The 57,190-nt window shown below is 61.9% G+C and carries 48 protein-coding genes; 27 read left to right on the forward strand and 21 right to left on the reverse strand.

Going from position 1 to position 57,190, the window contains the following annotated elements:
* Positions 1 to 198 precede the first annotated feature (198 nt).
* Entirely contained in the window at positions 199 to 1,146 is a 948-nt protein-coding gene (locus JAO85_RS11110; RefSeq protein ID WP_202788092.1) for a DUF5655 domain-containing protein, read from the forward strand.
* Between the two features lie 173 nt (positions 1,147 to 1,319).
* Here the strand turns inward: JAO85_RS11110 and gyrB are convergent, their stop codons facing one another.
* From gyrB to dnaA, 3 genes are all read right to left on the reverse strand, one after another.
* Positions 1,320 to 3,887 (reverse strand): DNA topoisomerase (ATP-hydrolyzing) subunit B, encoded by a 2,568-nt coding sequence (gene gyrB / locus JAO85_RS11115; RefSeq protein ID WP_012836528.1) that lies wholly within the window; start codon positions 3,885 to 3,887, stop codon positions 1,320 to 1,322.
* A gap of 148 nt (positions 3,888 to 4,035) precedes the next feature.
* Complete coding sequence (gene dnaN / locus JAO85_RS11120) at positions 4,036 to 5,157, reverse strand: DNA polymerase III subunit beta (protein WP_003064798.1); 1,122 nt, start codon at positions 5,155 to 5,157, stop codon at positions 4,036 to 4,038.
* Positions 5,158 to 5,339: 182 nt separating this feature from the next.
* On the reverse strand, positions 5,340 to 6,746 hold the full coding sequence (gene dnaA / locus JAO85_RS11125) for a chromosomal replication initiator protein DnaA (RefSeq protein ID WP_003064795.1): 1,407 nt from the start codon (positions 6,744 to 6,746) through the stop codon (positions 5,340 to 5,342).
* A 494-nt stretch (positions 6,747 to 7,240) separates the two neighbouring features.
* On the opposite strand from dnaA, the gene rpmH reads away from it, so the two are divergent.
* The 4 genes from rpmH to yidC all read left to right on the forward strand — a co-directional run bounded on the left by rpmH (position 7,241) and on the right by yidC (position 10,002).
* Complete coding sequence (gene rpmH, locus JAO85_RS11130; RefSeq protein WP_003060014.1) at positions 7,241 to 7,375, forward strand: 50S ribosomal protein L34; 135 nt, start codon at positions 7,241 to 7,243, stop codon at positions 7,373 to 7,375.
* Between the two features lie 64 nt (positions 7,376 to 7,439).
* Positions 7,440 to 7,997, forward strand: coding sequence for a ribonuclease P protein component (locus JAO85_RS11135; protein ID WP_202788093.1), 558 nt, complete (start codon positions 7,440 to 7,442; stop codon positions 7,995 to 7,997).
* Complete coding sequence (gene yidD / locus JAO85_RS11140; RefSeq protein ID WP_003064792.1) at positions 7,994 to 8,293, forward strand: membrane protein insertion efficiency factor YidD; 300 nt, start codon at positions 7,994 to 7,996, stop codon at positions 8,291 to 8,293. The genes JAO85_RS11135 and yidD overlap by 4 nt, the downstream gene beginning before the upstream one ends.
* A complete protein-coding gene (gene yidC, locus JAO85_RS11145) occupies positions 8,290 to 10,002 on the forward strand; it encodes a membrane protein insertase YidC (protein WP_012840382.1) in 1,713 nt (570 codons plus the stop codon). Before yidD ends, yidC begins: the two co-directional genes overlap by 4 nt.
* An 89-nt stretch (positions 10,003 to 10,091) precedes the next feature.
* Here yidC and mnmE read toward each other — a convergent pair whose 3' ends face one another.
* Positions 10,092 to 11,519 carry a tRNA uridine-5-carboxymethylaminomethyl(34) synthesis GTPase MnmE gene (gene mnmE / locus JAO85_RS11150; protein ID WP_202788094.1) on the reverse strand — a complete coding sequence of 476 codons (1,428 nt, stop codon included), beginning with the start codon at positions 11,517 to 11,519 and terminating at the stop codon, positions 10,092 to 10,094.
* A 141-nt stretch (positions 11,520 to 11,660) separates the two neighbouring features.
* Between mnmE and JAO85_RS11155 the strand changes: the two genes are divergently transcribed.
* Both JAO85_RS11155 and JAO85_RS11160 read left to right on the forward strand, forming a co-directional pair.
* Positions 11,661 to 13,175 (forward strand): sulfatase-like hydrolase/transferase, encoded by a 1,515-nt coding sequence (locus JAO85_RS11155; RefSeq protein ID WP_237734806.1) that lies wholly within the window; start codon positions 11,661 to 11,663, stop codon positions 13,173 to 13,175.
* 240 nt (positions 13,176 to 13,415) lie between these two features.
* Entirely contained in the window at positions 13,416 to 15,725 is a 2,310-nt protein-coding gene (locus tag JAO85_RS11160) for an NADP-dependent malic enzyme (protein ID WP_012840379.1), read from the forward strand.
* 68 nt (positions 15,726 to 15,793) lie between these two features.
* Here the strand turns inward: JAO85_RS11160 and JAO85_RS11165 are convergent, their stop codons facing one another.
* The 5 genes from JAO85_RS11165 to JAO85_RS11185 all read right to left on the reverse strand — a co-directional run bounded on the left by JAO85_RS11165 (position 15,794) and on the right by JAO85_RS11185 (position 21,508).
* Complete coding sequence (locus tag JAO85_RS11165) at positions 15,794 to 15,943, reverse strand: hypothetical protein (RefSeq protein WP_172415137.1); 150 nt, start codon at positions 15,941 to 15,943, stop codon at positions 15,794 to 15,796.
* 137 nt (positions 15,944 to 16,080) lie between these two features.
* Positions 16,081 to 16,848 carry a tyrosine-protein phosphatase gene (locus JAO85_RS11170; protein ID WP_034351093.1) on the reverse strand — a complete coding sequence of 256 codons (768 nt, stop codon included), beginning with the start codon at positions 16,846 to 16,848 and terminating at the stop codon, positions 16,081 to 16,083.
* A gap of 106 nt (positions 16,849 to 16,954) precedes the next feature.
* Positions 16,955 to 18,496: a class I adenylate-forming enzyme family protein gene (locus JAO85_RS11175; protein WP_202788095.1), complete on the reverse strand. Its 1,542-nt coding sequence runs from the start codon at positions 18,494 to 18,496 to the stop codon at positions 16,955 to 16,957.
* Positions 18,497 to 18,510: 14 nt separating this feature from the next.
* Positions 18,511 to 20,160 (reverse strand): acyl-CoA dehydrogenase family protein, encoded by a 1,650-nt coding sequence (locus JAO85_RS11180; RefSeq protein WP_202788096.1) that lies wholly within the window; start codon positions 20,158 to 20,160, stop codon positions 18,511 to 18,513.
* A 103-nt stretch (positions 20,161 to 20,263) separates the two neighbouring features.
* Entirely contained in the window at positions 20,264 to 21,508 is a 1,245-nt protein-coding gene (locus JAO85_RS11185; RefSeq protein WP_202788097.1) for a branched-chain amino acid ABC transporter substrate-binding protein, read from the reverse strand.
* 168 nt (positions 21,509 to 21,676) lie between these two features.
* Between JAO85_RS11185 and JAO85_RS11190 the strand changes: the two genes are divergently transcribed.
* Entirely contained in the window at positions 21,677 to 22,270 is a 594-nt protein-coding gene (locus tag JAO85_RS11190) for a TetR/AcrR family transcriptional regulator (RefSeq protein WP_012840373.1), read from the forward strand.
* Positions 22,271 to 22,335: 65 nt separating this feature from the next.
* On the opposite strand, the gene JAO85_RS11195 is transcribed toward JAO85_RS11190, so the two are convergent.
* Positions 22,336 to 25,260: a DNA topoisomerase III gene (locus JAO85_RS11195; RefSeq protein ID WP_202788098.1), complete on the reverse strand. Its 2,925-nt coding sequence runs from the start codon at positions 25,258 to 25,260 to the stop codon at positions 22,336 to 22,338.
* A 117-nt stretch (positions 25,261 to 25,377) separates the two neighbouring features.
* Between JAO85_RS11195 and JAO85_RS11200 the strand changes: the two genes are divergently transcribed.
* From JAO85_RS11200 to JAO85_RS11210, 3 genes are all read left to right on the forward strand, one after another.
* Entirely contained in the window at positions 25,378 to 25,884 is a 507-nt protein-coding gene (locus JAO85_RS11200) for an SET domain-containing protein (protein ID WP_003064766.1), read from the forward strand.
* 134 nt (positions 25,885 to 26,018) lie between these two features.
* Positions 26,019 to 26,849, forward strand: a complete 831-nt coding sequence (locus tag JAO85_RS11205) for a biotin--[acetyl-CoA-carboxylase] ligase (RefSeq protein ID WP_003064764.1) — start codon at positions 26,019 to 26,021, stop codon at positions 26,847 to 26,849.
* Between the two features lie 156 nt (positions 26,850 to 27,005).
* The gene (locus JAO85_RS11210) at positions 27,006 to 27,809 is read left to right on the forward strand and encodes a hypothetical protein (RefSeq protein ID WP_003064762.1); all 804 of its coding nucleotides are present in this window, start codon (positions 27,006 to 27,008) and stop codon (positions 27,807 to 27,809) included.
* A gap of 90 nt (positions 27,810 to 27,899) precedes the next feature.
* Here the strand turns inward: JAO85_RS11210 and JAO85_RS11215 are convergent, their stop codons facing one another.
* From JAO85_RS11215 to JAO85_RS11230, 4 genes are all read right to left on the reverse strand, one after another.
* Entirely contained in the window at positions 27,900 to 28,877 is a 978-nt protein-coding gene (locus tag JAO85_RS11215; protein ID WP_003064761.1) for a tripartite tricarboxylate transporter substrate binding protein, read from the reverse strand.
* A 220-nt stretch (positions 28,878 to 29,097) separates the two neighbouring features.
* Positions 29,098 to 30,540, reverse strand: a complete 1,443-nt coding sequence (locus JAO85_RS11220) for a sensor histidine kinase (RefSeq protein WP_039050368.1) — start codon at positions 30,538 to 30,540, stop codon at positions 29,098 to 29,100.
* 111 nt (positions 30,541 to 30,651) lie between these two features.
* Positions 30,652 to 31,329 (reverse strand): response regulator transcription factor, encoded by a 678-nt coding sequence (locus JAO85_RS11225; RefSeq protein ID WP_003064757.1) that lies wholly within the window; start codon positions 31,327 to 31,329, stop codon positions 30,652 to 30,654.
* Between the two features lie 126 nt (positions 31,330 to 31,455).
* Positions 31,456 to 31,947, reverse strand: coding sequence for a MarR family winged helix-turn-helix transcriptional regulator (locus tag JAO85_RS11230; RefSeq protein WP_039050367.1), 492 nt, complete (start codon positions 31,945 to 31,947; stop codon positions 31,456 to 31,458).
* Between the two features lie 138 nt (positions 31,948 to 32,085).
* Here JAO85_RS11230 and recA point away from each other — a divergent pair, with 138 nt between their 5' ends.
* From recA to JAO85_RS11245, 3 genes are all read left to right on the forward strand, one after another.
* Positions 32,086 to 33,195, forward strand: a complete 1,110-nt coding sequence (recA, locus tag JAO85_RS11235) for a recombinase RecA (protein ID WP_003072158.1) — start codon at positions 32,086 to 32,088, stop codon at positions 33,193 to 33,195.
* Positions 33,196 to 33,387: 192 nt separating this feature from the next.
* Positions 33,388 to 33,864, forward strand: a complete 477-nt coding sequence (gene recX, locus JAO85_RS11240; RefSeq protein ID WP_034351075.1) for a recombination regulator RecX — start codon at positions 33,388 to 33,390, stop codon at positions 33,862 to 33,864.
* Positions 33,865 to 33,926: 62 nt separating this feature from the next.
* Entirely contained in the window at positions 33,927 to 34,661 is a 735-nt protein-coding gene (locus JAO85_RS11245) for a hypothetical protein (protein ID WP_039050366.1), read from the forward strand.
* Between the two features lie 24 nt (positions 34,662 to 34,685).
* On the opposite strand, the gene yddG is transcribed toward JAO85_RS11245, so the two are convergent.
* From yddG to argC, 3 genes are all read right to left on the reverse strand, one after another.
* A complete protein-coding gene (gene yddG, locus JAO85_RS11250) occupies positions 34,686 to 35,600 on the reverse strand; it encodes an aromatic amino acid DMT transporter YddG (RefSeq protein WP_012840365.1) in 915 nt (304 codons plus the stop codon).
* Positions 35,601 to 35,880: 280 nt separating this feature from the next.
* A complete protein-coding gene (locus JAO85_RS11255) occupies positions 35,881 to 37,224 on the reverse strand; it encodes an MFS transporter (protein WP_003064745.1) in 1,344 nt (447 codons plus the stop codon).
* Between the two features lie 342 nt (positions 37,225 to 37,566).
* On the reverse strand, positions 37,567 to 38,499 hold the full coding sequence (argC, locus tag JAO85_RS11260; protein ID WP_039050365.1) for an N-acetyl-gamma-glutamyl-phosphate reductase: 933 nt from the start codon (positions 38,497 to 38,499) through the stop codon (positions 37,567 to 37,569).
* 784 nt (positions 38,500 to 39,283) lie between these two features.
* Between argC and sucC the strand changes: the two genes are divergently transcribed.
* The 6 genes from sucC (at position 39,284) to JAO85_RS11290 (ending at position 43,878) form a co-directional block, all read left to right on the forward strand.
* On the forward strand, positions 39,284 to 40,444 hold the full coding sequence (gene sucC / locus JAO85_RS11265; RefSeq protein WP_003064741.1) for an ADP-forming succinate--CoA ligase subunit beta: 1,161 nt from the start codon (positions 39,284 to 39,286) through the stop codon (positions 40,442 to 40,444).
* Positions 40,445 to 40,464: 20 nt separating this feature from the next.
* On the forward strand, positions 40,465 to 41,364 hold the full coding sequence (gene sucD, locus JAO85_RS11270) for a succinate--CoA ligase subunit alpha (protein ID WP_003064739.1): 900 nt from the start codon (positions 40,465 to 40,467) through the stop codon (positions 41,362 to 41,364).
* Between the two features lie 146 nt (positions 41,365 to 41,510).
* On the forward strand, positions 41,511 to 42,203 hold the full coding sequence (locus tag JAO85_RS11275; protein WP_003064737.1) for a TerC family protein: 693 nt from the start codon (positions 41,511 to 41,513) through the stop codon (positions 42,201 to 42,203).
* A gap of 141 nt (positions 42,204 to 42,344) precedes the next feature.
* Positions 42,345 to 42,782, forward strand: coding sequence for a MerR family transcriptional regulator (locus tag JAO85_RS11280; RefSeq protein ID WP_039050364.1), 438 nt, complete (start codon positions 42,345 to 42,347; stop codon positions 42,780 to 42,782).
* Entirely contained in the window at positions 42,779 to 43,219 is a 441-nt protein-coding gene (locus JAO85_RS11285; protein WP_202788099.1) for a PaaI family thioesterase, read from the forward strand. The genes JAO85_RS11280 and JAO85_RS11285 overlap by 4 nt, the downstream gene beginning before the upstream one ends.
* An 89-nt stretch (positions 43,220 to 43,308) precedes the next feature.
* Positions 43,309 to 43,878: a dihydrofolate reductase family protein gene (locus tag JAO85_RS11290; protein WP_003064723.1), complete on the forward strand. Its 570-nt coding sequence runs from the start codon at positions 43,309 to 43,311 to the stop codon at positions 43,876 to 43,878.
* Here JAO85_RS11290 and JAO85_RS11295 read toward each other — a convergent pair.
* Positions 43,875 to 44,759 carry a DMT family transporter gene (locus JAO85_RS11295; protein WP_003064721.1) on the reverse strand — a complete coding sequence of 295 codons (885 nt, stop codon included), beginning with the start codon at positions 44,757 to 44,759 and terminating at the stop codon, positions 43,875 to 43,877. The genes JAO85_RS11290 and JAO85_RS11295 overlap by 4 nt on opposite strands.
* 209 nt (positions 44,760 to 44,968) lie before the next feature.
* Here JAO85_RS11295 and pyrF point away from each other — a divergent pair, with 209 nt between their 5' ends.
* The 3 genes from pyrF (at position 44,969) to JAO85_RS11310 (ending at position 47,913) form a co-directional block, all read left to right on the forward strand.
* The gene (gene pyrF / locus JAO85_RS11300; protein WP_003064718.1) at positions 44,969 to 45,796 is read left to right on the forward strand and encodes an orotidine-5'-phosphate decarboxylase; all 828 of its coding nucleotides are present in this window, start codon (positions 44,969 to 44,971) and stop codon (positions 45,794 to 45,796) included.
* A 19-nt stretch (positions 45,797 to 45,815) separates the two neighbouring features.
* On the forward strand, positions 45,816 to 46,724 hold the full coding sequence (locus tag JAO85_RS11305; protein ID WP_054074265.1) for a LysR family transcriptional regulator: 909 nt from the start codon (positions 45,816 to 45,818) through the stop codon (positions 46,722 to 46,724).
* Positions 46,725 to 46,929: 205 nt separating this feature from the next.
* On the forward strand, positions 46,930 to 47,913 hold the full coding sequence (locus JAO85_RS11310; protein WP_003064714.1) for a tripartite tricarboxylate transporter substrate binding protein: 984 nt from the start codon (positions 46,930 to 46,932) through the stop codon (positions 47,911 to 47,913).
* A 199-nt stretch (positions 47,914 to 48,112) separates the two neighbouring features.
* Here the strand turns inward: JAO85_RS11310 and JAO85_RS11315 are convergent, their stop codons facing one another.
* Together JAO85_RS11315 and uvrA are read right to left on the reverse strand one after the other, a co-directional pair.
* The gene (locus JAO85_RS11315) at positions 48,113 to 49,285 is read right to left on the reverse strand and encodes an FAD-binding oxidoreductase (protein WP_202788100.1); all 1,173 of its coding nucleotides are present in this window, start codon (positions 49,283 to 49,285) and stop codon (positions 48,113 to 48,115) included.
* A gap of 54 nt (positions 49,286 to 49,339) precedes the next feature.
* Positions 49,340 to 52,408 (reverse strand): excinuclease ABC subunit UvrA, encoded by a 3,069-nt coding sequence (uvrA, locus tag JAO85_RS11320; RefSeq protein ID WP_057094119.1) that lies wholly within the window; start codon positions 52,406 to 52,408, stop codon positions 49,340 to 49,342.
* Between the two features lie 226 nt (positions 52,409 to 52,634).
* Between uvrA and JAO85_RS11325 the strand changes: the two genes are divergently transcribed.
* The 4 genes from JAO85_RS11325 (at position 52,635) to JAO85_RS25775 (ending at position 56,433) form a co-directional block, all read left to right on the forward strand.
* Entirely contained in the window at positions 52,635 to 53,807 is a 1,173-nt protein-coding gene (locus JAO85_RS11325) for an MFS transporter (RefSeq protein WP_034394557.1), read from the forward strand.
* Positions 53,808 to 54,079: 272 nt separating this feature from the next.
* On the forward strand, positions 54,080 to 54,628 hold the full coding sequence (gene ssb / locus JAO85_RS11330) for a single-stranded DNA-binding protein (protein ID WP_202788101.1): 549 nt from the start codon (positions 54,080 to 54,082) through the stop codon (positions 54,626 to 54,628).
* 316 nt (positions 54,629 to 54,944) lie between these two features.
* A complete protein-coding gene (locus JAO85_RS11335) occupies positions 54,945 to 55,664 on the forward strand; it encodes an FHA domain-containing protein (RefSeq protein ID WP_202788102.1) in 720 nt (239 codons plus the stop codon).
* 187 nt (positions 55,665 to 55,851) lie between these two features.
* Positions 55,852 to 56,433 carry a prepilin-type N-terminal cleavage/methylation domain-containing protein gene (locus JAO85_RS25775; protein WP_202788103.1) on the forward strand — a complete coding sequence of 194 codons (582 nt, stop codon included), beginning with the start codon at positions 55,852 to 55,854 and terminating at the stop codon, positions 56,431 to 56,433.
* Positions 56,434 to 56,664: 231 nt separating this feature from the next.
* On the opposite strand, the gene moaC is transcribed toward JAO85_RS25775, so the two are convergent.
* On the reverse strand, positions 56,665 to 57,138 hold the full coding sequence (gene moaC / locus JAO85_RS11345; protein WP_202788104.1) for a cyclic pyranopterin monophosphate synthase MoaC: 474 nt from the start codon (positions 57,136 to 57,138) through the stop codon (positions 56,665 to 56,667).
* Positions 57,139 to 57,190 lie beyond the last annotated feature (52 nt).

Consider the following 57,190-nt stretch of genomic DNA (forward strand, 5'->3'; position numbering starts at 1 on the left):
GCTAGGGTTAATGCGTGGGTCAGATTGAGATGGAAAAACCGGGGGCTAGTGGGTCACTTCTGGGTGGAAATCAACACTCGATGATCTTCCTCCGCCGGATGTACTGCAGCAAGAGATCATTGAGCACCTGGAGGCTGCTTTGGCGGCTTTCCGAGATGTCGCTGTGAGCTTGCCAAGGTTTCCCCAGAAGGATGCTGCATGAGTGAAATCAACCTCTTTCGGTTGGTTGATGGCCAAGCCACCAAACTCCACGGCCATCAGTCAGACTTGGAGCGACCGCTTCAAAAGCTGATTGAGGGAAATCTCGAAACCATGTTGGGGATCCGATTTCTGGCTTCAGAGTACAGCACGGGTCGACTGCATGCTGGGCGTATCGATACGCTTGGCCTGGACGAGAACAACTGTCCTGTGATCCTGGAGTACAAGCGGGCAGCGCACGAGAATGTGATCAACCAAGGGCTGTTCTATTTGAATTGGCTGATGGATCACCAAGCGGACTTCAAATTCTTGGTGTTGGAGAAGTTCGGTAAAGACGTGGCTGAGGCAATCGATTGGGGTGCGCCACGCTTGGTTTGCATTGCCGCGGACTTCAACAGATATGACGATCATGCCGTCCAGCAAATAGGGCGCAACATTGAGCTGATTCGGTACAGAAAGTTCGGTGAAGAGCTTCTACTACTTGAGCAAGCCAGCGTTTACTCCAGTCAAGAGCGCCGATCTACAGGTACGAAGGTCACTCAACCATCCCCAAAGGATGCTGTCGCGATCACCGCCACAGTCAAGGCAGTTGGGCCAGACAAGTCCTATGCTGACCTGGTGCCAACGTTGTCAACAACTCTTACGGAGTTGCTGGCCACCATCGAGGACTACATCTTTTCTCTTGGTGATGATGTTCAACGTAAGGAGCTGAGGCTGTACGTTGCGTTCAAGCGGCTAAAGAACTTCGCGACGATCGTTCTGCAGAAGAATCGCTTGTTGCTGTACCTGCATTTAAACCCCAAACAGTCTGGACCTTTGCCTCCGAACGCTCGTGATGTGAGTGATATCGGGCACTGGGGCACAGGCGATCTAGAGGTCGCGATCGCGAATCAAACGGACTTAGATGCTGTGAAGTCGCTGATCACGATGGCCTACGAGGGGCGCTGACCAATCAATTTGATCTGCTGAAGCGTGTGTTCATGCAGATTCTTCGATCGGCAGCAACCGCTGCATAGCAGCCATAGACTTCAGACTGTGCAAAAAAAAGAGCCCGGAGTAATCCGGGATCTTTTTTCATCAACTTTGTCAAAGTTTTCACCAATGGTGGCATTCGACAAACATCAAACGTCGATATTCCCCGCCCGCAACGCGTTGTCTTCGATGAAGTTGCGGCGCGGTTCGACCTCGTCGCCCATGAGCATGGTGAAGACGCGGTCGGCCTCGATGGCGTCGCCGATCTTGACCTGCAGCAGGCTGCGGACGTTGGGGTCCATGGTGGTTTCCCAGAGCTGCTCGGGGTTCATTTCACCCAGACCCTTGTAGCGCTGGCGACCCGTGGTGCGCTCGGCTTCGGAGATCAGCCAGGCCATGGCCTGACGGAAGTCGCCGACCTTTTCGGTCTTGGCCTTCTCGCCTTCGCCGCGCGTGACCTTGGCGCCTTCGCCCAGCAGGCCGACGAAGTTCTGCGCTTCGTCGGACAGAGCGGCGTAGTCATGGCTGCGCACGAACTCCTGGGTCAGGATGGAGCTCTTGATATTGCCGTGGTGATGGCGGCTGATGCGCAGGATGGGGTGCTCGCTGTTGGGGTCGATCTCGGCCGTCACATCGGCGGGCACGCCGGTGGTGGTCAGCTCGCGCAGCTTGGCTTCCAGAATCGGGGCGCACTCCTGGGCTTCCTCGATGGTGTCGAGCTTGATCTGCACGCCGTCGGCAATGGCGCGCAGGGCTTCGGCATCCATGAAGTTGGACAGGCGCTCGATGACGGTTTCGGCGGCCAGGTGCATGTTGGCCAGCTTGGCCAGCTCTTCGCCTTCGACGGTGCGCGGATTGTCGCCGCCGGTGTTCACGCTGGCATGGTTCAGCGCGATCTTGAGCAGGTATTTGTTGAGGGCCGGGCCGTCCTTGAGGTAGAGCTCTTCCTTGCCGTTCTTGACCTTGTACAGCGGCGGCTGGGCGATGTAGATATGGCCGCGCTCGACCAGATCGGGCATCTGGCGGTAGAAGAAGGTCAGCAGCAGGGTACGGATGTGGGCGCCGTCCACGTCCGCGTCGGTCATGATGATGATGCGGTGGTAGCGCAGCTTGTCGGGGTTGTAGTCGTCGCTGCTGCTCTTGCCCGAGTCTTCGCTGACCTTGCCGATGCCGGTGCCCAGGGCCGTGATCAGGGTGATGATTTCCTGGCTGGACAGCAGCTTTTCGTAGCGGGCCTTTTCCACGTTCAGGATCTTGCCGCGCAGCGGCAGGATGGCCTGGAACTTGCGATCGCGACCCTGCTTGGCGGAGCCGCCGGCGGAGTCACCCTCGACGATGTAGATTTCGCACAGCGCAGGATCTTTTTCCTGGCAGTCGGCCAGCTTGCCGGGCAGGCCCATGCCGTCGAGCACGCCCTTGCGGCGCGTCATTTCGCGGGCCTTGCGCGCGGCTTCACGGGCGCGGGCCGCCTCGATGATCTTGCCGCACAGGATCTTGGCGTCGTTGGGGTTTTCTTCGAGGAAGTCGGTCAGGCTCTTGGCCACGATGTCTTCCACGGGCGCTCGCACTTCCGAGCTGACCAGCTTGTCCTTGGTCTGGCTGGAGAACTTGGGCTCGGGCACCTTCACGCTGAGCACGGCGCACAGGCCTTCGCGCATGTCGTCGCCGGAGACTTCGACCTTGGCCTTCTTGGCCATTTCGTTGTCGGCGATGTATTTGCCGATCACGCGGGTCATGGCGGCGCGCAGGCCGGTCAGGTGGGTGCCGCCGTCACGCTGGGGAATGTTGTTGGTGAAGCACAGCACCTGCTCGGCATAGCTGTCGTTCCACTGCATGGACACTTCGACACCGATTTCGGTGCCGGGAATGCCGCCATAGGTTTCCGCTGGGCGCGAGCCGTTGGCATGGAAGGTGGTGGGGTGCAGCACCTTCTTGGTGCCGTTGATGAACTGCACAAAGCCCTTGACGCCGCCGGCGCCCGAGAAGTCGTCTTCCTTGCCGTCGCGCTCGTCCTTCAAGCGGATGCGCACGCCGTTGTTCAGGAAGGACAGCTCGCGCAGGCGCTTGGCCAGAATCTCGTAGCGGAACTCGAAGTTCTCCTTGAAGATTTCCTGGTCGGGCAGAAAGTGCACCTTGGTGCCGCGCTTGTCGCTGGCACCGACCACGCGCATGGGCGAGACTTCGGCGCCGTCCACGACTTCGATCAGGCGGTTTTGCACAAAGCCGCGCGAGAAGTCGATCTCGTGGCGTCGGCCGTCGCGGCTGACGGTGAGCTTGAGCCAGACGGACAGCGCGTTCACGCAGGACACGCCCACGCCGTGCAGGCCGCCCGAGACCTTGTAGCTGTTCTGGTTGAACTTGCCGCCGGCGTGCAGCTCGGTCAGCGCGATTTCGGCAGCCGAGCGCTTGGGCTCGTGCTTGTCGTCCATCTTCACGCCGGTGGGAATGCCGCGGCCGTTGTCGATGACGGACAGCGAACCGTCGGCATGGATGGTGACCAGAATGTCGTCGCAGTAGCCGGCCAGCGCTTCGTCAATGGAGTTGTCCACGACCTCGAAGACCAGGTGGTGCAGACCGGTGCCGTCCGAGGTGTCACCGATGTACATGCCTGGGCGCTTGCGCACGGCTTCCAGGCCTTCCAGGATCTGGATTGCGCCTTCGCCATAGCCGCCTGCATCTGCGGCGGTCTGGGTGTCTGGCTTGTTCTCTTCGGTCATGAAATTACCTTGCTGCTACAAGGTCAGGAGCTGTTGGCGCCTGACCTGCATAACTTTCAAATGAATACTTGCCTGAAATCATTACAGGACGAGCGGTAGCTGCTCCTGTTATTTCAGGCAATGAAATGGCTGGCTGCGTTCGGTCCACTCAGATGCGCATGGGCATCACGACGTACTTGAAGCTTTCGTTCTCGGGGATGGTGACCAGCGCCGAGCTGTTGCCGTCCTGCAGATCGATCTTGACCATGTCCTGGCTCATATTGGTGAGCACATCGATCAGGTAGGTCACGTTGAAGCCGATCTCGATGGTGTCGCCACCGTAGTCGATGTCGAGTTCGTCCATGGCCTCTTCCTGCTCGGCGTTGTTGGACGCCACGCGCAGCGTGCCAGGCTCGACCGACAGGCGCACGCCCTTGAACTTGTCGCTGGTCATGATGGCCGTGCGCTGCAGCGATGCCAGCAGCGGGGCGCGGCCCAGGGTCACGCTGTTGGTGTGGTTGCGCGGGATGACGCGGTTGTAGTCGGGGAACTTGCCCTCGACCAGCTTGGTCACGAACTCCATGCCGCCAAAGGTGAACTTGGCCTGGTTGTTGGCAAACTGCATCTCGATGACGGGCTGGTTCTCGCCGCTGGCGTCCGACAGCAGGCGCTGCAGCTCCAGCACGGTCTTGCGCGGCAGAATCACTTCCTGCTTGATGGGCACTTCCACGTCCAGCGTGGCGCTGGCCCAGGCCAGGCGGTGGCCGTCGGTGGCCACCAGGCTCAGGGTGTTGCCTTCGGCGACGAACAGAATGCCGTTCAGGTAGTAGCGGATGTCCTGCACGGCCATGGCAAAGGAGACCTGGCCCAGCAGGTCCTTGAGCACCTTCTGCGGCACGCTGAAAGCGGGGCCGAAGGCGGCCGATTCCTGCACCAGCGGGAAGTCTTCGGCGGGCAGGGTCTGCAGCGTGAAGCGGCTCTTGCCGCCTTTCAGAATCATCTTGGACTGCTGCGTCTCCAGGCTCACGGTCTGGTCGCCGGGCATGGTCTTCAGGATGTCGATCAGCTTGCGGGCACCGATGGTGGTGGTGAAGTCGCCGGCGTCGCCGCCCAGTTCGGCCGTGGTGCGGATCTGGATTTCCAGATCGCTGGTTGTCAGCTGCAGTGCATTGCCGGTCTTCTTGATCAGCACATTGGCCAGAATGGGCAGCGTGTGGCGGCGCTCGACAATGCCGGCCACCGATTGCAGGACCGCGAGAACTTTGTCTTGTGTGGCTTTCAGGACGATCATGTCAACCTCAGTGATTTAAGTGCGCATTTGTTTTGACGCGGCGGCATCCGCAGGGCTGGGCGGACGCTCCCTCATGCCGCGTGAATTCCCCATTTTGCCCTGTGTGAGTGACATTCATGGGGGAGTTTTTCAGAGCGTGGTCATGATCTCTACGTCGGCGCGAGCAGATCGTGAACACGCTCTTAACCCTTGAGCGTTTGTTCCAGCACATGCAGCTGCTGGTTCAACTCGGTGTTGGTCTGGCGCTCGCCCGCAATCTTGCGTACGGCGTGCAGCACCGTCGTGTGGTCGCGGCCGCCGAACAGCTCGCCGATCTCGGGCAGGCTTTTTTGCGTCAGCTCCTTGGCCAGGTACATGGCAATCTGGCGCGGCCGGGCAATGCTGGCCGGGCGCTTCTTGCTGTACATGTCGGCCACCTTGATCTTGTAATAGTCAGCCACCGTCTTCTGGATGTTTTCCACAGAAATCTGGCGGTTCTGAATACTGAGCAGATCGCGCAGCGCCTCGCGGGCCAGCTGGATCGACACTTCCTTCTGGTTGAAGCGCGAATAGGCCAGGATCTTGCGCAGCGCACCTTCGAGCTCACGCACGTTGGAGCGCACGTTCTTGGCCACGAAGAAGGCAACTTCCTCGGGCATGTCGGCGTTCTCGGCACGGGCCTTGTTGATCAGAATCGCCACGCGCATTTCCAGCTCGGGCGGCTCGATGGCCACCGTCAGGCCTGAGTCGAAGCGCGAGACCAGGCGCTCGTGAATATTGGCCAGACCCTTGGGGTAGGTGTCGGACGTCATCACGATATGGCTCTTCTTGGCCAGCAGGGCCTCGAATGCATTGAAGAATTCTTCCTGCGTACGGTCCTTGTTGGCGAAGAACTGCACATCGTCGATCAGCAGCAGGTCGAGCGAGTGGTAGCGTTCCTTGAACTCGTCGAAGGTGCGGCGCTGGTAGGCCTTGACCACATCCGAGACGAACTGCTCGGCGTGGATGTAGAGAATCTTGGCGTCGGGCTTGTCCTTGAGCAGCTGGTTACCCACAGCATGCACCAGGTGGGTCTTACCGAGACCGACACCGCCATAGATGAACAGCGGGTTGTAGAGATGACCGGGCGAGCCTGCCACATGCATGGCGGCCGAGCGCGCCATGCGGTTGGCCGTACCTTCGACCAGCGTCTCGAAGGTGAGAGCCGGGTTCAATCGGGTGCGGAAAACCGGTGCGCTGGCCTCTTCGCTGGTGACGGTAGGCACGGCGACATTGTGCGTTTGCGGTGCAGCCTGCTGAGTCGATGAAGGAGGGCGCACATAAGTACGAACAACGCTTTCCCGCTGAGCAAGTGCTAACTCAAGAGTGACAGGTTGGCCGTAGAGCGACTCCAGCATGGCCGAGATGCGGCCCGCATACTGGGCACGGATCCAGTCCAGCTTGAAGCGGTTGGCCACATAGACGGTGACCTTGGAAAAATCTTCTGCAACGAGTGCCGTCAGCGGCTTGATCCAGGTGTTGAATTGCTGCTCTGGCAGCTCCTGACCCAGTTGCTCAACGCAGACCTGCCACAGGGCCTGGCCTGCATCATTGGTTGGTTCCTCTGTCATTGTCAAAAGTCTAATTGTGGATAGGAGGAACAGTTGCGGGGTTGGTATTGTAGCTTTTGCGGAAGTTATCCACAAAATATCAGAAGGCTGTCCCCGACTCCGGTGCGTTATAGGCTGCACATCCTAATAGATTGGCCGCCTGCTGTTTGTAAAGAATCTCTGGGCCGCGCAGGTGCTTGACGGGATGCCCCGTGAGTCCTTAGCAAATTCAAGGGTCATTGCATCAAAGGCGCAACGCTGTGATAATCCCCGGTTTCCCTGAATGTGTTCAGGGTGATATGAGCCGGGCGCCTTTTTTGTGCGCGCGCGCCCAGTTGCTTTAGGAGCTGTGGCGGGTGCTTTGTTCCGTTTGTTGCCTTCTGGTCCGATGACATGCACGGCATGTGAAAAAATATCGGGTTTGGCGGTGACAGTGTGCGGCGCAAAACCGGAATGGTCGGGCGCAGACATGGCGCCTTGCCGACGCAAATACTGAACCTTCTCAAGGAACCAACATGAAACGTACTTACCAACCTTCCAAGATCCGCCGCGCCCGTACCCACGGTTTCCTGGTCCGCATGAAGACCAAGGGTGGCCGTGCCGTGATCAACGCACGTCGCGCCAAGGGCCGCAAGCGTCTGGCCGTCTAAGGCCGGCGTTGGCTAGCGGTCTGCTCATTCGCTGCGCTGAAGGCCTCTGAACGGAGGCTCTCCTATGCAAAGGCTGAAAACGCGTCCGCAATTCCAGGCCACCATGTCCGCGGGCACGATTGCCCGTACCCCGCACTTCGCCCTGCATCGCATGGAGCTGGTGGCCGAGGTTCCCGACATGGTTGCCAACCCCAGGACAGGGCCCGGATCGAACGATCCGCAGGCCCTGTTTGGCATTGGTGCCGTGCGCAAGCAGGCCTGGCTGGGTGCCATGGTGCCCAAGCGCTGGGCACGCCGCTCGGTCACGCGCCACACCATCAAGCGCCAGATCTACGCGGTGTCCTCGGATTACGAGGATGCCCTGCTGTGTGCTTCCTATGTGGTGCGCCTGCGCTCGGGGTTTGACCGTAAGCAATTCGTCAGTGCAACTTCGGATCAGCTCAAGGCAGCGGTCCGCAAGGAACTGCAACAGCTTTTTGCGACCGGGGCGCGCCGCCTGACGCAGGCCCGTCAGACCGCCGAGGCGGAGGTGAATTTGAAGAAGAATTCACCTCAAGCCATTGATGGTAAAGCGCAAAAAGCTACTGATTTAATAGCAAATCAGCCGGAGAACCAGCCATGATGCAGCGACTGCTCATGGCTGTAGTGCGTGGCTACAGGCTGCTGCTCAGTCCCTGGCTGGGCTCGGCCTGTCGCTTCGAGCCGACCTGCTCGGCCTATTCCCTTCAAGCGCTGGAGCAACACGGCGCTGCGGTAGGCTCTTATCTGACGGTGCGCCGGCTGGCGCGTTGTCATCCGTGGTGTGACGGAGGGCATGATCCCGTGCCACAGCAAAAGCCCAGGCTGTTTTCCTTTCTGGACGATGCCTCGGACTCTTCCGCGACCACCCAACCTTCCTCACCTAAGAAGTCTTCATGAACGATATTCGCCGCACCATACTGTGGGTGATATTTGGCTTTTCCATGGTTTTGCTCTGGGACAAGTGGCAAATCCATAACGGCAAAAAGCCCACCTTCTTCCCATCGCCGCAGACGGTCAGCGCGCCTGCTGCGGCCGATGTCAAGCCTGCTGACGTCAGCGTGCCCCAGCCCGCAGCAGCAGCTTCTGCCGGCGATGTGCCCGGTGCCGCCAATGCCGCGGCTCAGCCCGCAGCAGCCGTGACGCCCCGTCAGGATGTGATCGTGGGCAGCGATGTGATGCGTCTGACCTTCGACAGCGAAGGTGGCACGCTGAAAGCTTCCGAGCTGCTCAAGTACTCCGACACCGTGGATGACAAAAAGCTCATGCAGGTGTTCGAGGAAAACGCCAAGCGTGTGTATCTGGGTCAGACCGGCCTGATCGGCGGCAACTTCCCCACGCACAAGACTCCCATGACCGTGATGCCCGGCGAGCGCGAGCTCAAGGACGGTCAGGACAGCGTGCAAGTGCGCTTCGAGTCGGCCGACCAGGGTGGCGTGAAGCTGGTCAAGACCTTCACGCTCAAGCGCGGCTCCTATGCCGTCGATGTGCAGCACGATGTGGTCAACACCGGCTCTGCCGCCGTGAACCCCCAGCTGTACATGCAGCTGGTGCGCGACGGCAACAAGCCCGAGCATGAGTCCACGTTCTACTCCACCTTCACTGGCCCGGCCGTCTATACCGAAGCCAAGAAGTACCACAAGGTCGAGTTCAAGGACATCGAGAACGGCAAGGCCGAAGTCGACAAGGCATCCTCCAATGGCTATGTGGCCATGGTGCAGCACTACTTCGCCAGCGCCTGGCTGCTGGCCGATGGCATCCAGCGTGACAACTTCGTGCGCAAGGTGGGTGACAACCTCTACGCCGTGGGCATGATCACGCCCGTGGGCACCGTGGAGCCCGGCCAGACCAAGACCGTGAGCTCGCGCCTGTTCTCCGGCCCTCAGGTCGAGCCCATGCTGGAAAAGCTCTCGCCTGGTCTGGAACTGGTCAAGGACTATGGCTGGCTGACGATTCTGGCCAAGCCGCTGTACTGGCTGCTGTCCGAGCTGCACAAGTTCATCGGCAACTGGGGCTGGTCCATCGTGGCCCTGGTGGTGCTGCTGAAGATTGCCTTCTACTGGCTCAACGCCAAGGCTTACTCCTCGATGGCCAAGATGAAGGCCATCAACCCCCGCATTCAGGAAATGCGCGAGCGTCTGAAGGACAAGCCCCAGCAGATGCAGCAGGAGATGATGCGCATCTACCGCGAGGAGAAGGTCAACCCCATGGGCGGCTGCCTGCCCATCGTCATTCAGATCCCTGTCTTCATGGCTCTGTACTGGGTGCTGCAGTCCAGCGTGGAAATTCGCAACGCGCCCTGGATTGGCTGGATTCATGACCTTTCGGTGCCGGATCCCTTCTTCATCCTGCCGCTGCTGATGACTCTGTCCTCGCTGCTGCAGACCGCCCTGAACCCCGCTCCTCCTGACCCCATGCAGGCCAAGATGATGTGGATCATGCCGCTGATGTTCAGCGTGATGTTCTTCTTCTTCCCCTCGGGTCTGGTGCTGTACTGGCTGACGAACAACATTCTGTCGATCGCTCAGCAGTGGATCATCAACAAGCGCATGGGCGTGCCGCCTCAGTTCAACCTGCCGAAGTTCGGCAAGGCTGCCGAAGGCAAGTAAGCACGGCGCCAGCGCCAACAAGAACGCCACCTGAAAAGGTGGCGTTTTTTTATGCCCGCTTGAGTAGTGCAGCGGGCCTGCCGGCCGCTTTACTTGCCGATGCAGAAGCTGGAGAAGATCACCCCCAGCAGGTCGTCGGAGCTGAATTCGCCGGTAATCGAGTTCAGCGACAGCTGTGCCAGGCGCAGTTCCTCGGCCAGCAGATCCAGATGGGCGGATTGAGCGGCCAGCTGCTCGTCGGCCATCTCCAGATGGGCATCCACGGCCTGCAGGGCTTCCACATGGCGGGCGCGGGCCAGGTACAGGCCTTCGGGGGCGGATTGCCAGCCCGCCACTTCCAGCAGGCGCTTGCGCAGCGCATCCAGGCCATCGCCGGTACGGGCCGACAAGGCGATCTGCTCGGCATTGAGCTGGGCGGTGTGGCGGGACTGCACGTCGGCAGCCGCCATATCGGTCTTGTTCCAGACATGGATGACCGGTACCTGCGCGGGCAGCTTGTCCTGCAGGGTGCGGGCGATATCGGCATCGGCTGCCGCATAGTCGGCCTGTTCCACGCGGGTCAGGTCGTGCAGGAAGAGCACGGCATCGGCCGCTGCAATCTCGTCCCAGGCGCGTGCAATGCCGATGCGCTCCACCTCGTCATCGCTGTCACGCAGGCCTGCGGTGTCGATCACATGCAGGGGCACGCCTTCGATCTGAATCGTCTGCTGCACCTTGTCGCGCGTGGTTCCGGCAATGGGGGTGACAATGGCCAGCTCGGCGCCCGCCAGCGCGTTGAGCAGCGAGCTTTTGCCCGCATTGGGCTGGCCGGCAATCACCACCTTGATGCCCTCGCGCAGCAGCGCGCCCTGATGGGCGCGTGCCAGCACGGCAGTGACCTGGGCGCGCAGGCGCTCCAGCTGGCCAAAGGCATCGGCCTTCTGCAGAAAGTCGATTTCCTCTTCGGGGAAGTCCAGTGTGGCCTCCACCAGCATGCGCAGATGCACCAGGGCATCGCGCAGCACATGGATTTCCTGCGAAAACGCGCCGGACAGCGAACGGCTGGCACTGCGCGCGGCGGCTTCGGTGCTGGCATCGATGAGGTCGGCAATCGCCTCGGCCTGGGCCAGGTCGATCTTGTCGTTGAGAAAAGCACGCTCGGTGAACTCGCCGGGCTGGGCCAGGCGCAGCCCAGTCAGCACCGGCTTGCCGTCTTCATTGGCGCTCTGTGCTGCTTCCAGACAGCGTGCCAGCAGCAACTGCAGCACCACGGGGCCGCCATGGGCCTGCAGTTCCAGCACATCCTCGCCCGTGTAGCTGTGCGGGCCGGGAAAGTAGATGGCCAGGCCATGGTCTATGGGCGAGCCGCCCGCGTCCCTGAAGGGCAGATAAGTCGCTTCGCGCGGTTTCAGCTCCTTGCAGCAAAGCGTCCGTACCAGCGCAGCAATGCCTTTGCCGGAGACCCGAACAATGCCCACGGCACCACGCCCCGGAGCGGTGGCAATGGCGGCAATCGGGTCGTTGTGGCGGGGCAGCATGGGCGGACTTTCGGTCGAGAAGAGAAGCCGCGAATCATAGCCCTGCGGGTCAAGTCCTAGAAAGTCAGTGGTGAGCGCTGCTTGGGCGGCTATTTAACAAAAGAAGTATTTCATACAATCGTCACAAATCTGTCACGAAATATGAATATATCTTCCTTTGCAATGAGACTGGGCTCTCTAATCGCCTGGATATTGCTTTTTTCACCTCCGTTTCTCATTCGCTCATATGGAAAAGAAGTGGGCTACACGCTGTTGGCCGCGCTGTTCTTCTATCCTTTGGCGCTGTCCCGAAAGTCTCTGGCGATCTGTATTCCACTTCTGATTTTTATCGGCGCTGCGAATATTTTTCATGCCCAGTTTTTGGGAAACATGATCGATGAGTTTTCCCTTGCCACGGTGCTGCGCACCGAAGCTCATGAGGCTGCCGAGTTCCTGAACTCCATCAATCGCCAGATGATTCTTGTCGTGCTGTGCTGGCTGGTGGCAAGTTTCGGATGTGGCTACTTTCTCTTTAAAAACTGCAAGGCTGGAGCAGCTCCATTTCAGAAATGGGAGAAAAGAATACTGCTGGGCATAGGATTGCTCTGGACCAGTTTTTTTGCCTTTGGCATGACTCAGCAGTTCACCGTCAATGACTATGTGCATAAACTGCGTCATATCTACCCCATGCATATGGCCAAGGCTGCAGTGCGTTATGGCGATCTGGAAAAAGAGGTTTTCTATCAGCCGACATTGCCTGCCAGGCCAAGTGCATCTCAGGCGAACACCTTGGTGGTGATTATTGGTGAGAGTGCCAGCAGCCATCGCTGGTCACTATTGGGCTATCAGGAAGACGATACCAATCAGTCACTGAGGCAGGTTTCCGGTTTGCGGACCTACAAGGTCATGGCTCATGGCTTCAACACGGCAAAGGCACTGCCCTATATTTTGACGGGGCAGTCTGCTTTCGACAGCCAGAAAAATGCCTCGCCTTCGTTCCTGGATTTGGCTCGGCATGCTGGCTACAAGACCTTTGTCTTTTCCAACTCCAGATTCAATGACAAGAGCGAGGATATGTACTCGCAGATATTGCGTCGCTCTGCGGATGTCTATGCCAAGGTGGGCAATGGGGCACATGACGAAGTGATGACGACTTGGCTGGAGAAGTCGCTGGCGGATGACGCGTCACATAAGCTAGTGGTTCTTCATACCTATGGCAGTCATCCCGATATCTCCCAGCGCTACCCTCGTTCCCGCTATGAGGGCGCAGATTCATACGATAACTCGATTCGCTATACCTCGGACCTGCTGGCCGACTGGATTCGCATGCTGGATGAAGCGTCTGACGCGCCCAGCGCGCTGCTTTACGTGTCTGATCATGGCCTTGGAGTTCCTCCTTGTGTGGACAGCCCTCGCCAGGGCAATGATCAGTCAGTGCTGGAGGTGCCACTGGCATATTGGACGAACGAGGCAATGAGGGGTCTGCAAGGGAGTGAAGAGGTGGCGATCTCTGAAAGTCCTATGGCACACAGCACGACTCTGGCGCCCGAGATATTGATTGCAGCTCAGGGATACGACGTCAGCACGGCGATGCCGCATTTGCAGGACAGCCGGAAGCTGCATTTCGATGGCGTGCCTTATGCCGAGCTCTATCGCGACGATGCCTGCACGCCCTGAGGTGCAAAATCTCCATGTGTTATGCATTGTTCGCATAATGTTATGATTTTGTTTGCATTGTTATTGAACAGTCATGGCTGTTTGACCTTAAACGCCGAGCTGCACCCCCTCTTTTTTTGATAGCACTCGGCCTACAATCCAAAATCCGATTTCATCGTCCGCAGGAGCGCAGGGGCCGGGCTGTGTGCCCATAGAGAGTCCTTACTGCGGATGACTTACTTTGCGAGCTGGAGACCGCTGATGTCCGACACCAAGCCCATTACCTCGATTGATAAACGTGCGTTGCTGCGTCAGGCGGCACTGGAGTATCACGAGTTCCCCAAGCCCGGCAAGGTGGCCATCACGGCAACCAAGCCCATGGCCAATCAGCATGATCTGGCCCTGGCCTACTCACCCGGCGTGGCTGCGCCCTGCGAGGAAATCGTCAAGGACCCCGCTGCGGCCTTCAAATACACCAGCCGCGGCAACCTGGTGGGCGTGATCTCCAACGGCACGGCAGTGCTGGGCCTGGGCGACATCGGTGCGCTGGCCTCCAAGCCCGTGATGGAGGGCAAGGGCGTGCTGTTCAAGAAGTTCGCCGGCGTCGATGTGTTCGATATCGAAATCGACGAGAAGGATCCGCAAAAGCTGGTCGACGTGATTGCTGCGCTGGAGCCCACCTTCGGCGCCATCAACCTTGAAGACATCAAGGCACCCGAGTGCTTCTTTGTGGAGCGCGAGCTGCGCAAGCGCATGAACATTCCCGTCTTCCACGACGACCAGCACGGCACGGCCATCACCGTGGCAGCGGCCATGGTCAACGCGCTCAAGGTCGCGGGCAAGAAGATCGAAGAGGTCAAGCTGGTGGCTTCGGGCGCCGGCGCCGCGGCTCTGGCCTGCCTGAACCTGCTGCTGGAAGTGGGCCTGAAGCGCGAGAACGTGTTCGTGACCGACATTGCCGGCGTGGTCTACGAGGGCCGTACCGAGCTGATGGATCCGGACAAGGCGCTGTTTGCCCAGAAGACCGAGCTGCGCACGCTGGGTGAGGTGATCGAGGGCGCCGACGCCTTCCTGGGCCTGTCCGCCGGCAACGTGCTCAAGCAGGACATGGTCAAGAAGATGGCGGCCAGGCCCATCATCTTCGCGCTGGCCAACCCCAACCCGGAAATCATTCCTGAAGATGTGAAGGCTGTGCGCGACGACGCCATCATCGCCACGGGCCGCACGGACTACCCCAACCAGGTCAACAACGTCCTGTGCTTCCCCTACATCTTCCGTGGTGCGCTGGACTGCGGTGCGACCACCATCACCACCTCGATGGAGATCGCCTGCGTGCATGCGATTGCCGCGCTGGCCCAGGCCGAGCAGTCCGAAGAAGTGGCAGCCGCCTATGTGGGCGAGGTGCTGAGCTTCGGCCCCGAGTACCTGATTCCCAAGCCCTTCGATCCGCGCCTGATGCTGATCGTGGCGCCCGCCGTGGCCCAGGCTGCGGCCGAAGCCGGTGTGGCCAAGCGCCCCATCCAGGACATGGATGCCTATCGCGAGCATCTGAAGACCTTTGTATACGCCTCCGGCACCATGATGAAGCCCATCGTGCACGCCGCCAAGAAGGCCACCAAGAAGCGCGTGGCCTATGCCGAGGGCGAGGAAGAGCGCATCCTGCGCGCGGCCCAGATCGTGGTGGACGAACGCATTGCCCGCCCGACACTGATCGGCCGCCCCGCCATCATTGCCCAGCGCATCGAGAAGTTCGGCCTGCGCATGAAGGAAGGCGCCGACTACGACGTGGTCAACGTCGAGCATGACGAGCGCTACCGCGACTTCTGGCAGAGCTATCACCGCATGACGGAGCGCAAGGGCATCACCGCGCCCATCGCCAAGATCGAAATGCGCCGCCGCCTGACGCTGATCGGCTCCATGCTGCTGCACAAGGGCGAGGTCGACGGCCTGATCTGCGGCACCTGGAACAACACCAATGTGCACCTGAACTACATCGATCAGGTCATCGGCAAGCGCAGCGGCGTGGCCACCTATGCCTGCATGAACGGCCTGCTGCTGCCCGAGCGCCAGGTGTTCCTGGTGGACACCCACGTCAACTACGACCCCACGGCCGAGCAACTGGCCGAGATCACCATCATGGCCGCCGAGGAAATGATGCGCTTCGGCATCAAGCCCAAGGCTGCGCTGCTGAGCCACTCCAACTTCGGCTCCAGCAACCAGCCCAGCGCCGTCAAGATGCGCCAGACCCTGGAGCTGCTGCGCGAGCAGGCGCCCTGGCTGGAAGTGGATGGCGAAATGCACGGCGATGTGGCCCTGGACGGCAAGGCCCGCGCCAAGCTCATGCCCAACAGCACGCTGCTGGGGGATGCCAACCTGCTGGTGTCGCCCAACATCGACGCCGCCAACATCAGCTACAACCTGCTCAAGCAGGCTGCCGGCGGCGGCATTGCCGTGGGCCCGGTGCTGTTGGGTGCGGCCAAGCCCGTGCATGTGCTGACTCCCAGCACCACGGTACGCCGTATCGTGAACATGACGGCGCTGACCGTGGCCGACGCCAACGTCAGCCGTTAATTACGCGGTAAAAACAAAAGCCCGCCGTGCATGGAGCACGGCGGGCTTTTTTGTGCCTGCGGCGGGGCTTACCAGGTGCGGCTGACGCCTGTGTCCACCGTGCCAAAGATTTCCACGCCGCCGGAGCCGCTGGAACTGGAGGAGGCCGGCATGGTGCCGGAGCAGGCCGTCAGCGCCAGCGTGGCGGCTGCTGCGGCCAGGGTGAGCCATTTGCGCATCTGCATTTCCTTGTCCGCATCCATTGCGGCTTATGGCCCATGGTAGCGGGCCGAAGATACCCTGCCGTAACAGCTTGTTATGCCTGAAATTGGTATGAAACCAATTCAGGATAAGCATTGGCAGCTATCAAATTTGATCAGGTCTCCAGATACAGCTCGGCCAGCCGCTCGCGTGCAGCACCGTCTATACCCAGAACCTGTGTCAGATAGCGGTCCACGCTGCCATGCTGGGCGCGCACCACATCGACCGAGGCCATCAGGTAGGACGGCTGCACGCGCCACAGCGCGTCCAGAGCCTCTTCGGACAGCTGGCCGTACATCTGGGCGGGGCGTCTGAAGTATTGATTGGTCAGCAGATAGTCTTCCATGATCTGCTCCTCGTCCACACCCAGCGCCGTCAGCAGCAGGGCAGCGGCCCAGCCCGTGCGGTCCTTGCCGGCCGTGCAGTGAAAGACCAGCGGCGCATCGCTGAGCTGCAGCAGCGCGAGGAACTGTGCAAAGCGATTGCCGTACACGTTCACAAAGCTGCGGTAGGTGTCATGCATCAGCTCCTCGGTATCGCGGCTGCTGAGGTTGCGGCCCTGCTCCATCATGGACTGGGCGCGCTGCACTACCGTGGGCTCGACGACCAGGGCATGGCGTTCGATCCTGGGCCAGTCATAGGATAGATGCGCGCTTTCACCTTCGCCGCGAAAGTCCGCGCTGCGGTGGATGCCCAGCTTTTGCAGCTGTTCCAGGTCCTGCTGCGTCAGATGCGCCAGATGGGCGGAGCGGTACAGCTTGCCCCATTGCAGGCGGCGGCCGTCCAGGCCCCGATATCCGCCCAGATCACGGAAATTGGAGGCTCCCGAGAGAGAGACTTGGCGCGCTGGGCGCTCCGTCAGCAGGTCGTGGTTCAGTTGCATATCACTGCTTATAGCGGATTGCAAAGACCCGTCCATGTCATCCGTGTTACCCAGCGGCGGCGCATGCATCGTCGGCCCCGACGAAAAGCGCCGCCTGCCTTTGACCTCAGTGGCTGGTCGTGCTGCCGCGCAGCATGTGCTTGAGCAGCTTGCCGGTCGCGGTGCGTGGCAGCGCGTCACGGACTTCAAAGATGCGCGGAATCTTGTAGCGAGCCAGCCTGGTCTCCATGAACTGGCGCAGATCCTCATGGTCCGGCGTCTTGCCGGGCTTGAGGGTCAGCACTGCCACCACGGTCTCGCCCCATTCGGGATGAGGGCGGCCGATGACGGCCACGTCCTGCACATCGGGGTGGGTGCAGAGCACGTCTTCCACTTCCTTGGAGTAGACGTTCTCGCCGCCGGTGACGATCATGTCCTTGAGTCTGTCCACGATGTAGAGATAGCCGTCCTCGTCCACGCGCGCCAGGTCGCCGCTGCGATACCAGCCCTGGTCGTCCAGCACGGCGGCCGTGGCCTCGCGGTTGTCCAGATAGCCTTGCATCATGGCCGCAGAGCGCAGGCAGATCTCTCCCACTTCGCCGGAGCTGCACAGGCTGCCGTCCTGACGGCGCACTTCCAGTTCAACGCCGGGTATGGCGCAGCGACCTATGGAGCCTGCCTTGGCCACGGCTTCTTCGGGATAGAGCACGGTGCCCAGCGGGCCCGATTCGGTCATGCCATAGACCTGCATGAAGCGGTCGCTGCGATAGACCTGAGCCAGCTTGCGTGCCATGTCCGCGCCCAGAGGGCCACCGCCGTAGGCCCACAATCGCATGGCGCTGAAGTCGTAGCTGGCCACATCGGGCACCATGGCCAGCGGAGCCAGAAAGGCAATCGGTGCGCCAAAGGTGAAGCTGATGCGTTCCTGCGCCAGCGTCTCCAGAAACTCCCTGGGCGCATATTCGCGCATCAGCACGGCGGTGCCGCCCATGAGCAAGGTGCCCAGGAACCAGTTGTTCAGTGGAGACGAGTGCCAGATGGGCATGGCGATCAGCGTGCGCTCCGTGGGCGCCAGCGAGGTGGCTGCCGCTGCACACAGGGCGGCATGGAAGACATTGGCATGGCTGTGCAGGCAGCCCTTGGGCTGGCCCGTGGTGCCGGAGGTGTAGAGAATCTCGGCCAGAGCGTGTGGCGCAGGTCGGCCATGCTCGTCGCCGCAGGGCGCAGCCTGTGCCAGCAGCTCATCGAAGCAGTCCAGGCCCTCGGCGGCAGAAGCTGTGCTCAGCCACTGTATGTCGGCCAGCGGCTGTGGTTCGGCCTGGATGGCGGTGATCAGCGAAGCGCGCGCACCATCCACAAGGCATAGGCGGGCACCCGAGTGGCGCAGTATGTAGCTGACCTCCGGGGCCTGCAGCTTGTGGTTGATGGGCACGACGACCGCGCCCAGCCGCCAGGCGCCAAGCAGCGCAAACACAAAGCTCGGGGTGTTGAAGCACAGCAGGCCTACCTTGTCGCCCTGGCGCACGCCTTGCTCATAAAGCACGGTGGCGGCTCGGCGGCCGGTCTGCGCCAGCGCGGCATAGCTCCAGTCCTGGCCGTCGGCGCGCAGCGCCAGTTTTTCGGGGCGCGTGCGTGCCTGCTGGTCGAGCAGGGAAATGAAATTCATCATTGCTGGCGTCCTCCTCAGCCTGTCCAGGCATTGCGCAGCAGGGCGGCTGGGTCGCTGCTGCCGCAGGCAACACCTGCCACCGGGCCCCAGTCCGGGTCGAAGCGGCTGCCGATGAAGGCCGAGGCACTGTCGCTGCCCGCATGCTGCAGCATCAGCGTGGCTTGCACCGTGGTGGCCAGGCGCAGGGTGAAGCGGCGCGCTTCGCGCTCCAACTCCTGCGGGGGCAGGGTGACGGCCTCGCGCAGCTTGTCCACCTGCGCACGCAGCACGGCTTCCTCCGAACCGACTTCACGCAAATGGTCCAGCAGCAGATGGGCGTCGTCCGGATTGCGGGCAATGGCGCGCAGCACATCCAGGCACATGACGTTGCCCGACCCCTCCCAGATGGAGTTGACGGGTGCTTCGCGGAACAAGCGCCCCATGGGGCCGGTCTCCACATAGCCGTTGCCGCCGAAGACTTCCATGGCTTCGCCTGTGTAGCCCACGGCACGCTTGCAGTTCCAGAACTTGGCGGCAGGCGTGACGATGCGGCGCCAGGCCTGATCCAGGGCGTCTTCGGAGCCAAAGCGTGCTGCCAGATCCATGGCCAGCCAGGTGGCGGCTTCGGATTCCAATGCCATATCGGCCAGCAGGCCGGTCATCACCGGCTGCTCTACAAGGGGCAAGCCGAAGGCATGGCGGTTGCGCGTGTAGTGCAGGGCCTGGACCAGGGCCTGGCGCATGAAGCCTGCACTGGACAGCGCACAGTCAAGGCGGGTGTAGGTGGCCATTTCGATGATGGTGGAAATGCCCCGGCCTTCCTGGCCTATGAGCACGCCCCAGGCGTTGTCGAACTCCACTTCGCTGCTGCTGTTGGAGCGGTTGCCCACCTTGTCCTTGAGGCGCTGGATATGAATGGCGTTCTTGCTGCCGTCGGGCCGCCAGCGTGGCACGAAAAAGCAGGTGGGGCCGCGCTCCTCGGTCTTGGCCAGCACCAGATGCCCGTCGCACATGGGGGCCGAGAAGAACCACTTGTGGCCGGTGATCAGGTATTCCTCGCCCCAGGGGCCGCTGCTGCCCGATGGGTTCAGGGCCACGGCACGCGTGGTGTTGCTGCGCACATCGCTGCCGCCCTGGCGCTCCGTCATGCCCATGCCCACGGTGATGGAACGCTTGCCCTCGGCGGGGATGTCGCGCGCGTCGTAATCGGTGGATTCCAGCAGCGGCCCCAGCACCGCATTGAGTTGCGGGTTGATGCGCACCAGCGGAATGCTGGCCTTGGTCATGGTCGTCGGGCAGGTTGAGCCGGACTCGATCTGGCTGTGCATGAACAGCGATGCGCCATAGGCGGCCCAGGCCGTCTGCCGCTTGTCGGTGAAGGGCAGGTTGGAGATGCCGTTGCGCCGTGCAATCGTCATCATCTGGTGCCATGCAGGGTGAAAGCGCACCTGGTCGATACGGTCGCCCGAGGGCGAATGCGTGTGCAGCTCGGGCTCGAAGTGATTGGCTTCTTCTGCGGCGCGCAGCGTGGCTTCGGCGCCGTATTCCGCGCCCTGGCGTTGCAGCTCCGGGTCGCGCCACTGTGCGCCGCCGCGTGTCACGGCACGCTGCAGCACCGGATCGCTGGTGTAGACGTTGTAGTCCTTGAGCTCCGGAGCCTGGTTATGGGGGTGGATGCCAGTCATGATGTCTCTTCCTTGCTATGTGGCCCTGCCCGCAGCAGGGCGCAGGGCTTTGTGATTTCTATGTCATGCGCAACTGGCGGTCAGGGGCCGCCAGGGTGCGGGTTCAGGATGGCCGCTTCATCTTGCAGCTGGTGTCCAGGCTGGCCGCCGGTGCGGAAACCGTGCTCACGGGCTTCCATCCCAGGCCCGTTCCTTCCTGGTCATGCACCACGGCCTTGCTGTCCACTTGTTCCCAGCTCAGCACATGGATGGGTTGCTGGGCCTGGTGATCGCTCTTGCGCATTTCCACGGGGCCGTTGATGCCCTCGAAGCGCATGCCCGACATCCTGGCTGCCACGGCAGCAGGTTCCACGGACTTGGCCTCGCGAATGGCCTGGGCCAGCATCAGCATGGCGTTGTGGCCCAGGCCGTTGATGAAGTCCTCGTTGAACTGGCGCTTGAAGCCCGGCAGCAGCGGGTTGCTTGCCAGTGGCTCAGAGTTGGGGCTGAAGGCCGAGATCAGCTTGACCCTGCCTTGCCCTGCTGCCCCCATGGCGCTGGGCACGCCGAAGTTGTTGCCGTTGAGGGTGTAGAAGTCCGTGCTCAAGCCAGCTTCGCGTGCGGCCCGCACGATCAGCGCCAGGTCTGCACCGAAGTCTGCGGTGATGACGGCATCGGCCCCGGATTGCTTGATCTTGGCGATATAGGGGGAGTAATCCTTGACCTGGCCCAGCGGGTGGAAGTCATCGCCCACGATCTTCAGGTCGGGGCGCTTGGCCGCCAGCATGCTGCGTGCGGCGCGCGAGACTTCCTGGCCGTAGGCATAGTTGGGGTTGAGCAGAAAGACCTGCTTCACCTGCTTTTGCCCGGCCAGATAGGAGGTCAGCGCGGCCACCTTCATGTCCGAGTTCGCATCGGTGCGAAAGTGCCAGTAGCTGCACCTGGCATTGGTCATCTGCGGTGCCTGGGCCGCATAGTTCAGGTAGATGATTTCCTTGCCGGGGTTGCGGCTGTTGTGCTTTTCGATGGCTTCCTGCAGTGCCAGGCCCACGGCCGAGGAGCTGGCACCCTGCACCACATAGCGGATGTTCTGTCCGATGATGGAGTTGAGCTGGCTCAGCGCCTCCTGTGCGGAGAGGCGGTTGTCGAAGGGAACGACCTCGAACTTCACGGCACCGGCCCAGCTTTGCTCGTTGGCAAGCTTGGCGCTGTACTGGAAGCTCTTGAGTATGTTCAGGCCCAGCCCTGCCATGGGGCCGCTCATGGCATCCAGCGAGGCAATTTTCACCACCGTGGCCGGCTGCGCATGAACGAGTGATGCGCAGGCCAGAGCCACTGCCGCCAGGGGAGTGGAAATACGAGGGTGCATGCTTGTCTCCGTCCTCTCATAAGAATTTTTTATTCACCAGGCCGCAATGCACAATGGCATCGAGGTACCTGTCAAAAATTCTAGGAAACCGTGCAAAAAAGGTGTTCGGATTTGGCCAGCATGAAACCACGCACTCCTTCGACCGCGACAGCAGGGCGTCGCCGCCCTTTGCAGTCCCGCGCGCGGCAGACGTTTCAGGCCCTGCAGGACGCCTTTGTTCGGCTTTTGCTTGAGCGCAGTTACGCGGAAATCACCGTGCGCGAGATCGTCCTGGTGGCGGGCACCGGGCTGGGCAGCTTCTACGAGTACTTCTCGGGCAAGGAAGACCTGGCCAAGGTCTGCCTGCATCTGCGCTCCAAGTCGCTGCTGCTGGGCATTCGCGGCGTGACCGGCAGTCATTCGGGCCAGCCGCTGATGCAGATTGCCGAGGCGGTGATCGAGTCACAGCTGCAGGCGCACCGCGAGCGGGCAGATGAATGGGGTGCCCACTATCTGCTGGAGCGCCACTATTCCACTTCCGAGGCCTACCGCAAGATGTTCGAACGCTTTGTGGATGCCTGGGCCGCAGCCATAGAGCAGGCCGTCGATCTGCCCCCGGACTACCCGGTGCGCGATGCTGCACGGGTGAGCCAGTGCATTCTGTACGGCCTGTTCAATCACAGCTATCTGGCCGCCGATGCACCGCCGGATCTGGACTTGCTGCGCCAGCGCGCCAACACGGCCATATCCGGTTATCTGAACGCCTTGCGCTGCGCTGCCTGAAATGAAAAAGACCGCCAGCGGCAAGCCGTGGCGGTCTTGGTTGGTCATTGCGGCAGGGCTGGCGATCAGCTCACATGCTTGCCCACAATGCCGGCCAGCTCGAACATGCTGATCTGCTCCTTGCCGAACACCGGCTTGAGCTTGGCGTCGGCGTTGATGGCGCGCTTGTCCTTGGCGTCCTGCAGGCCGTTGGCCTTGATGTAGTCCCAGAGCTTTTTGATCACGTCGGGGCGCGAGGTGGGTTCGCTGCCGATCACGGCGGCCAGGTCGGCGCTGGGCTTGAGCGTGGCGCTCACGGTGCGGGGCTTCTTCACCGCAGCGGTCTTGGTCGCTGTCTTGGCCGCCGTCTTCTTGGTCGCCGTGCCTGTCTTCTTGGCGGCAGCCGTCGTGGTTTTGGCCGCCGCTGCGCCGGCAGTCTTGCGTGCCGGGTATTTGCCTTCGCGCTGCTCGAACTCGAAGTTCACCTTGCCCGCAGCACCATCCCAGACCAGGAAGGCCTTGAAGTTGCGGCGCGTGCGGTTGGAGACGAACTTCTCCAGCAGATCGGTCTTGCCGGTCTGCAGCAGCTTGCTCATCTGCTCGCGTTCGATGGGCTGCTGCAGGATGATCTGGCCGCTCTTGAAGTCGCAGCTGGGCGTGGTCTGGGCCAGCGTGGGAACGGCCTTGGAGCAGACATAGTTGGCGCCATGCTCGAAGACGGGCGAGCCGCACTTGGGACAGGGGCCCAGGCTTTGCTGGTGGGCAAAGTCCACGATCTCGCCCGTGTCCTCGGAGTCCTTGTCGTCACCGAAGTCGAATTCCAGCTTGAAGTTGCTGTTTTCCTCGTCACGCACGATGGCGACCTCGGCCACGAACGGCCAGCCAGCCTTGGAGCGGAAGCCTTCCAGCGGGCCGATGCGGCGCTCGCGCAGCAGCTGCTCGGCCTCGGCCGTCTCGAAGGTGCGGCCGGCAGGGGATTTGGTGAACGAGAAGCCGCAGCCTTCGCTGGCGCCATTGGCGCCCGTGCAGGCATAGCGGCGGTAGTTCTCCTTGACTACGCCGCCGCAGTTGGGGCAGGGCGTGGAGAGCGTCGCGTAGTCGCCGGGAATGGTGTCGCGGTCGTATTCCTTGGCCTTCTTGACCAGCTTCTCGGTCATGGCCTGGATCTGCTGCATGAAGGCTTCGCGCGAGAGCTGGCCTTTTTCCATCTGCGACAGCTTGAATTCCCATTCGCCGGTCAGGTCGGCGCGGCACAGCTCCTCGACTTCCAGGCCGCGCAGCAGCGTCATCAGCTGGAAGGCCTTGGCCGTGGGGATCAGCTCGCGGCCTTCGCGCAGCATGTACTTTTCCGTCAGCAGGCCTTCGATGATGGCCGCGCGCGTGGCTGGCGTGCCCAGGCCTTTTTCCTGCATGGCTTCACGCAGCTCGTCGTCGTCGATCTGCTTGCCGGCGCTTTCCATGGCGCCCAGCAGCGTGGCTTCGGAGTAGCGTGCCGGCGGCTTGGTCTTGAGGCCCTTGACATCGGCGTGGTGGGTGCGCGGCTGCTCGCCGGGCTGCACGGCCACCAGGGGCTGGCCCTTGTCGCCTTCCTTGGCGTCCTCCACCTCGTTGGCGGCTTCCTTGCCGTAGATGGCCAGCCAGCCCGGCTTGACCAGCACCTTGCCCTCGGTCTTGAAGCTGTGCTGTTCCACCTTGCTGATGCGTGTGGTGACCTGGTATTCGGCGCTGGGGAAGAACACGGCCATGAAGCGGCGCACGACCAGGTCGTACAGCTTCTGTTCGGCTTCCGACAGGCCCGAAGGGGCCTGCGTGGTCGGGATGATGGCAAAGTGATCCGACACCTTGCTGTTGTCGAAGACGCGCTTGGTGGGGCGGATGTAGTTGTCGTTGATGGCCTGCTGGGCAAAGGGCGCCAGATGTCGCATGCCGCTGGTGGCCAGCATGTCGAAGGTCTGGCGTGCCACGGGCAGATAGTCCTCGGGCAGGGCGCGCGAGTCGGTACGTGGGTAGGTCAGGGCCTTGTGGCGCTCGTACAGGCTTTGCGCCAGCGCCAGCGTGGTCTTGGCCGAGAAGCCGAACTTGCCGTTGGCCTCGCGCTGCAGGCTGGTCAGGTCGAACAGCAGGGGCGAAGCCTGGGTGGTGGGCTTGCTTTCCTCGGTGACGGCGGCCGGCTTGCCCTGCACGGCGGCGGCAATCGCTTCGGCATCGGCCTTGTTCCACAGGCGGTCGGCCTTGGCCTCGGCATCGTCCGATTTCTTCCACTGCGGGTTGAACCACTTGCCCAGGTACTGGCCGGCCTGGGCGTCGAAAGTGCCGTGCACTTCCCAGTAGTCGCGGCTGACGAATTTGCGGATCTTTTCCTCGCGCTCCACCACCAGGGACAGGGTGGGTGTCTGCACGCGGCCCACGGTGGTCAGGAAGAAGCCGCCGTCGCGCGAGTTGAAGGCCGTCATGGCGCGCGTGCCGTTGATGCCCACCAGCCAGTCGGCTTCGGAGCGGCTGCGCGCGGCGCTGGCCAGGCCCTGCATCTGGGCATCGCTGCGCAGATTGTTGAAGCCGTCGCGAATCGCCTGCGGCGTCATGGACTGCAGCCACAGGCGCTTGACGGGTTTGCCCAGGCCGCCCTTGGCGCCGCCCGCGTATTGCTCGATCAGGCGGAAGATCAGCTCACCCTCGCGGCCCGCGTCACAGGCGTTGATGAGTTCGGTCACATCCTTGCGCTTGGCCTGCTTGACCACGGCGTTCAGACGGGTCTTGGTCTTGTCCACGGGCTTGAGGTCGAAGCGCGGGGGGATGACCGGCAGATTGGCAAAACTCCATTTGCCGCGCTTGACATCGAATTCTTCGGGCGCCTGAATCTCCACCAGGTGGCCGACCGCACTGGTCACCACATAGCTGTCGGATTCGAAGTAGTCATCGTGTTTTTCGAACTTGCCTGCCACCGGGGTCAGCGCACGGACGATGTCCTGTGCGACAGAAGGCTTCTCTGCAATCACCAGGGTTTTAGTCATTGTGTGTTCTCGTCGTCATTAACCACCTGAACCCGAATCGAAACTCAGGCTCATACAATTCGCTTCTCACGCGCGCGCATGCGCACATGTGTGCATATTCAAAGTATCAGAGAAAACATGCCCCGCACATCACTGGCCTCTTCAACGGGCCGACGCATCCAGACCCGGCGCTCCGGCGTTCATGGCAAAGGCGTTTTCGCCGCGCAGGATATTGCGGAAGGCGAAACCATTATTGAGTACGTGGGTGAAGTGATTGACTGGCAGGAGGCGCAGGACCGTCATCCGCATGATCCCAGCCAGCCCAATCACACTTTTTACTTTCAGGTCGACGATGAGCGGGTGATAGATGCCACGCACAAGGGCAATTCCTCGCGCTGGATCAACCACAGCTGCGCGCCCAACTGCTACACCGACGAGATCGACGGTCGCGTCTATATCGTGGCGCTGCGCAATATTGCAGCGGGCGAGGAACTGAACTACGACTATGGCCTGATGGTGGAGGAGCGCTATACGGCCAAGCTCAAGGCTGAATATGCCTGCTACTGTGGCGCTGCGAACTGCCGAGGCACCATGCTGGCGCCGAAAAGGGGCTGGAAGCCGCCGATGCCTGCAAGCATCCCCTGAGGCGCTGCACGCCTTCCCCTTCTCTCTACGCACTTTGCGCTATGGGAAGGGGACGACGCCCTCGCTGCGGGGCTGCCCTTGCTTGGCGTCTCTGACTTGCGTTGCGCCAGTTTTTAGATTTGGATAGATAAAAAATGACTCAGCCGATTCACTGGAATGCCGAAGCCTTGTGGGAAGCCATAGCACCGCAGTTGCCGGGCTTTACGGTCGAAGTGCTGCCGACCATCGACTCCTCAAATACCGAACTCATGCGCCGCGCGCGCGACGGGCTGACGGATCCGGTGCTGTTGATTGCCGAGCAGCAAACCCAGGGCCGAGGCCGCCTGGGCCGCAACTGGGTCAGCGGCGTCGGTGATTCGCTGATGTTCTCGCTGGGCCTGCCGCTGGCACCGCGCGACTGGTCGGGGCTGTCATTGGCGGTGGGCGTGAGCGTGGCCGAGAGCCTGCAGCCCCAGCTTCCCGCAGCGGGGGCCGCGCCCAAGATCGGCATCAAATGGCCCAACGATCTGTGGCTGGAGGGCGACCGCAAGCTGGCCGGCATTCTGATCGAGACCGCCAGCTTTGTCGGCGGCCAACAGCACGATATGACGGCACCGCGCTATGTGGTGATCGGTATCGGCATCAATGTGCGTCCCCGTCCCGGTGACGGCATGCGCACGGCCCCGGCCTGCCTGCAGGAGCTTGATGCCGCACTGGATGCGCCCACGGCCCTGGCCTGCATATTGCCCAATCTGGTGGCCGAGGTGCAGAGCTTTGCCCGGCATGGCTTTGCCCCGCTGATGCAGCGCTTTGCCCAGCGCGATCTGCTGGCCGGACGCGAGGTGAATCTGAGCGACGGCACTAGCGGCATGGCCCAGGGTGTGGCTGCCGATGGCGGCTTTCTGGTGCGTACAGCGACCGGGCTGCAAGCCGTGACCAGTTCTGAAATCAGCGTGCGTCCGGCTGGCAGCCCGCTGCAGGCTTGAAATGAAGCACCTCCTGAGGCGCTTTGCGCCTTCCTCCTCTCTCTACGCGCTGCGCGCCAGGGGAGAAGGACGCAGCCCTCGCTGCGGGGCCGCCCAGGCCCTTGCTCGGCTGCCCGCGAGCGGCTGCAGCCCATGGATAACTGATGTGAGAAACCTATGCTGAGAATCGTTTTCCTGCTCTTGCTGCTGGGCAACGCGGGTTACTACATGTGGAGCCACGGCTATCTGGCCGGCATGGGGCTGGCGCCGGAGTTGCAGTCCGAGCCGCAGCGCCTTCAGGAGCAGATCAGGCCGGATGCCCTGGTGCTGCAGCAGCCCGAAGCGGCGCAAGCTCCGGCTGTTGAACCGGCAAAGACTATGGAGCCCGAAGCGCCTGCGGTGGACGACAGCGCGCCGCCCGCAGCTCCCGAAAGCAAGTCGGATGGCAAGCCCGAAGCTGCAACCGTCGCAGCCAGGGAAACCAAGGACGCAAAGGACACAAAGGATGCCAAGACCGCCATTAAGGAGCCCGAGACCTGCTATCAGGCCAACGGTATCGAAGAGGCGCAGGCCGACAGCATTCGCCGTGCGCTGGCGGGCAAGTCCAAGAGCGATTGGGAGCTGGTGGCCAGCCATCAGGGCGGGCGCTGGATGGTCTATATGGGCAAGTTCCCGGACGCCGAATTCATGGACCGCAAGCGCGGCGAGCTGCGCCTGATGAATATCGACTTCGACCGCGCCGGCGGCAGCTTCGAGCCTGGCCTGTCGCTGGGGCGTTTTTCGACGGAAGAAGCCGCCCAGCGACAGCTGGCGACTTTCGCGCGCCAGGGCGTGCGCACCGCGCGTGTGGTGCAGGAGCGCCCCGATGTGACGACCTATGCGCTGCGCCTGCCCAAGGCCACGCCGACCTTGCGCAACGAAGTGGCGGCGCTGGCCGGCAAGAATCTGGTGCCCAAGGCCTTGCAGGCCTGTGCCAAGTAATTTTCGTAGCTGCTATCGCAAGAAAGGCCTGCATTTGCAGGCCTTTTGCATTGGAAAACAAGTTGCGACAAGCGCAACCAGCTCCTGTTTTTAGTCCAGATGAATATTGGCGACAGCGGCCAGCTTCTTCATCTTGGCCACTTCGCTGGCGATCTGCTTGGTGAAGTCGGCGCTCGATGTGCCCGAGGGGTACAGGCCTTGAGCAGCCATGCGCTGCTTGACGGCGGGGTCCTTGAGTGCGGCAATGATGGCTTTTTGCACACGTTCCACTTGTGCGGCGGGCGTGTTCTTGGGGGCCACCAGGCCGAACCAGGAAGGCTCGTTCAGATCGGGGTGACCGGCCTGCGCATAGGTCTGCACATCGGGCAGCACGTCCAGGCGTTCATGCCAGGACACGGCCAGGGCGCGTACCTTGCCCGACTTGATATGGGGCAGGGACGAGTTCACCTGGTCGAAGTACACGGGAACCTGGTTGCCCAGCACGTCGTTGATGGCAGGAGCCGAGCCACGGTAGGGGATGTGGTGCATTTCGGTGCCCGTGCTCTTGAGGAACTGGGCGCCCCACATATGGCCGATGGTGCCGTTGCCGGGGGTGGCATAGGACACCTTGCCGGGGTTGGCCTTGAGGTAGGCCACAAACTCGGCAAAAGTCTTCACGGGAATCAGCTTGGGGTTGATCACCAGCACGCCGGGGGCCTTGACGATCTCGGTCACACCCACGAAGTCGTTGATCGCGTCGTAAGGCAGCTTCTTGAACACGGCGGGGTTCACGCCATGGGTGGACAGGGTGGCAATACCGAAAGTCACGCCATCGGTGGCGCGAGCCACTTCTGCCATGCCGATGGAGCCGCCGGCGCCGGCCTTGTTTTCAATCACCACGGCCTGGCCGCCCAGCAGCTTGATCAGCACGTCCTGCATATTGCGGGGCACCATGTCGGTGGGGCCGCCAGCGGGGAAGGGCACGACGATGCGCAGAGGACGCGATGTGTCCTGCGCCATGCTCATGCCGGAGAAAGAAGAAGCGGCTGCGGCAGCAGCGGCGGTGTAGATGAATTGACGTCGTTGCATCAAAAAGCTCCCAGGATCCAGTGATTCCAAATTGCTGTCTTGCAGAGCGCAAATAGCGACTCTTCAGACAACCCATGATCGAATTGATTCTAGGGTAAGCGAGAACTTGCCAAATACGCAGTTTCCGATATTCGCATCGGGGCAAACGGGCGCAAAGCCAAGCCTGGCGCGGCTTCTCAGTCTTGACTGGCACCGAATTGGTGCATTTCTAGGTTGCGCTTCACTGCTGTCCGGGCATGGCCTTGAAGCGCACGGTAAACAGCGCCCCCGGCGGGGTATGAGCGGGCCTGGCATCCTGCAGCAGCACTTGCGCGCCGTGCTGACGGGCGATTTCCATGACGATGGGCAGGCCCAGACCGGAGCCGTCGGCTTCGGAGCCCAGCGCCCGGTAAAAGGGCTGGAATATCAGTTCGCGCTCGCCCAGCGGCACGCCGGGGCCTGAATCCTCGACTTGCAGCAGCAGAATCTGGCCGAAATGATCGGCCTGCACGCGCACGGTGACCACGCCTGGCTGTTCGCTGGTCGATGGCGTGTAGTTGATGGCGTTGTCCACCAGATTGCGCACCAGCTCGGCCAGCAGCGTGGCATTGCCGTTGAGCCAGACACCGGGCGTGCTGGCGCTGGCACCCTCGTAGCCCAGGTCTATGTGCTTGTCCATGGCGCGCGGCAGGCAGTCCTGCACCACGTCGGTGACGATGCGCACGAGGTTGCAGCCCTGCATGGCGGGCACGGCGCTCTCGGCGCGCGCCAGTGCCAGCAGCTGGTTGACAGTATGGGTGGCACGCATGCTTGAGCGGCCGATCTGCGCCAGCGAGCGTTTCAGATCTTCGGTATTCGTGCCCTCGCGCTGGGCCAGGTCGGCCTGCATGCGCAGGCCCGCCAGCGGGGTCTTGAGCTGGTGGGCCGCGTCGGCCAGAAAACGTTTTTGCGTGGCGATGGAGTCATGCAGGCGCTGCAGCAGATCGTTGACCGAATCGACCAGCGGCACCACCTCCAGCGGCACATCCTTGTGATTGATGGGCGAGAGATCCTCGGGCTTGCGCGCGCGGATGCGCTCCTCCAGCCGGTGCAGCGGCTTGATGCCGCGTGCCAGCGCCAGCCAGACCAGCAGGGCGGCCAGCGGCAGGATGACGAACTGCGGCAGCATCACGCCCTTGATGATTTCCGTGGCCAGCACGCTGCGCTTTTCGCGTGTTTCCGCGACCTGCACGAGGGCGTTGGGCTCGCCGGGCAGCGGCATGCGCACCCAGATATAGGCCACGCGCAGGTCAATGCCCTTGTATTCCTCATCGCGCAGCAGCACCGAGCCGGTGGGCGTGTCCTCGTCGACGGAGGGCGGGCGCGGCAGGTCGCGCTCGCCGGCCAGATATTCGCCCCTGGTGCCGCTGACCTGGAAGAACACCGTGTCCGATTCATCGGCGCGCAGGATCTCGCTGGCCGACTGAGGCAGATTGAACTGCACCTTGCCGCGCTGCACGATGACCAGCTGAGCCAGGGCCTGGGCGTTGTACTCCAGCGCGCGATCGAAGGGCTTGTTGGCCAGGCCCTGGGCCACCAGCCAGGTCAGCGCCAGGCTCACGGGCCAGAGCAGCAGCAGCGGCGTGAGCATCCAGTCGAGGATCTCGCCGAAGAGGGATCGCTGCTCACGCTGAAAAATTTTCATGCTTGTAAAACTGGCGTATTCCAACTCAGGGATGGCCAGCAAGGGCCGCCCCGCAGCAAAGGCCATCGTCCCCCTCGGGGGAAGCGGCGGGGGCCGCCTAGGCAAAGCCGCTCAGGGGGGGGCTATCTTTTCCAGGCAGTAACCGAGGCCGCGCACGGTGGCGATGCGGATCGGGCCTTTCTCGATTTTCTTGCGCAGGCGGTGGATATAGACCTCGATGGCATTGTTGCTCACCTCCTCGCCCCATTCGCACAGGCGCTCCACCAGCTGGTCCTTGCTGACCAGGCGGCCTGCGCGCTGCAGCAGCACCTCCAGCAGGCCCAGCTCGCGCGCCGACAGCTCCACCATCTTGCCGTCTATGGTGGCGACCCGGCCGGTCTGGTCATAGACCAGCGGGCCATGCTTGATGGTGGAGCTGGCGCCGCCCATGCCGCGACGCGTGAGGGCGCGCACGCGTGCTTCCAGCTCGGACAGCGCAAACGGCTTGGCCATGTAGTCGTCGGCACCATAGTCCAGGCCCTGTACGCGCTCTTCGATCGAATCGGCGGCCGTGAGAATCAGCACCGGCAGCGCATCGCCACGCCCGCGCAGGCGCTTGAGCACTTCCAGGCCGTGCACCTTTGGCAGGCCCAGATCGAGAATCAGCAAATCGAATTCGCTGCTGGTCAGCAAGGCGGTATCGGCCTCGCTGCCATTGGCCACATGGCTGACGACGGCGCCCGAGCTGCGCAGCGTGCGCAGCAGGCCATCCGCCAGCACCTGGTCGTCTTCGGCAATCAGTATGCGCATGTGTGTCTCCTGCTTGTTATGTGTGCCTGTTTGCACTTTTGCTGCCATTGTAGGGATGGCTCATGGCCGTTCGGGGCAATTCTCGACAGCCGCTTACAGGCGTCAAGAAGGCGTCAATACAGAATCTCAGTAGCCTTCGGCATAGGCTTCCAGGCCCAGCGCGACCACGGTGGCCACATCCGCGCCCACGGCCTCGCGAAATTCGGCCTCGGCCTGGCTTACGGCGTCGTGAAAAGCCTGCAGCCAGGCCAGACCCGTATCGGTGAAGCGCACGCGCCTGGCGCGCGCATCATGCGGGTCGGCCTCGCGCGTGACCAGGCCCCAGGCTTCGCACTGCGCCACCAGATCGGCCATGGCCTGCTTGGTCATGCCGGCCTTGTCGGCCAGATCGGTGAGCCGGTCGCCAGCCAGCGACAGATGGCGCGTGATGTGGATATGGGCCGCTCCTACCTTGTCGCGCGCCGCCAGATTGGATAGCGCCAGCGGCACCTCCACTGCACGCGCCATGAGCTGCAGCACGCGCGCATCGAAGCGGCGCATGGCATGGCCCAGCAAACGGCCCAGATGGGTCTGGCGCCAGGCATCGGCGGGCGGGGTGACGGGGGCGATTTCTGACATGGGTAAATAGTAAGGCAAACTGACTAAATATTTAAATCAATCTGCAGTATCCGCATCTAAACTACTGTTCAAGCATCCAGCCTGAATGCAAAAACAGGACTGGCCACAGACAGTCATTCACCTACTTCGGAGCCTGATATGAACGCCATCGCCAAGACCAACGACGCCAACAGCGAAAAAGCCAAAGCCCTGGCTGCAGCCCTGGCCCAGATCGAAAAGCAGTTCGGCAAGGGCACCATCATGAAGCTCGGTGAAGGTGAAGCCATCGAAGACATTCAGGTCGTTTCCACCGGCTCCCTGGGTCTGGACATCGCGCTGGGCGTAGGTGGTCTGCCCCGTGGCCGTGTGATCGAAATCTACGGTCCCGAATCCTCGGGCAAGACCACGCTGACGCTGCAGGTCATTGCCGAGATGCAAAAGCAGGGCGGCACCTGCGCCTTTATCGACGCCGAACATGCGCTGGACACCAGCTATGCCCAGAAGCTGGGCGTGAACCTCAGCGACGTGCTGATCAGCCAGCCCGATACCGGTGAGCAGGCTCTGGAAATCTGCGACAGCCTGGTGCGCTCGGGTGCCGTGGACCTGATCGTCATCGACTCGGTGGCCGCATTGACGCCCAAGGCCGAAATCGAAGGCGAGATGGGCGACGCCCTGCCCGGCCTGCAGGCCCGTCTGATGAGCCAGGCCCTGCGCAAGCTGACGGCCACCATCAAGAAGACCAACTGCATGGTCATCTTCATCAACCAGATCCGCATGAAGATCGGCGTGATGTTCGGCTCGCCCGAGACCACCACCGGCGGCAATGCGCTGAAGTTCTATGCCTCCGTGCGTCTGGATATCCGCCGCACCGGCACCATCAAGAAGGGCGACGAGGCCATCGGCAACGAAACCAAGGTCAAGGTCGTGAAGAACAAGGTCTCGCCCCCCTTCAAGACGGCAGAGTTCGACATCCTGTTTGGCGAAGGCATCAGCCGCGAAGGCGAGATTCTGGACATGGGCGTGAACGCCAAGATTCTGGAAAAGAGCGGTGCCTGGTATGCCTACAACGGCGAAAAAATCGGCCAGGGCCGCGACAACTCGCGTGAATTCCTGCGCGAGAACCCCGCGCTGGCCATTGAGATCGAAAACAAGGTTCGCGAGAGCCTGGGCATCAAGCTGCTGCCCGTGGACGGTGCTGCGGCTGCCGAGGCCAAGCCTGCCAAGGGCGGCAAGGGCAAGGTGGACAAGGACGGCGTGATTGAAGGTTGATTCAGTCACCCTGAGGCGCCATGCGCCATGCGCCTTTCGCGAAAGGGGACTACATCCTCGCTGCGGGTGCGGCCCCTGCTTGATGTCCCTGGCTTGGTGAGCGCCAGTGTTTGAGTGCGGGCCTCATGGCTCAAAAGGTTTGCCATCTTTGCGCAGGTTCGTCCTGCGCCTTTTTGTTTCTGGAGATGCGTCGTGAGCTTTGCCAAACTTTCACTCAAGGGCCGCGCCCTGAAGCTGCTGGCGCAGCGCGAGCATTCGCGGCTGGAGCTGCAGCGCAAGCTGGCCGCCCATGTGGAGGAGGGCGACGATCTAAATGCCGTGCTCGACGAGCTGGAGCAGCGGGGCTTCATCAGCGTGGAGCGCGTGGTCGAGTCTGTCTTGCGCAGCAAGGCCGGCCGTTATGGCGCAGCGCGTCTGGTGCATGATCTGCGCAGCAAAGGGCTTGATGATGAGACTGTGCGCCAGGCGGGCGAGCAGCTGCGCGGCAGCGAGCTGCAGCGTGCGCGCGAGCTGTGGTGCAAGCGTTTTGGCAGTGTGCCCGTCGACCTCAAGGAAAAGGCCAGGCAGCTGCGCTTTCTGGCTTCGCGCGGCTTTTCGTCCAGCGTGGCTTCACGCGTGCTGCGCGATGCCCCATACTCCCCTGCACCCGACAGCGAGGACGAGGACTGAGGCGGCAGCCCGCTCCCCGCCCGCCTGCGGCGGCAACAGCTTCTCACACCGGAGGGACCCACGTGCTGACTGCTTCGCAACCCCCTGACGCCCCATCCGCCCTGCGCGTGGGCCTGAGTGCCGGCAAATCGCTGCTGGGCGGCCTGATGCTGGGTACCTTGCTGGCCCTGGTGCTGGGCTGCGGCGCGGCCGTGTTCTATTTTTCGCGCCTGATGGCCGATCCTGGTCAGGGCATTCATGCCTCGGCCCATACCGGCATCTACGGCGCCGTGATCAGCCTGCTGATGTCGCCGCCGCTGCTGGTGGCCGTGGTGCTGATCTTCATCATTCCCGCCTACCTCATGGTCGGTCTGCAGCTGGGCCGCGCCCGGGCGGCAGGCAAGCTGGTGGCGCGTTACGGCCAGGGCCTGGCCGAGCGCCTGGCGGCCATGCTGGCACAGCGCATCGAGGCCCTGCCTAGCGCTCACCAGGCCATGCACAAGGCGGCCGATCTGCTCACCGTGGGCGCAGCGATGGAGCATCTGCAGCCCTGGGTGGGCAACGGGCGCGCTGTGCAGTTCGTGGTGCGCAGCGTGCTCAATCGCCTGCCGTTGTCCGATCTGCTTGAGGAATGGGGACGCACGCGTGCCCAGTGGGGCAGCGAAGGCGGCAAGGACGACCCGGCGCTGCGCGTCTTTCTGGGCGCTCGCATCGAGGAGATGCTGCAGGGCCTGACCGAGCCGCCCTGGACGCTGTTGTGGATTTTGCTGGCCGGACATGCCGTCGTGCTCGGCCTGGGCATCTGGCTGACTGCCTGAGCGCCCGGCCGACCTGGCGCCGGCTCAATGTCGGTGGCTGCGCGTCGCCCACCAGCAGACCAGCGAACCCAGCGTGACCAGTGCCACGCCTTGCCAGAAGCTCCAGCCCGGCAGCACTTGCAGCAGTGCGCTGGCCATCAGCGCCGAGAGCACGGGTGTGAAATAGGACGCCGCGGCCAGCAGGGCCAGCTTGCCATGCTGGATGCCGTGCTCCCAGCAGCTGTAGCCCAGTGCCGTGAGCGCCCCGACCAGCAAGACCTGGCCGGCGGTGAGCCAGGTCCAGAGCATGGGTTGTGACTCGCCCAGCATCAGCCACTTGAGCCACAGTGCGATGGCAGTCCAGGTCACGAACAGACCCACGGCATTGAAGCCTGAGCCATAGCGGCGCGCCAGCAGCGAGTAGGTCGGCCAGAGCAGGGCGGCCGCAAAACCCATGCCATAGGCCAGCGGGTTGCCCAGCACATGGCTCCACATGACCGGCAGGCTGAAGCTGTCGCCGCCCAGCACGCGCGCCAGACCCCACAGGCAGATCAGCACGCCTGGCCACAGCCACCAGCGAGCCGCCTGCTGGCCGCAGAGCACGGCCAGCACGATGGTGAGGCTGGGCCAGAGATAGTTGATGAGCCCGATTTCCATGGCCTGGCTGCGGTCGTGGGCCAGGCCCACGGCTACGGACAGGCAGATTTCATAGACCACAAACAGCAGGCCGCAGCCCCAGAGGTAGGCCGGGTGCATGCTGCGCCAGCGTGCCAGCTCGCGCCAGCCTTTGCGCCCGCGTGCTGCGGCAATGCAGATGGCGGCCATGGTGTAGAGGCAGGCCGCGCCGCCGACGGCGCCCAGCGGCTCGGCCACGGCGCGCATCAGACCCACGGTGCAGCTCCAGCAGAGTACGGCGATCAGGCCGATGGCCGTGGCCTTTTGCGCGGCGGCTGCGTTCATGCGCAGCCGTTCCTGCTCCTGAAGCAGGAGCTGTTAACGCTAGTCCTATCTGAGAAATTCAAAATAACTGCCATGTAAACCTTGTAGATGCTGCGCAGGCTGCTGCGAAATTGATGAATGCAGATATGAAAAAAGCCGCAGACCTGCGGCTTTGGAGGGTAAGGGCGAGGGCAGCGCTATGCGCGGCCCGGCACTCTGCCGTTGACGGTCATGCCGTGCATATTGTCATCGCTGTCGTGGAACTGCTTGCGCATATTGCATCTGGCCTGCGGCCTATGGGTCATGGATGCTGTTTGGCGACCCCGGCGCTGTCGCGCTTCACGAACAGCAGCACCAGAATGGCGGCACAGAACTCCACGGCAGCGATGATGAGCAGGCCTGGCGCATACGAGCCGCTGCTGGACTTGAGCAGACCCAGCAACTGCGGCGAGAAGTAACCGGCCAGATTGGCTGCAGAGTTGATGACCGCCAGGCCCACGACCAGGGCAGTGGCCGAGAGGAAGCGGTTGGGAATCTGCCAGTACACGGGGATGGAGCCCATGGTGCCCAGCGATGACAGAGCCAGAGACGCGACGACGCCGGTCACATTGCCCTGCTGCAGGAACAAGGCCGTCAGCACCAGCCCGACAGCGCCCATGGCAGCGGCAATCGCCGTGTGCCAGCGCACTTCCTTTTTGCGATCGGACAGCCAGCCGTTGCCCACCATGCCTATCCAGCCACAGGCGTAGATCAGGGACATGACCCAGCCCAAGGTCTTGAGGTCGGTGATGCCCACGGATTTGACGATGCTGGGTCCGTAGAACACCAGCGTGGAGTTGCCGGCCACGATGCAGAAGAAGATCAGGATCAGCATCAGCACGCGAGGGTTGCGCATGGAGGCCCAGAAGCTGTGCTCGCGTTGGCCCAAAGAGGCTTCCTCGGCCTTGAGCTCTTCGGCTACATGCTGTTTTTCACGGGCGCTGAGCCAGGGAGCCTTGGCCGGTGTGTCGCTGAGCAGAAAGTAGGCAGCAATGCCCGCGAGAACGGACGGAATGCCTTCGATGATGAACAGCCATTGCCAGCCCGCATGATTGGCCACGCCGTGGAAGGTTTCCATCAGATAGGCGGCAATCGGGCTGCCCAGCATCAGCGACAGGGCCGACGCCGAGACAAAGAACGCCAGGGCCTTGCCGCGGCGGTGCGCCGGCAACCAGTAGGTCAGATAGAGAATCACGCCGGGCTGCAGGCCGGCTTCGAAAGCACCCATCAAGAAGCGCAGCACATAGAACTGCAAAGGCGTCTGCACCCAGGCCATGAGGATGCCGGTCACGCCCCAGCCTATGGTGATGCGCATGATGGTCTTCTTGGCACCGAACTTGTGCAACAGCAGATTGCTGGGGACTTCAAAGAAGAAATAGCCGATGAAGAAGATGCCGGCCCCTGCGCCATAGACGGCGTCGGACCATTGCAGGTCGCTCATCATGGTCAGCTTGGCAAAGCCGACGTTGACACGGTCTACCCAGGCCAGAAACCAGATCAGGGTGAGAAACGGAATCAGCCGCCAGATGATGCGGCCAAAGGTGATGTCGCGCTCCTGCACGGTGCTGACATCGCTGCGCGCAGCAGAGACGGGAATGGAAGACATGGTTTCCTCGCTTTCGTACAACAGTGGGACTGAGAACGGCTACGAGAGCAGGGGTAGCAGCTCCGCGCATCCACTGCTGCCTGCGCGGATGCCGCCGCGCCGGGGTCAGGCGCGGCAGGCATCACAAGGCCGGGAAAGGCTCTGGCAGGTACAGCTCAGATGGGGCGACTATAGAAGTGGCTTGCGCAAAGCACAGCCGGTGCTTTTCCGTCTGGACAAAACAAGAAATTTAAATTTCAAAATAATGAGAATATGAAAAATTAATTTCTTCTACGATTTTTGCCAGGACGTGGAAAGCAAAAAACGGCCACCAGGGCCGTTTTTTCGGGAGCAGGGCAGGGCTTACAGACCCAGCATGATCTGCAGGTTTTGCACGGCAGCGCCGCTGGCACCCTTGCCCAGATTGTCCAGGCGGGCAATCAGCACGGCCTGGCGGTATTGCTCGTTGGCAAATACGCGCAACTCCAGCTTGTTGGTATTGGCCAGGGTGTCGGCGGCCAGCTTGTTGTCGTCCGTGGGCGGCAACACGCTGACCCAGTTGGCGCTGGTGTTGGTCTGGGCGTAATGGCTGGCCAGGGCGTCGTGCAGGTCGGCGGCCTTGGGTGCGCCGGGCAGCAGATCCAGGTGCAGCGGCAGCTGCACCAGCATGCCCTGGGCAAAGTTGCTCACGGCGGGGATGAACACGGGGCGGCGGGTCATGCCGGTGTAGTGCAGGATTTCGGGAATGTGCTTGTGCGACAGGCCCAGCGCGTAGGCCTCGTAAGGGGCGGCATCGCCGCCTTCATAGGCTTCGATCATGGTGCGGCCGCCGCCGGTGTAGCCGGACACGGAGGGCAGGCTCACAGGGTAGTCGGCGGGAATCAGGCCTGCAGCCACCAGCGGCGCCAGCAGGGCGATGGCGCCCGTGGCGTAGCAGCCGGGGTTGGATACGCGGGTGGCGCTCTTTACGGCGTCAAGCTGCCCGGCGCGCAGTTCGGGGAAGCCATAGACCCAGCCTGCGGCCGTGCGGTGCGCGGTGGAGGCGTCGATGATCTTGATGGCGCGGCCGGTTTCTGCGGTGATGGAGTCCACCATGGCTGCTGTTTCGCGGGCTGCATCGTCGTGCAGGCAGAGGATGACCAGATCCACACCGGCAATCAGAGAGCGTTTGGCGGCCGGGTCCTTGCGCAGTGCGGGGTCGATGCTGACCAGTTCCACACCTGCGAAATCGACCAGACGATCACGGATCTGCAGACCCGTGGTTCCTGCTTCTCCGTCAATAAAGACTTTTGCCATTGCATTTTCTCCTGCACCGGCGCGCGCATTTCTTGGTTTACATGCCGCTGCCTGCGGCACCATTGCCGCTTTCCGAACGGTGATTGTCCTTGAATCTCGTCAGGGATGTGCACTGCCTGTCTTTGAGAACGTGGTTGAGCTCTCATCGCGCCGCGACAGAGGCTTTGCGGGATGGGATGCTAGGGGGCGGCCCCCCGCGCGCGATACCGCAGCAATAGCTGTGCTATTGCGAGGATTCGCGCGGCCGGCGAGGCAACGCCGCAGACTGCCCCTGACCGGGCGTCCGCAAAGCCCCTGTCCCGGAGGGTTGGAGCGAAATCGGACGATTTCTGCACTCTGTCTCTTGCTTGCACCCCGGTGCAAGCGGCGAGCCATCGCTTCGAACTCATCCCGATTGCGCTCCAACGCGGCTGCGTAGAGATCGCAATCACGTTCTGAGCCAAGTCTCGCGCGAATGGCCCAGTAGACGCTGCAGCTATTCGCAGTTGTCAGCACATTGCCAGCCGCTGCCTTAATGTCCTTGACTCGTATATAAGACATAAGAAAGTTGCGGGAAGAAAAGATATCGTGTAGGAATAATTTCCCTAAAGAATTCAAGGCATTGCAGCTGTTTCTGGAACACGACAAAGTTGCGCGAAATTGTGGATTTTGCGCATGTTCAGGTGTCGTTTTGCGCGGTGCAGCATGGTACATTCCTGCTCGCCATGTCATATGAACCCGATGGCCAGGCTCCCCCGAGTCGGTGGCAAGCGGGTATTTCCCCTCAGTTCAGAGAGACAAAGTCATGAAGATTCATGAATACCAAGGCAAGGAAATCTTGCGCCAATTTGGTGTGCCCGTTCCCCGTGGCATTCCTGCGTTTACCGTGCAAGAGGCTGTTGAAGCAGCCCAGAAGCTGGGTGGACCCGTGTGGGTGGTGAAGGCCCAGATCCACGCTGGTGGCCGCGGCAAGGGCGGCGGCGTGAAGGTTGCCAAGTCCATCGAGGACGTGCAAAAACTGTCCGAGCAGATTCTGGGCATGCAGCTGGTGACTCACCAGACCGGCCCCGAAGGTCAGAAGGTTCGCCGCCTGTACATCGAAGACGGCGCCGACATCAAGAACGAGCTGTATGTGTCGCTGGTGACCGACCGCGCCACACAGAAGGTTGCCCTGATCGCTTCCAGCGAAGGCGGCATGGACATCGAGGAAGTGGCTCACTCCACTCCCGAAAAGATCATCACCGAGATGATCGACCCCCTGACCGGCATCACCGAAGCGCAATCGCGCAAGGTGGCAGCTGCCATCGGTCTGGAAGGCAAGTCCGTGGATCAGGCCGTGGATCTGTTCGCCAAGATCTACAAGTGCTACATGGACACCGACGCGTCGCTGGTGGAAATCAACCCCCTGAACTGCGACTCCAAGGGCGACCTGATGGCCCTGGACGCCAAGTTCAACTTTGATCCCAACGCTCTGTTCCGTCACCCCGAAATCGTGGCTTTCCGCGATCTGGACGAAGAAGACGCTGCCGAAATCGAAGCCTCCAAGTTCGATCTGGCCTACATCTCCCTGGACGGCAACATCGGCTGCCTGGTGAACGGCGCCGGTCTGGCCATGGCCACCATGGACACCATCAAGCTGTTCGGCGGCGAACCAGCCAACTTCCTGGACGTGGGCGGCGGCGCTACGGCCGAGAAGGTGACCGAAGCCTTCAAGATCATGCTCAAGAACCCCGAAGTCAAGGGCATTCTGGTCAATATCTTCGGCGGCATCATGAAGTGCGACACCATCGCCACCGGCGTGGTCACTGCCTGCAAGGCCGTGAACCTGTCCGTGCCTCTGGTCGTGCGCATGAAGGGCACCAACGAAGAACTGGGCAAGCAAATCCTCAAGGATTCCGGCCTGCCCATCATCGCTGCCGACACCATGGCTGAAGCAGCGACCAAGATCGTTGCTGCCGTTAAGTAATACGCCCCGGAGATAGAAACATGTCGATCTTTATCAACAAAGACACCAAGGTCATCACCCAGGGCATTACTGGCAAGACCGGCCAGTTCCACACTGAAAAGTGCCAGGAATACGCGAACGGCAAGAACTGCTTCGTGGCAGGCGTGAACCCCAAGAAGGCTGGCGAAAAGATTTTCGACATCCCAATCTTTGGTTCCGTCAAGGACGCTGCCAAGGAAACCGGCGCTACCGTGTCCGTGATCTACGTGCCTCCCGCAGGTGCTGCTGCTGCCATCTGGGAAGCTGTTGAAGCCGACCTGGACCTGGCCATCTGCATCACCGAAGGCATCCCCGTGCGCGACATGCTGGAAGTGCGCAACAAGATGAAGGCCAAGGAAGCTGCCGGCGGCAAGAAGACTCTGCTGCTGGGCCCCAACTGCCCCGGTCTGATCACGCCTGACGAAATCAAGATCGGCATCATGCCCGGTCACATCCACAAGAAGGGCCGCGTGGGCGTGGTGTCCCGTTCCGGCACGCTGACTTACGAAGCCGTGGCTCAGCTGACCGAACTGGGCATTGGCCAGTCCTCCGCCGTCGGTATCGGTGGCGACCCCATCAACGGTCTGAAGCACATCGACGTGATGCGCGCTTTCAACGACGATCCCGACACCGATGCCGTGATCATGATCGGTGAAATCGGCGGTCCCGACGAAGCCGAAGCTGCCCAGTGGTGCAAGGCCAACATGAAGAAGCCTATCGTGGGCTTCATCGCCGGCGTGACTGCGCCTCCCGGCAAGCGCATGGGCCACGCAGGTGCCCTGATCTCCGGCGGTGCCGACACGGCTGACGCCAAGCTGGCCATCATGGAAGAGTGCGGCTTCACCATCACCCGCAACCCTTCCGAAATGGGTCGCCTGCTGCAAGGCCTGCTGAAGAAGTAAGCCCGTGCAAAAGTTCGTGATACCGCGTTGAATTTACGCAGTATTACGAACTGGCTAAGATGGGCTTAGCGCCCTACACTGCCTCCACTCTTAAAAGAAAGCGCCGCGCAATGCGGCGCTTTCATATTCAAAACAGTGGAGTCAACATGGAAATGCTCAATAGCGCCGATTTCTGGATCGGCCTGGTGAAGATCATCTGGATCAACATCATTCTCTCCGGCGACAACGCCGTGGTCATCGCACTGGCCGCGCGCTCTCTTCCCCCTGAACAGCAAAAGAAGGCCATCATGTTCGGCTCCGGCGCCGCCGTGGTGCTGCGTATCGTGCTGACCGTGGTGGCTGCCAAGCTGCTGGAACTCTCCTTCCTGCAGGTTGTGGGCGGTTGCCTGCTGCTGTGGATCGGCTATCAGCTGCTGACTGGCGACGAAGACGGCGAGGGCGAATCCAAGGGCCATGGCTCCATGATGACCGCCATCCGCACCATCCTGATTGCCGACCTGGTGATGAGCCTGGACAACGTGATTGCCGTGGCCGCGACCGCCCAGGGCAATATGGTGCTGCTGATCCTGGGCCTTGCCATTTCCATTCCCCTGGTGATTTTCGGCTCCACGCTGATGATCAAGCTCATGGAACGCTTCCCCGTCATCGTCACGCTGGGCGCGGCGCTGATCGGCTGGGTGGGCGGCGAGACCATCGTCAACGACAATCTGCTGCATGGCTACACCATGGCTCACCCCTGGCTGCACTATGTCGCTGCTGCAGCGGGTGCCGTGCTGGTGGTCGGACTGGGCAAGTTCATGCAGGCACGCTCTGCAAAGAAGGAAGTCGCTGTGGCCTGATCGCCCCGGAAGTCTTTCCCCAAAAAACGCACTGTGGATTCACAGTGCGTTTTTTTATGGCCGCAGTGCGGATGACAAACTGTGTGAACATCTGGTGGACACCAACCTTCGTGTAACCCCAGGCTTGTTAGCCTTGTCGCCATGCAGATATCGGAACTTGCCAGCCTGTCGGGTGTGTCCGTACACGCCATTCGCCACTATGAGAGTCTGGGCCTGATTGCCGCCAGCCGGCGTCCTTCCGGCTATCGCGAGTTCGATGACAGCGTGATCCGCGAGCTGCGATTCATCGCCATGTCGCGGCAATGTGGCTTCTCTCTTGCGCAGATTGCCGAGGTATTGCCGGCCTACCGCTGCAAGTCCCTGACGGCCAGCCAGATCGTCTGCAGGCTTGAGGAGCGCATTGCCGAGATCGATGCCGAAATCGCCAAGCGCAGCGCTCTGCGTCAGCACCTGGTTTCCCATGTGGAATGGTTTCGTCTGCGCGAGCAGCGGCCAGCCTCGAAACCGGGATTTCCTCGCGTCTCTGCGCGAGGCGGCAATGATGCCGGTCCATCCGGCAGGAGGGGGAGCAAGTCATGACACCGCAGAACGAACACTTTGCCCGAGACATCAGGGCGCTGGTGCTGTCCATGCCAGTGGCGCAGATGCTGCAACTGCGCTTTGAGCGCATAGAGCCCGGCGAGGTCGATCTCTGCCTGCCCTATCAGGACAGTCTGAGTTTCAGGCCCGGCCAGTTGCAGGCAACGCCGGTCTTTGCCATCGCAGACTTTGCTGCCGTATCGGCGGCAGGGACGCTGCTGCCACCGGGCTGGATCAATGCCACCGTGGACTGCAGCATCAAATACCTGGCGGCGGCCAATGGCACGAGCCTGCTGGCCCGTGGCCGCGTCATCCAGGCCAGCAAGCTGCTGACGGTTGCCAGGGCGGATGTGTTTTCCTGCCGCGAAGGCCAGGAGCTGCTGTGCGCCACCATGCTGGCCACGGCGCGGAATCTGGCTCCCGCACCCCAGGACTGACTTTTGGACGCAGCGCCCGAGGTTTTTTGTCCTGACGACAGGTTTGTAGCGGTCAGAGCCTGTGCCGCCAGGGCAAACTACGCTCCATCATGAAGACCCAGTACTACACCGCTTCCAGCCTGGATGGCTTTCTTGCCACCGAAGACGACTCTCTGGACTGGCTGTTTCCGTTGGGCAGCCTGACGCAGTCCAGCTATCCGGGCTTTATTGCCCAGGTCGGTGCGCTGGCCATGGGCTCGTCCACCTATGAGTGGATGGTCCGCAACGCCGATGCGGTGAAGAAGGAGAGCGGCGCGGCCTGGCCTTATGCACAGCCTGCCTGGGTTTTCTCCAGCCGTCAGCTGCCGTTGATAGAGGGAGCCGATGTACGCTTTGTCAGCGGCGATGTGCGGCCCGTGCTGGCAAGTATGAGGGCTGCAGCCGGCGACAAGAACATCTGGATCGTGGGTGGCGGAGATCTGGCGGGACAGTTCCATGACGCGGGCCTGCTCGATGAAGTCATCGTGCAGATTGGCTCGGCCACTCTGGGCCGTGGCAAGCCTTTGTTGCCGCGCCGCCTGCTGAGTCCCGTGCTGCAGCTGCAGTCCGTGCAGCAGATGGGCCCGGGAATGGCCGAGCTGCGCTACACCGTGTGCAAGACGCAGCCGCCCGCGAATTAACGGCTGCTTCTGGCAGGCCAGAGCACCGAAGCAATCGCCACCACCATCAGGCAGACAGCAGTCCAGTCCTGCCAGTGCAAGACCTCGCCCAGCCACCAGGCGCCCACGAACACGCCCAGCACCGGAATCATCATCACGCTCAGCGTGGAGGCCACGGGCGGCAGGCTGCGGGCCAGATAGAACCACACGGCCTGGGCGAAGCCCAGCACCAGCACACCATTGAAAGCGATGGCAGCCAGAGCGCTCTGGTCGGGCATATGCCATTGCTGGCGCTCGAAAACAAAGGCCAGCACAGTCAGCACCACGGTGGTGATGGCCACCATCCACAGCGACAGCGTCATCAGCGGCACCGGCGCCTCGGTGCGGCGCAGCAGCTGCGTGCCCCAGGCCCAGCCGGCCGCGGCGATCAGCATCAGCATCACGCCCAGGGGCTTGCTGCCCAGAGCGCCAACTTCATGCCACAGCAGCAGCAGCACGCCGGCAAAGGCCGCTCCCACGCCGGCCCAGGCGCGTGCGCCCAGCCGGTCCTTGAAGAACAGGCTGCCGAACACGGCCGAGAAGATGGGCATGGTGTAGCCCAGAATCGCCGCGCGCCCGCTGGACAGCGTGGGGATGGCAATGATGATCAGGCAGTGCCAGAGCACCATGTTGAACAGCGTGAGCTTGGCCAGCTGGCCCCAGTAGCTGCGCGGTATGGTCAGCGGCAAGCGCTGGCTGGTCACAAACAGGGCCAGAATCGGCAGGCCTATCCACATGCTGACCATGCGAAAACTCAGCGGCGGGAAATGCTGTACGCCGAGCTTCATTACCGGCCAGTTCAGGCCCCAGACGATGGTGAGCAGGACGAGAAGAATGAGCTGTTTGGGCGTGAACGAAGGCATGGGTGTGGATTATCTCCCCCCGGGATGACTTTCTCCCCCTGTGGCGCTTCGCGCCTTCCCCCTCACTCGCTTCGCGGGAGGGGGACGACACCGTCGGTGCGCGGCGGCGCTTCCTCGGTGTCACTGAGTTGGTGTGTGCGTCTGCTTTGCGGCTTGGCGCAAGACCTGTAGCGGGGCTTGGAAGGGTCGAGCAATTAAAATCACGCTTTATGACTTTTATCGACATGCTGCGCGACGCGTCCACGCGCAATGACTCCATGCTGTGCGTGGGTCTGGACCCCGAACCCAGCCGCTTTCCCGGTGCCATGAAGGGCGATGCGTCCAAGATCTACGACTTCTGTGCAGCCATCGTCGATGCCACCCATGATCTGGTCAACAGCTTCAAGCCCCAGATCGCCTACTTTGCCGCCCACCGTGCCGAAGACCAGCTCGAAAAGCTGATGGAGCACATGCGCCGAGTGGCACCCCATGTGCCCGTGATTCTGGATGCCAAGCGCGGCGATATCGGCTCCACCGCCGAGCAATACGCCAAGGAAGCCTTCGAGCGCTATGGCGCCGATGCCGTGACGCTCTCTCCCTTCATGGGTTTCGACTCCATCACGCCCTATCTCAAGTACGAGGGCAAGGGGGCTTTTTTGCTGTGCCGCACCTCCAACCCCGGCGGTGACGATCTGCAGGCCCAGGTCCTGGCCGATGTGCCTGGCAACCCCCATATGTTCGAGCATGTGGCCAAGCTGGCCCAGGGCCCCTGGAACACCAACGGCCAGCTGGGCCTGGTGGTGGGTGCAACCCGTCCCAACGAGATCGAGCGCGTGCGTGCCGTGGCTCCCACCTTGCCGCTGCTGATTCCCGGCGTGGGTGCACAGGGAGGCGATGCCGTGGCGACCGTCAAGGCGGCCCGCATTGGCGGTGGACCCATCATCATCAACTCCTCGCGCGCCATTCTGTACGCAGGGCAGGGCGATGACTTTGCCAAGGCTGCACGCGAAGCCGCCATCGCCACGCGCGCCACGCTGCAGGCTGCAGCCCAGAGCTGAGTCAGGGTAGGCTCTGGCCATGCAAAGCAAATGGCTGGAAGACTTTCTGCTTCTGGCTCAGGAGCGCAGCTTCACCCGTGCGGCAGAGCTGCGCCATGTCACCCATCCCGCCTTCGGCCGGCGCATTCGTGCGCTGGAGGCATGGGCTGGAACGCCGCTGATCGAAGCGGGCGGCGGGCCGGTTCGCCTCACCCCGGCCGGTGAAGCCTTTCGCGACACCGCCGAGCAGATGGTGCGCACCCTGGCCCAGTCGCATGACGAGCTGCAGGCCGTGGCCGGTCGGCAGGCCCATGTGATCACGCTGGCCACGGGGCGTACCCTGGCGCGCACCATCGTGGCCGACTGGCTGGCGCGCTACGGCAGCGTGCTGCAGACGGCGGAGATGCGCATCGTTACCCGCACACTCGACGAAACCGTGCACATGCTGCAGCGCGGCGAGGTCAGCTTTGCCCTGCTCTATCACCATGCGGCCATTGCCGTGCGACTGGATGGCCGTCAGTTCAGCTATCTGACGGTGATGAGCGACAAGCTGGTGCCCGTGGCGCGGGCCGATGCCGAAGGCAAGCCCTTGTTTGCACTGGCGCAGGCCCTGCTGCCCGGTGCCAGCCCCGTGCCCTATCTGGCTTTCTCGCACAGCATGGCGCTGGGGCGGCTGGCCGAAGATCATCTGGCCAGCCATCCGCTGTGGTCGCGTCTGCGCCGCTGCATCGAATGCGATTCGGCGGATGCCAATTACGAGTACGTGCTAAAGGGTCTGGGCGTGGCCTGGATGCCCTGGTCCATGGTGCAGCGCGACTGCCAGGACGGCCGTCTGGCGCTGGCCGGGGACGGCAGCCTGGACGTGCATTTCGATGTGCGGCTTTATCGGCCCAAACGCCGCTTGAGCACCGCTGCGGAGCAGTTCTGGACCGATATCACTGGCCAGTAAATGAGCGGTCACTCCTTTTTTGCCTGCGGCCAGACTTGAGGCTGGAAAAACAACAGCGGGTATCGGGCTCTTTGCGGCATTGCTCCCCCTCTATTTGCTCAAAAACGCGTTGATGTGCTGAAATGGCACGGAAATGTGCCAGATCGGCACTAAAAGGTTTTCTCCGTATTCGGACAATTGCCTCATACAGATTCGGAATAGTTTCATGCAGAACACAAACATCCTCCGCCGTACCGCCATCGCTGCGGGCCTGCTGCTGGGCGCTGCCGTGGCAGTGCCTGCCATCGCCGCCGACAACTATCCCAGCAAGGCCATCACCATGGTCGTGGGCTACCCGGCCGGTGGCAGCACCGACCTGGTCGGTCGTCTGGTGGCCGACGGCCTGGCCAAGCAGCTGGGCCAGCCCGTGGTGGTGGAAAACCTGGGCGGTGCCGGTGGCGCCATCGGTGCGCAGAAGGTGGCCAAGGCCCCAGCCGACGGTTACACCATCATGGTGGGCGCCAACAATGAGCTGGCCATCGCCAGGCTTATCAACAAGGCGGTGAAGTACAACATTGGCGACTTCACTCCCATCGGCCTGGTGGGTTCCCAGCCCATGGTGCTGGTCGCATCGCACAAGGCCGGCGTGAAGAACGCGGCCGAGTTCGTGAGCCTGGTGTCCAAGAACCCCGACAAGTTCAGCTACGGCAGCTCCGGCGTGGGCACGGCGCTGCACCTGGCCGGCGAGCTGGTCAAGGAGCAGGGCAAGCTGCAGATGACCCATGTGCCTTACAAGGGCGTGGCACCGCTGACCACCGACCTGGTGGGCAACAACATCGAGTTCGGCGTGTTCGTGCTGTCCTCGGGCCTGCCCCATATCAAGGCCGGCAAGGTCGTGGCCCTGGGTACGACCGAAGCCAAGCGCTCGGCCATCACCCCCGATATTCCTGCCCTGTCCGAGCTGCCCCAGTTCAAGAACGTGGACATCAACAGCTGGTTTGCGCTGATGGCTCCCAAGGGCCTGCCCGCTCCCATCGCCGCCAAGCTGAAGAAGGCGCTGGAAGAAACCATGGCTTCGCCCGAGTTCCGCAAGAAGATGGAGGAGACCGGCAACGTGGTGGCCGATCCCAAGGTGGATGCCGGCAAGTACATCAACACCGAGATTGCCAAGTACTCGAAGATTGTTCAGTTCGCCAAGATCGAGAACTGATAGTGGCACCGCCTGGGTGGTCTGAGACTGCCTGAGGTTCTGAACGGCTTGTGTCTTTTGGGGCGCAAGCCGTTTTTGTTTCTTGGCTGATTTGAGGGCAGAGGGCGGGCCGAGCCCTCCCTCTGAGTGCCAATCAAGCAAGCCGTAATAATCGAATCAAATCGGCATCAAGCGCAGGCCCACAAAGCGCAACCAGATCTCAATTCTGAGTCGCCAGCTGACAACGCGCAGGTGACACCGCCCCCACATTCACCTTCTGCGCGGCGAGCGCCGCATCCAGCGTCTCCCCGAGCAGCAGATTGCGCGCCAGCAGGCTGTAGCCGGCGGCGCTCTGGATGCCATAGCCGCCCTGGGCGGCAACCCAGAAAAAGCCCGGCACGGGCGTGGGCGAGGCATCCCAGCCTATCACCAGCTCGCCATCGGCGACAAAGCTGCGCAGGCCGGCCCAGGTATGCGAGGGGCGGCGGATTTGCAGCGTGGTGGCCTCCTCTATGTGATAGATGCCGGTGGCAATGTCCAGCTCTTCGGGCACCACATCGTGCGGAGCCACGGGGTCTGCATTGGCGGGCGAGCCCAGCAACTGGCCGGCGTCGGGCTTGATGTACCAGTTTTCATCGGCGCTGATGATGGCGGGCCAGTGCGTGGCATCCATGCCTTCGGGGGCCGGGAAGGTGAAGGCGCTGCGGCGCTTGGGCGTGATGCCGATGGGCGCCGCGCCCACCATGGCGGCCACGACATCCACCCAGGCCCCGGCGGCGTTGACGATGACCTTGGCACGAAGGCAGCGGCCTTGGGGCAGGGCAATGTGCCAGAAGTCGTTGACCCGGGTGATGGCCTGGACCTCGGCGTTGCACCACAGATCGCCGCCGCGCTGGCGCAGGCCGCGGATATAGCCCTGGTGCAGGCCGTGCACATCGATGTCGCGTGCGCCGGTGTCCAGAAAGCCGTCCACCAAGACCTCGGTGTCGAGCACGGGAACCAGGGTCTTGAGTTGCTCGGCGCTCAGGCGCCGGGCCTCGGGGGAGTGGATGGTGGCTTCGGCGTAGGCGGCGTCGACCAGATCCTTTTGCTCGGCCGTGCCCACATAGAGCACGCCGCGCGGCGTGAGGATGGGGGCTTCGGCAAAACCGGCCGGTGGCGCATCGTAGAAGGCGCGGCTGGCGCGGGTCAGGGCCTGCACCTGGGCGGGCCCGTAATGCTCTTCAAACAGCGCGGCCGAGCGGCCGGTGGTGTGATAGCCGGGCTGGGATTCGCGCTCCAGCACCAGCACGGAAGGCGGAGTATCGCCACCCGACTGCGCCAACTGCCAGGCGGCAGATGCACCGGCCATGCCCGCGCCCACGATGACGAAATCCCAGACATCTTTCTGCATTGCTTCTCTCCTCGGTGTCGCCGGCCATGGCCCTGCATGGCCGGCTGTGTTTGGTCAATCCTGGCTTGTGGCCGACTTGGCTCTGGATTTGGCAGGAGCCTTGTCCAGATAGGGCTTGAGGTAGCGGCCCGTCACGCTGGCCGGGTTGGCCGCGACTTCCTCTGGCGTGCCCTGAGCCACGACCTGGCCGCCGCCCGAGCCACCCTCGGGGCCCATGTCGATCAGCCAGTCTGCGGTCTTGATGACGTCGAGGTTGTGCTCGATCACGACGATGGTGTTGCCCGCATCGCGCAGCTGGTGCAGCACCTTCAGAAGCAGGGCGATGTCGGCAAAGTGCAGCCCCGTGGTGGGCTCGTCGAGGATGTAGAGCGTGCGGCCGGTGTCGCGCTTGGACAGCTCCTGTGCGAGCTTGACGCGCTGGGCCTCGCCACCCGACAGCGTGGTCGCGCTCTGGCCCAGGCGGATATAGGACAGACCCACGTCCAGCAGGGTCTGCAGCTTGCGCGCAATGCTGGGCACGTCCTTGAAGAAGGCATGAGCGTCTTCGACCGTCATCTCCAGAATCTGCGAGATGTTCCGGCCCTTCCACTGCACTTCCAGTGTTTCGCGGTTGTAGCGCTGGCCGTGGCAGATGTCGCAGGGCACGTAGACATCGGGCAGAAAATGCATCTCCACCTTGACCACGCCGTCGCCCTGGCAGGCTTCGCAGCGGCCGCCCGAGACATTGAACGAGAAGCGCCCGGGGCCGTAGCCGCGTTCCTTGGCGGTATTGGTTTCGGCCATCAGCTCGCGGATGGGCGTGAACAGGCCGGTATAGGTGGCCGGGTTGCTGCGCGGCGTGCGGCCGATGGGCGACTGGTCGACGTTGATGACCTTGTCGAAATAGTCGATGCCCGCGATATCGTCATGCGCAGCCGGCTCGGTGCCTGCACGGTGTACCTGGCGTGCCACTTCGGCATACAGCGTGTCGTTGACCAGGGTGGATTTGCCCGAGCCCGAGACGCCGGTCACGCAGGTGAACAGACCGACGGGGAAGTCCACCGTCACATTCCTGAGGTTGTTGCCGCGCGCGCCTTGCACGGTCAGCGCCTGAAGGTCGGTGCGCGCCTTGCTCGCAGATTCCCGCTTTTTGGCGGCCGTGACCGGAAAGCGCGATGTGCTTTGGCTGGTTTCGGCTTCACTGTCCTTGCGCAGCACGGGCAGCCAGGCGGTGCGCTGTCTGGGCACGGGAATGCTTTGCACGCCGCTCAGGTAGCGGCCCGTGGGCGAATCGGGGCTGGCCTTGATGTCTTCATAGCTGCCCTGGGCCATGATGCGACCGCCATGCACGCCGGCGCCCGGGCCCATGTCGATGATCTGGTCGGCTGCGCGCATCATGTCTTCGTCATGCTCGACCACGATCACGCTGTTGCCGATATCGCGCAGGTGCTCCAGCGTGGCAATCAGCTTGTCGTTGTCGCGCTGGTGCAGGCCGATGGAGGGCTCGTCCAGCACATACATCACGCCCGTCAGGCCCGAGCCGATCTGGGACGCCAGGCGAATGCGCTGGGCCTCGCCGCCCGAGAGCGTGTCGGCGCTGCGGTCCAGGCTCAGGTAGGACAGGCCCACATCGTTGAGGAAGAGCAGGCGCGAGGCGATCTCGCGCACGATCTTGTCGGCAATTTCGGCCTTGGCCCCGGCCATGCTCAGCTGCTTGAACCAGCCCAGCGCATCGGCCAGCGTGGCATGGCTGACCTCATAGATGGAGCGGGCCTGCTCGCCATCGCCCACGCGCACAAAGCGCGCTTCGCGGCGCAGGCGCGTGCCTTCACATTCGGGGCATTTGCGAATGCTGCGCAGCTTGGCCAGATCGTCGCGCACGACCTGGGATTCGGTCTCGCGAAAGCGGCGCTGAATATTGGGGATGATGCCTTCGAACGGGTGCGACTTGATAAAGGCTTCGCCCTTGCGTTCGCCGCTCTCGAAAACATAGTTGAACTCCATGGACTCGTCGCCCGAGCCAAAGAGAATCACGTCGCGCACCTTCTCGGGCAGCTCCTCGAACGCCGTCTCGGTGCTCACGCCATAGTGCTTGGCCACGCTCTCCAGCATGGAGAAGTAGTAGTTGTTGCGCTTGTCCCAGCCCTTGATGGCGCCGCTGGCCAGACTCAGCGACGGGAAGGGCACGACGCGGTCGGGGTCGAAGGCTTCGCTGTTGCCCAGGCCGTCGCACGCCTGGCAGGCTCCCATGGGGGAGTTGAAGGAAAACAGGCGCGGCTCCAGCTCGGGCAGGGAGTAGTCGCAGAGCGGACAGGCGAACTTGGCGCTGAACAGATGCTCCTTGCCGCCGTCCATCTCCAGCGCGATGACGCGGCCGCCGGCATCGGCACCGCCGGCGCGCAAGGCCGCCTCAAAGCTCTCGGCCAGGCGCTGCTTGATGTCTTCGCGCACCTTGACGCGGTCTATCACCACATCGATGTTGTGGCGCTCGTTCTTCTCCAGCTTGGGCAGGGACTGGGCATCGTAGATCTGCCCGTCTACACGAAAGCGCACATAGCCCTGGGCCTGGAGCTGCACGAAAAGCTCGGCGAACTCGCCCTTTTTCTCGCGCGCCAGGGGGCCGAGGATCATCAGCTTGGTGTCTTCGGGAAGCTGCAGCACGCTGTCCACCATCTGGCTGATGGTCTGGGCCTGCAGCGGTAGATTGTGGTCGGGGCAGAACGGTGTACCGGCGCGGGCGTAGAGCAGGCGCAGATAGTCGTTGATCTCGGTCACCGTGCCCACGGTGGAGCGCGGGTTGTGGCTGGTGGCCTTTTGCTCGATGGAAATGGCGGGGGACAGGCCCTCGATCAGATCGACATCGGGTTTGTCCAGGCGGCCCAGAAACTGGCGTGCATAGGCCGAGAGACTCTCCACGTAACGGCGCTGGCCTTCGGCGTACAAGGTATCGAAGGCCAGGCTGGACTTGCCCGAGCCCGACAGGCCGGTGATCACAACCAGCTGGTTGCGAGGGATGTCCAGGTCGATGTTCTTGAGGTTGTGCGTGCGTGCGCCGCGAATGGCGATACGTGTCTGCGCCAGAGAACGGCCCAGATAGAGGCTGTCATCATGGACTTCAGAGGGCGAATCAGGCTTCAGGGACACGGGCGCTCCAGACGGGGAAAACTCTCCATGATAGTCAGACGGGCTTGCGCGTGACTAGATGATTCAGGTTCACGGACAATCTACGGTTTTATTTCCTCTCTTTTGCCCGGCAGTGGTTTAGTTAACCTGGGCATAAGACTTTGACTCTTGGCAAAATCTGAGCGTGAAAAAAATCAATACCTCCCCCAGCGCGGGCACGCAGGGCACGGACAAATCCTCTTCCACCATGACCTCCCAGGAACGCCGCTCCAGCGGCGCCCTGGCGCTGATCTTTGCGCTGCGCATGCTGGGCCTGTTCCTGGTGCTGCCCGTCTTCATGCTGGAGGCACGCAAATACCCGGGCGGTGACGACCCGGCCATGATCGGCCTGGCCATGGGCCTGTATGGCCTGACCCAGGCCCTGTTCCAGTTGCCCATCGGTCTGGCCTCCGACCGTATCGGCCGCAAGCGTGTCATCGTCGCCGGCCTGCTGGTGTTTGCGGCGGGCAGCCTGATTGCGGCCATGGCCGACTCGCTGACCGGCCTGATGGCGGGGCGTGCCATTCAGGGCGCAGGCGCCGTGTCTGCCGCCGTCACGGCCCTGCTGGCCGATCTGACGCGCGATGGCGTGCGTACCAAGGCCATGGCCATGGTCGGCGGCAGCATCGGCCTGATGTTTGCACTGGCGCTGGTGCTGGCGCCGCTGCTCAATGCCTGGATAGGCCTGTCCGGCATCTTCGGCCTGACTTGCGCGCTGGCGCTGGCCGGCATTGCCGTGGTGCTGTGGGTGGTGCCGCCAGAGCCCAGGCAGCATGCCGATGCGCCCAAGGGCAAGTTCAGCGAGCTGCTGGGCCAGTCCGATCTGCTGCGCCTGAATTTTGGCGTCTTCATTCTGCATACCGTGCAGATGTCCATGTGGGTGGCCGTGCCTGCCATGCTGGTGCAGGCCGGTCTGGCCAAGGAGCAGCACTGGCATATCTATCTGCCGGCCGTGCTGCTGTCCTTTCTGGCCATGGGCCTGCTGTTTTCCATGGAGCGCAAGGGCAAGCTGCGCAAGGCCTTGCTGGGAGCCATTGGCCTGGTACTGGTCGTGCAGATCGGTCTGGGCATGCTGGCCGCCAGCGGCACCATTCCGACGGTCTGGTGCATGGCGCTGCTGATGTTTCTGTTCTTCTGCGGCTTCAATGCGCTTGAAGCCACCCAGCCAAGTCTGGTCTCGCGCATGGCTCCGGCGCCGCTGCGTGGTGCGGCATTGGGTGCCTACAACACGCTGCAGTCGCTGGGCCTGTTTGCCGGTGGCGCTGTCGGTGGTGCAGTCGCCAAATTTGCGGGCGTGCCGGGCTTGTTCATCATGACGGCTGTGCTCGTTGCCCTGTGGCTGGTCGTGACCTGGCCGCTGCGCCCGGTGGGGCGTCACTGACTTACAGCAACACCCCCTGAGGCGCTGTGCGCCTAGGCGGCCCCGCCTTCCCCCTCTCTGCTACGCGGAGGGGGACGCAGCCCTCGCAGCGGGGCTGCCCTTGCTCGGCTGCTCGCGCGCAGTGGCCCCTTTCCTGCTGGGGCACCATGTATCGCCGTGATGGGATATAGGGCAATCCCGTGCTCGTCATGGCTGGCTTGGGGCAGAATACGAGGTTCATTGGTTCGGGACCTTTCGTAATTGCCCGGGCCACTTTTTGAAAAGGTATCTCTATGGCATCCGTCAACAAAGTCATCATCGTCGGCAATCTGGGTCGTGACCCCGAAATGCGCACCTTCCCCAGCGGCGATCAGGTGGCCAATGTGACCATCGCCACCACAGACCGCTGGCGCGACAAGAACACCGGAGAAAACCGCGAAGCCACTGAATGGCACCGTGTGGTATTCAACGGCAAACTGGCCGAAATCGTGGGCCAGTACCTGCGCAAAGGCAGCCAGGTCTATGTGGAAGGCAGCCTGCGCACCCGCAAGTGGACCGACCAGGCCTCCGGTCAGGAACGCTACGCTACCGAAATCCGTGCCGACGCCATGCAGATGCTGGGCAGCCGCCAGGGCGGTGGTCAGCAGCAAGGCGGCTACGGCAGCGATGATGGCTATGGCGAAAGCAGCTACGAAGCACCCCGCCGTCAGGCTCCCGCTCCCATTCAGCAGCGCCCCGCACCGGCACCCATGCAGCAGCGTCCTGCTCCTGCGCCCATGGCTCCTCCTCCCCAGCGCGCAGCTTCGGGGTTTGACGACATGGATGACGACATCCCGTTCTAAATCACGGATAGGTGACTGTCGCCACTTTGCAAAGATTTGCAAAAAAGCCCGCGCTTTCAACGAGCGCGGGCTTTTCTTATATGGCGACTTGATAGATTGCGGGTGCGATTCGAAAGATGCTGCAGTCGAATGACAGCATGGTTGAAAATTTCAATCGAATAGCTGGCTTCATCGAATTAGTGAAATAAGATGCAGCATGCAAGCGCGTTTCATCCAGTTACGATTGATGATTGAGCGCTGAATCACACACTCAAGTGGGAGTGGTCCTAGCCAGTGCAGCCAAGCAGGACTTGGCGTTTCCTCAGGAGCTTCGAGCATGCCGACTTTGGTCATCTCAATCGACGGCGCAGTCATCAAGGAAGTACAGCTCACCAAGGAGCGCACGACCTTGGGTCGTCGTCCCTACAACGACATCGTGATCGAGAATCTGGCGGTCAGCGGCGAGCATGCCGTGCTCACCATCTCTGGCGGCAAGGTCAGCATTGAAGACCTGCGCAGCACCAACGGCACCTATGTCAACGGTCGCGCCATCCAGAAGCAGGACCTGCTCAATGGTGACCTGCTGGACATTGGCCGCTACAAAATCCGCTTTCTCGATACCGTGATTGCCGATTCGAGTGCCCCGTCGTCTGCCCAGAGCAACAAAAAGGCGTTGGCGCATATTTCCGAAGAGGCAGACAGCGGCTATGCCAAAGTCGCCAGTCCCTCGGGGTTTGGTGAAATCTCCAGCTTCAGCTCCACCATTCAGGGCTCGCTCGCCGCACTGCCCGAGCGCCACGCGGTCATTCGCATGCTCACCGGCAGCCTGGCTGGCAGGGAAATACCTCTATTCAAGGTCGTCACCACCCTGGGCAAGCCCGGTGTAGCCATCGCCTCCATCACCCAGAAGCCCCATGGCTTTGTGCTCACCCAACTCGAGGGCGCAAGCGAAGACCTCAAGCTCAATGGCCAGGTGGTGGGCCCTCTGTCTGTGCCGCTGCTCAATGGCGATACGGTGGACCTGGCGGGAAGCACCATGCGCTTTGTCGTGGAGTAAGCATCGACTTGACTCACACCAAGTCGCTGACAAATTTGTCATAACCTGTGACGGATACGTCAAATTTGTTACTAAAACTCTCTTGAATGCTGCCAAACGTGTCGCCTTGGATGAGGCCTGCCTTTGCCAAACTGTTGGCATGCAGCTTGCTTGGTAGCGTGTGTCTCATCCAACTAGGGAGTTTGAAATGAAGCGTTCCATTCAAAAGGGTTTCACCCTGATCGAACTGATGATCGTTGTGGCGATCATCGGTATTCTGGCTGCCGTGGCCCTGCCTGCTTATCAAAGTTATATGGCTAAGTCGCGCTTTGCTGAGGTGGTGCTGCAAGGTTCGGCCTGTCGCTCTGATGTCTCTGCTAAATATCAGACCTCCATGGACGCACTATCTCCCACAAACCCTGGCCCTGGTGGCTGGGGTTGCGAAATTCCTGCTGCCAACAGCAAGCCTGTGGCTGGAAAGTACGTGCTTGAAATCGCGACGAATGATATTGGTGCGGCTCGCTTGGCTCTCAAAGACACGGCTAACAAAGAACTTGGTATTCCTGACGGTGAGTATCTGTACTTTGTACCTTTGAAAAAGGATGGAACCAACATTGCAACTGCAGACTTGGCGGGAGCAGATAAGGGTGGTCTTACAGGTCAGCAGATTGGTGGCATGAAGTGCATGGCATCAACGACTGCAAAGGCTGAATTGAAGAAGTTGTTGCCTGGTAGCTGCTCCGTTGGTACTATTCCTGGCGGCGAAGATTTCAAGGCTGCATCGTCTTAATAGACACTGAAAACTAGTAAAAAGCCTCATTTTAAATGAGGCTTTTTTGATTTGCATAGTATTCCTATTTTTGATTATAAAATTCTCTCTTTTAGATAATTTTATTTATGTGGATTTCTTGTGCTTCTATTATATGAAGCGACTAAATATCAATAAAATTCACTGGCCAAATTAAAGAGTAGTTAATTTAATTTCGAAGAATTTACGGTTGGCGCTTTTTTAAAGCTAATCTCAGGCTATCCAATCCCCCGACTTCCCCCCCCGCTTCTCCAGCACCCTAACCCCCTCCATCACCATCCCCTTATCCACCGCCTTGCACATATCGTAGATCGTCAGCAAACCGACCTGCACGGCGGTCAGGGCTTCCATTTCCACGCCGGTCTGGCCTTTTAGCTCGACGGTGGCGGTGCAGAGAATGGAGCTGGATTCGGGCTCCAGCTCGAACTCCACGGCAACGCGGGTCAGGGCCAGGGGGTGGCACAAGGGGATGAGGTCGCTGGTCTTTTTGGCGGCCATGATGGCGGCGATGCGGGCCACGCCCAGCACGTCGCCTTTTTTGGCCGTGCCGGCCTGCACAATGGCCAGGGTCTCAGGCTTCATGGTGATGCGGCCTTCGGCGACGGCGATGCGGTGGGTGCTGGGCTTTGCTCCAACGTCCACCATATGGGCCTGGCCCTGGGCGTCGAAGTGGGTAAGAGAGGACATGGCGGTTCTTTCCGGCAGCAGACGGGTTCGGCTCTGCGGCGCAATCAGGGTT

The sequence above is a fragment of the Comamonas sp. NyZ500 genome, assembly GCF_016772095.1.
In the GTDB taxonomy this organism is placed as follows: Bacteria; Pseudomonadota; Gammaproteobacteria; order Burkholderiales; family Burkholderiaceae_C; genus Comamonas; species Comamonas thiooxydans.

Bases quoted from the DNA above. Each gene is read 5' to 3' on its own strand.
- JAO85_RS11110 (WP_202788092.1), top strand. From the start codon at position 199: ATGAGTGAAATCAACCTCTTTCGGTTGGTTGATGGCCAAGCCACCAAA.
- gyrB (WP_012836528.1), bottom strand. From the start codon at position 3,887: ATGACCGAAGAGAACAAGCCAGACACCCAGACCGCCGCAGATGCAGGC.
- dnaN (WP_003064798.1), bottom strand. From the start codon at position 5,157: ATGATCGTCCTGAAAGCCACACAAGACAAAGTTCTCGCGGTCCTGCAA.
- dnaA (WP_003064795.1), bottom strand. From the start codon at position 6,746: ATGACAGAGGAACCAACCAATGATGCAGGCCAGGCCCTGTGGCAGGTC.
- rpmH (WP_003060014.1), top strand. From the start codon at position 7,241: ATGAAACGTACTTACCAACCTTCCAAGATCCGCCGCGCCCGTACCCAC.
- JAO85_RS11135 (WP_202788093.1), top strand. From the start codon at position 7,440: ATGCAAAGGCTGAAAACGCGTCCGCAATTCCAGGCCACCATGTCCGCG.
- yidD (WP_003064792.1), top strand. From the start codon at position 7,994: ATGATGCAGCGACTGCTCATGGCTGTAGTGCGTGGCTACAGGCTGCTG.
- yidC (WP_012840382.1), top strand. From the start codon at position 8,290: ATGAACGATATTCGCCGCACCATACTGTGGGTGATATTTGGCTTTTCC.
- mnmE (WP_202788094.1), bottom strand. From the start codon at position 11,519: ATGCTGCCCCGCCACAACGACCCGATTGCCGCCATTGCCACCGCTCCG.
- JAO85_RS11155 (WP_237734806.1), top strand. From the start codon at position 11,661: ATGAATATATCTTCCTTTGCAATGAGACTGGGCTCTCTAATCGCCTGG.
- JAO85_RS11160 (WP_012840379.1), top strand. From the start codon at position 13,416: ATGTCCGACACCAAGCCCATTACCTCGATTGATAAACGTGCGTTGCTG.
- JAO85_RS11165 (WP_172415137.1), bottom strand. From the start codon at position 15,943: ATGCGCAAATGGCTCACCCTGGCCGCAGCAGCCGCCACGCTGGCGCTG.
- JAO85_RS11170 (WP_034351093.1), bottom strand. From the start codon at position 16,848: ATGCAACTGAACCACGACCTGCTGACGGAGCGCCCAGCGCGCCAAGTC.
- JAO85_RS11175 (WP_202788095.1), bottom strand. From the start codon at position 18,496: ATGATGAATTTCATTTCCCTGCTCGACCAGCAGGCACGCACGCGCCCC.
- JAO85_RS11180 (WP_202788096.1), bottom strand. From the start codon at position 20,160: ATGACTGGCATCCACCCCCATAACCAGGCTCCGGAGCTCAAGGACTAC.
- JAO85_RS11185 (WP_202788097.1), bottom strand. From the start codon at position 21,508: ATGCACCCTCGTATTTCCACTCCCCTGGCGGCAGTGGCTCTGGCCTGC.
- JAO85_RS11195 (WP_202788098.1), bottom strand. From the start codon at position 25,260: ATGACTAAAACCCTGGTGATTGCAGAGAAGCCTTCTGTCGCACAGGAC.
- JAO85_RS11200 (WP_003064766.1), top strand. From the start codon at position 25,378: ATGCCCCGCACATCACTGGCCTCTTCAACGGGCCGACGCATCCAGACC.
- JAO85_RS11205 (WP_003064764.1), top strand. From the start codon at position 26,019: ATGACTCAGCCGATTCACTGGAATGCCGAAGCCTTGTGGGAAGCCATA.
- JAO85_RS11210 (WP_003064762.1), top strand. From the start codon at position 27,006: ATGCTGAGAATCGTTTTCCTGCTCTTGCTGCTGGGCAACGCGGGTTAC.
- JAO85_RS11215 (WP_003064761.1), bottom strand. From the start codon at position 28,877: ATGCAACGACGTCAATTCATCTACACCGCCGCTGCTGCCGCAGCCGCT.
- JAO85_RS11220 (WP_039050368.1), bottom strand. From the start codon at position 30,540: ATGAAAATTTTTCAGCGTGAGCAGCGATCCCTCTTCGGCGAGATCCTC.
- JAO85_RS11225 (WP_003064757.1), bottom strand. From the start codon at position 31,329: ATGCGCATACTGATTGCCGAAGACGACCAGGTGCTGGCGGATGGCCTG.
- JAO85_RS11230 (WP_039050367.1), bottom strand. From the start codon at position 31,947: ATGTCAGAAATCGCCCCCGTCACCCCGCCCGCCGATGCCTGGCGCCAG.
- recA (WP_003072158.1), top strand. From the start codon at position 32,086: ATGAACGCCATCGCCAAGACCAACGACGCCAACAGCGAAAAAGCCAAA.
- yddG (WP_012840365.1), bottom strand. From the start codon at position 35,600: ATGAACGCAGCCGCCGCGCAAAAGGCCACGGCCATCGGCCTGATCGCC.
- JAO85_RS11255 (WP_003064745.1), bottom strand. From the start codon at position 37,224: ATGTCTTCCATTCCCGTCTCTGCTGCGCGCAGCGATGTCAGCACCGTG.
- argC (WP_039050365.1), bottom strand. From the start codon at position 38,499: ATGGCAAAAGTCTTTATTGACGGAGAAGCAGGAACCACGGGTCTGCAG.
- sucC (WP_003064741.1), top strand. From the start codon at position 39,284: ATGAAGATTCATGAATACCAAGGCAAGGAAATCTTGCGCCAATTTGGT.
- sucD (WP_003064739.1), top strand. From the start codon at position 40,465: ATGTCGATCTTTATCAACAAAGACACCAAGGTCATCACCCAGGGCATT.
- JAO85_RS11275 (WP_003064737.1), top strand. From the start codon at position 41,511: ATGGAAATGCTCAATAGCGCCGATTTCTGGATCGGCCTGGTGAAGATC.
- JAO85_RS11280 (WP_039050364.1), top strand. From the start codon at position 42,345: ATGCAGATATCGGAACTTGCCAGCCTGTCGGGTGTGTCCGTACACGCC.
- JAO85_RS11285 (WP_202788099.1), top strand. From the start codon at position 42,779: ATGACACCGCAGAACGAACACTTTGCCCGAGACATCAGGGCGCTGGTG.
- JAO85_RS11290 (WP_003064723.1), top strand. From the start codon at position 43,309: ATGAAGACCCAGTACTACACCGCTTCCAGCCTGGATGGCTTTCTTGCC.
- JAO85_RS11295 (WP_003064721.1), bottom strand. From the start codon at position 44,759: ATGCCTTCGTTCACGCCCAAACAGCTCATTCTTCTCGTCCTGCTCACC.
- pyrF (WP_003064718.1), top strand. From the start codon at position 44,969: ATGACTTTTATCGACATGCTGCGCGACGCGTCCACGCGCAATGACTCC.
- JAO85_RS11305 (WP_054074265.1), top strand. From the start codon at position 45,816: ATGCAAAGCAAATGGCTGGAAGACTTTCTGCTTCTGGCTCAGGAGCGC.
- JAO85_RS11310 (WP_003064714.1), top strand. From the start codon at position 46,930: ATGCAGAACACAAACATCCTCCGCCGTACCGCCATCGCTGCGGGCCTG.
- JAO85_RS11315 (WP_202788100.1), bottom strand. From the start codon at position 49,285: ATGCAGAAAGATGTCTGGGATTTCGTCATCGTGGGCGCGGGCATGGCC.
- JAO85_RS11325 (WP_034394557.1), top strand. From the start codon at position 52,635: ATGACCTCCCAGGAACGCCGCTCCAGCGGCGCCCTGGCGCTGATCTTT.
- ssb (WP_202788101.1), top strand. From the start codon at position 54,080: ATGGCATCCGTCAACAAAGTCATCATCGTCGGCAATCTGGGTCGTGAC.
- JAO85_RS11335 (WP_202788102.1), top strand. From the start codon at position 54,945: ATGCCGACTTTGGTCATCTCAATCGACGGCGCAGTCATCAAGGAAGTA.
- JAO85_RS25775 (WP_202788103.1), top strand. From the start codon at position 55,852: ATGAAGCGTTCCATTCAAAAGGGTTTCACCCTGATCGAACTGATGATC.
- moaC (WP_202788104.1), bottom strand. From the start codon at position 57,138: ATGTCCTCTCTTACCCACTTCGACGCCCAGGGCCAGGCCCATATGGTG.